General features: G+C 32.7%; 59 protein-coding genes and 1 tRNA gene. 50 read left to right on the top strand and 10 right to left on the bottom strand.

The genetic code is table 11. From position 1 onward, the window contains the following. Window positions 1-626 precede the first annotated feature (626 nt). From B4I81_RS01280 to B4I81_RS01115, 34 genes are all read left to right on the top strand, one after another. Complete coding sequence (locus B4I81_RS01280; RefSeq protein WP_291106588.1) at window positions 627-1,133, top strand: ArsR family transcriptional regulator; 507 nt, start codon at window positions 627-629, stop codon at window positions 1,131-1,133. A gap of 170 nt (window positions 1,134-1,303) precedes the next feature. Beyond that, window positions 1,304-2,590 (top strand): nucleotide sugar dehydrogenase, encoded by a 1,287-nt coding sequence (locus B4I81_RS01275; RefSeq protein ID WP_291106586.1) that lies wholly within the window; start codon window positions 1,304-1,306, stop codon window positions 2,588-2,590. A 20-nt stretch (window positions 2,591-2,610) separates the two neighbouring features. Then, window positions 2,611-3,609 (top strand): N-acetylneuraminate synthase family protein, encoded by a 999-nt coding sequence (locus B4I81_RS01270; RefSeq protein ID WP_291106584.1) that lies wholly within the window; start codon window positions 2,611-2,613, stop codon window positions 3,607-3,609. An 18-nt stretch (window positions 3,610-3,627) separates the two neighbouring features. Beyond that, a complete protein-coding gene (gene neuC, locus B4I81_RS01265) occupies window positions 3,628-4,797 on the top strand; it encodes a UDP-N-acetylglucosamine 2-epimerase (RefSeq protein WP_291106582.1) in 1,170 nt (389 codons plus the stop codon). Window positions 4,798-4,808: 11 nt separating this feature from the next. Continuing rightward, entirely contained in the window at window positions 4,809-5,495 is a 687-nt protein-coding gene (locus B4I81_RS01260) for an acylneuraminate cytidylyltransferase family protein (RefSeq protein WP_291106580.1), read from the top strand. Beyond that, window positions 5,492-6,544, top strand: coding sequence for a polysialyltransferase family glycosyltransferase (locus tag B4I81_RS01255; RefSeq protein WP_291106578.1), 1,053 nt, complete (start codon window positions 5,492-5,494; stop codon window positions 6,542-6,544). The genes B4I81_RS01260 and B4I81_RS01255 overlap by 4 nt, the downstream gene beginning before the upstream one ends. Beyond that, window positions 6,537-7,781, top strand: coding sequence for an EpsG family protein (locus B4I81_RS01250; RefSeq protein WP_291106576.1), 1,245 nt, complete (start codon window positions 6,537-6,539; stop codon window positions 7,779-7,781). The genes B4I81_RS01255 and B4I81_RS01250 overlap by 8 nt, the downstream gene beginning before the upstream one ends. Before the next feature lie 20 nt (window positions 7,782-7,801). Then, entirely contained in the window at window positions 7,802-8,929 is a 1,128-nt protein-coding gene (locus B4I81_RS01245) for a polysaccharide (de)acetylase (protein ID WP_291106574.1), read from the top strand. Further along, window positions 8,926-10,083, top strand: coding sequence for a polysaccharide (de)acetylase (locus B4I81_RS01240; RefSeq protein WP_291106572.1), 1,158 nt, complete (start codon window positions 8,926-8,928; stop codon window positions 10,081-10,083). Before B4I81_RS01245 ends, B4I81_RS01240 begins: the two co-directional genes overlap by 4 nt. Then, window positions 10,058-10,663, top strand: a complete 606-nt coding sequence (locus B4I81_RS01235; RefSeq protein ID WP_291106570.1) for an acyltransferase — start codon at window positions 10,058-10,060, stop codon at window positions 10,661-10,663. The genes B4I81_RS01240 and B4I81_RS01235 overlap by 26 nt, the downstream gene beginning before the upstream one ends. Next, window positions 10,641-11,654, top strand: coding sequence for an ATP-grasp domain-containing protein (locus B4I81_RS01230; RefSeq protein ID WP_291106569.1), 1,014 nt, complete (start codon window positions 10,641-10,643; stop codon window positions 11,652-11,654). Before B4I81_RS01235 ends, B4I81_RS01230 begins: the two co-directional genes overlap by 23 nt. A 10-nt stretch (window positions 11,655-11,664) precedes the next feature. Continuing rightward, a complete protein-coding gene (locus B4I81_RS01225; protein WP_291106567.1) occupies window positions 11,665-12,741 on the top strand; it encodes a glycosyltransferase in 1,077 nt (358 codons plus the stop codon). Continuing rightward, window positions 12,738-13,679: a glycosyltransferase family A protein gene (locus tag B4I81_RS01220; RefSeq protein ID WP_291106565.1), complete on the top strand. Its 942-nt coding sequence runs from the start codon at window positions 12,738-12,740 to the stop codon at window positions 13,677-13,679. The genes B4I81_RS01225 and B4I81_RS01220 overlap by 4 nt, the downstream gene beginning before the upstream one ends. Before the next feature lie 55 nt (window positions 13,680-13,734). Further along, window positions 13,735-14,436 (top strand): acyltransferase, encoded by a 702-nt coding sequence (locus tag B4I81_RS01215; RefSeq protein ID WP_291106563.1) that lies wholly within the window; start codon window positions 13,735-13,737, stop codon window positions 14,434-14,436. Window positions 14,437-14,451: 15 nt separating this feature from the next. Continuing rightward, window positions 14,452-15,429, top strand: coding sequence for a Gfo/Idh/MocA family oxidoreductase (locus tag B4I81_RS01210; protein WP_291106562.1), 978 nt, complete (start codon window positions 14,452-14,454; stop codon window positions 15,427-15,429). Continuing rightward, window positions 15,414-16,376, top strand: a complete 963-nt coding sequence (locus tag B4I81_RS01205; RefSeq protein WP_291106561.1) for a Gfo/Idh/MocA family oxidoreductase — start codon at window positions 15,414-15,416, stop codon at window positions 16,374-16,376. Before B4I81_RS01210 ends, B4I81_RS01205 begins: the two co-directional genes overlap by 16 nt. A 13-nt stretch (window positions 16,377-16,389) precedes the next feature. After that, entirely contained in the window at window positions 16,390-17,937 is a 1,548-nt protein-coding gene (locus B4I81_RS01200) for an MATE family efflux transporter (protein WP_291106559.1), read from the top strand. Between the two features lie 136 nt (window positions 17,938-18,073). Then, window positions 18,074-18,271, top strand: a complete 198-nt coding sequence (locus tag B4I81_RS01195) for a hypothetical protein (RefSeq protein ID WP_291106557.1) — start codon at window positions 18,074-18,076, stop codon at window positions 18,269-18,271. A 338-nt stretch (window positions 18,272-18,609) separates the two neighbouring features. After that, window positions 18,610-19,746 (top strand): glycosyltransferase family 4 protein, encoded by a 1,137-nt coding sequence (locus B4I81_RS01190; protein WP_291106555.1) that lies wholly within the window; start codon window positions 18,610-18,612, stop codon window positions 19,744-19,746. A gap of 5 nt (window positions 19,747-19,751) precedes the next feature. Further along, entirely contained in the window at window positions 19,752-20,354 is a 603-nt protein-coding gene (locus tag B4I81_RS01185; RefSeq protein ID WP_291106552.1) for a sugar transferase, read from the top strand. Between the two features lie 10 nt (window positions 20,355-20,364). Further along, the gene (locus tag B4I81_RS01180) at window positions 20,365-21,006 is read left to right on the top strand and encodes a serine acetyltransferase (protein WP_291106550.1); all 642 of its coding nucleotides are present in this window, start codon (window positions 20,365-20,367) and stop codon (window positions 21,004-21,006) included. 9 nt (window positions 21,007-21,015) lie between these two features. Then, window positions 21,016-22,083 carry a ketoacyl-ACP synthase III gene (locus B4I81_RS01175; RefSeq protein WP_291106548.1) on the top strand — a complete coding sequence of 356 codons (1,068 nt, stop codon included), beginning with the start codon at window positions 21,016-21,018 and terminating at the stop codon, window positions 22,081-22,083. Window positions 22,084-22,107: 24 nt separating this feature from the next. Next, window positions 22,108-22,332, top strand: a complete 225-nt coding sequence (locus B4I81_RS01170) for an acyl carrier protein (protein ID WP_291106546.1) — start codon at window positions 22,108-22,110, stop codon at window positions 22,330-22,332. Window positions 22,333-22,344: 12 nt separating this feature from the next. Next, window positions 22,345-23,403, top strand: coding sequence for a 3-oxoacyl-ACP synthase III family protein (locus tag B4I81_RS01165; protein ID WP_291106544.1), 1,059 nt, complete (start codon window positions 22,345-22,347; stop codon window positions 23,401-23,403). A 3-nt stretch (window positions 23,404-23,406) separates the two neighbouring features. Further along, the gene (locus B4I81_RS01160) at window positions 23,407-24,150 is read left to right on the top strand and encodes an SDR family NAD(P)-dependent oxidoreductase (RefSeq protein WP_291106542.1); all 744 of its coding nucleotides are present in this window, start codon (window positions 23,407-23,409) and stop codon (window positions 24,148-24,150) included. Window positions 24,151-24,155: 5 nt separating this feature from the next. Then, window positions 24,156-24,797: an MBL fold metallo-hydrolase gene (locus tag B4I81_RS01155; protein ID WP_291106540.1), complete on the top strand. Its 642-nt coding sequence runs from the start codon at window positions 24,156-24,158 to the stop codon at window positions 24,795-24,797. A 259-nt stretch (window positions 24,798-25,056) separates the two neighbouring features. Beyond that, window positions 25,057-25,572, top strand: a complete 516-nt coding sequence (locus B4I81_RS01150) for a YdcF family protein (RefSeq protein ID WP_291106538.1) — start codon at window positions 25,057-25,059, stop codon at window positions 25,570-25,572. A gap of 173 nt (window positions 25,573-25,745) precedes the next feature. Beyond that, window positions 25,746-26,045 carry a GIY-YIG nuclease family protein gene (locus tag B4I81_RS01145; RefSeq protein ID WP_291106536.1) on the top strand — a complete coding sequence of 100 codons (300 nt, stop codon included), beginning with the start codon at window positions 25,746-25,748 and terminating at the stop codon, window positions 26,043-26,045. A gap of 319 nt (window positions 26,046-26,364) precedes the next feature. Further along, complete coding sequence (locus B4I81_RS01140) at window positions 26,365-26,856, top strand: sugar transferase (protein ID WP_291106534.1); 492 nt, start codon at window positions 26,365-26,367, stop codon at window positions 26,854-26,856. Window positions 26,857-26,972: 116 nt separating this feature from the next. After that, complete coding sequence (locus B4I81_RS01135; RefSeq protein ID WP_291106532.1) at window positions 26,973-28,112, top strand: DegT/DnrJ/EryC1/StrS family aminotransferase; 1,140 nt, start codon at window positions 26,973-26,975, stop codon at window positions 28,110-28,112. Window positions 28,113-28,456: 344 nt separating this feature from the next. After that, window positions 28,457-33,478, top strand: a complete 5,022-nt coding sequence (locus B4I81_RS01130; protein ID WP_291106530.1) for a hemoblobin-interacting domain-containing protein — start codon at window positions 28,457-28,459, stop codon at window positions 33,476-33,478. Between the two features lie 44 nt (window positions 33,479-33,522). After that, a complete protein-coding gene (locus B4I81_RS01125; RefSeq protein ID WP_291106528.1) occupies window positions 33,523-33,735 on the top strand; it encodes a hypothetical protein in 213 nt (70 codons plus the stop codon). Window positions 33,736-33,901: 166 nt separating this feature from the next. Beyond that, window positions 33,902-34,675 carry a polysaccharide biosynthesis/export family protein gene (locus B4I81_RS01120; protein ID WP_291106526.1) on the top strand — a complete coding sequence of 258 codons (774 nt, stop codon included), beginning with the start codon at window positions 33,902-33,904 and terminating at the stop codon, window positions 34,673-34,675. Between the two features lie 11 nt (window positions 34,676-34,686). Then, window positions 34,687-37,065 (top strand): GumC family protein, encoded by a 2,379-nt coding sequence (locus B4I81_RS01115; RefSeq protein ID WP_291106524.1) that lies wholly within the window; start codon window positions 34,687-34,689, stop codon window positions 37,063-37,065. On the opposite strand, the gene B4I81_RS01110 is transcribed toward B4I81_RS01115, so the two are convergent. Next, complete coding sequence (locus tag B4I81_RS01110; RefSeq protein WP_291106522.1) at window positions 37,052-37,801, bottom strand: tyrosine-protein phosphatase; 750 nt, start codon at window positions 37,799-37,801, stop codon at window positions 37,052-37,054. The genes B4I81_RS01115 and B4I81_RS01110 overlap by 14 nt on opposite strands. 159 nt (window positions 37,802-37,960) lie before the next feature. Between B4I81_RS01110 and B4I81_RS01105 the strand changes: the two genes are divergently transcribed. The 3 genes from B4I81_RS01105 (at window position 37,961) to B4I81_RS11850 (ending at window position 39,643) form a co-directional block, all read left to right on the top strand. Then, complete coding sequence (locus B4I81_RS01105) at window positions 37,961-38,602, top strand: hypothetical protein (protein WP_291106520.1); 642 nt, start codon at window positions 37,961-37,963, stop codon at window positions 38,600-38,602. Between the two features lie 394 nt (window positions 38,603-38,996). Then, window positions 38,997-39,524 carry a LytR/AlgR family response regulator transcription factor gene (locus B4I81_RS01100; protein ID WP_291106518.1) on the top strand — a complete coding sequence of 176 codons (528 nt, stop codon included), beginning with the start codon at window positions 38,997-38,999 and terminating at the stop codon, window positions 39,522-39,524. Continuing rightward, the gene (locus B4I81_RS11850; RefSeq protein ID WP_414655071.1) at window positions 39,467-39,643 is read left to right on the top strand and encodes a LytTR family transcriptional regulator DNA-binding domain-containing protein; all 177 of its coding nucleotides are present in this window, start codon (window positions 39,467-39,469) and stop codon (window positions 39,641-39,643) included. Before B4I81_RS01100 ends, B4I81_RS11850 begins: the two co-directional genes overlap by 58 nt. A gap of 51 nt (window positions 39,644-39,694) precedes the next feature. On the opposite strand, the gene B4I81_RS01095 is transcribed toward B4I81_RS11850, so the two are convergent. After that, window positions 39,695-40,798, bottom strand: coding sequence for a DUF4105 domain-containing protein (locus tag B4I81_RS01095; RefSeq protein ID WP_291106516.1), 1,104 nt, complete (start codon window positions 40,796-40,798; stop codon window positions 39,695-39,697). Between the two features lie 260 nt (window positions 40,799-41,058). After that, window positions 41,059-42,090 carry a PorV/PorQ family protein gene (locus B4I81_RS01090; RefSeq protein WP_414655070.1) on the bottom strand — a complete coding sequence of 344 codons (1,032 nt, stop codon included), beginning with the start codon at window positions 42,088-42,090 and terminating at the stop codon, window positions 41,059-41,061. A gap of 178 nt (window positions 42,091-42,268) precedes the next feature. On the opposite strand from B4I81_RS01090, the gene B4I81_RS01085 reads away from it, so the two are divergent. From B4I81_RS01085 to B4I81_RS01070, 4 genes are read left to right on the top strand one after another with little or no spacing between them, the layout of a single operon-like run. After that, entirely contained in the window at window positions 42,269-42,853 is a 585-nt protein-coding gene (locus B4I81_RS01085) for a zeta toxin family protein (protein ID WP_291106514.1), read from the top strand. After that, complete coding sequence (locus tag B4I81_RS01080) at window positions 42,840-42,992, top strand: hypothetical protein (protein ID WP_178138327.1); 153 nt, start codon at window positions 42,840-42,842, stop codon at window positions 42,990-42,992. Before B4I81_RS01085 ends, B4I81_RS01080 begins: the two co-directional genes overlap by 14 nt. Window positions 42,993-43,010: 18 nt before the next feature. After that, window positions 43,011-43,751 (top strand): CDP-alcohol phosphatidyltransferase family protein, encoded by a 741-nt coding sequence (locus B4I81_RS01075; protein ID WP_291106511.1) that lies wholly within the window; start codon window positions 43,011-43,013, stop codon window positions 43,749-43,751. Beyond that, on the top strand, window positions 43,751-44,602 hold the full coding sequence (locus tag B4I81_RS01070; RefSeq protein ID WP_291106509.1) for a glycoside hydrolase family 25 protein: 852 nt from the start codon (window positions 43,751-43,753) through the stop codon (window positions 44,600-44,602). The genes B4I81_RS01075 and B4I81_RS01070 overlap by 1 nt, the downstream gene beginning before the upstream one ends. A gap of 244 nt (window positions 44,603-44,846) precedes the next feature. Here B4I81_RS01070 and lptB read toward each other — a convergent pair whose 3' ends face one another. The 4 genes from lptB to B4I81_RS01050 all read right to left on the bottom strand — a co-directional run bounded on the left by lptB (window position 44,847) and on the right by B4I81_RS01050 (window position 47,981). Further along, a complete protein-coding gene (gene lptB / locus B4I81_RS01065) occupies window positions 44,847-45,644 on the bottom strand; it encodes an LPS export ABC transporter ATP-binding protein (RefSeq protein ID WP_291106506.1) in 798 nt (265 codons plus the stop codon). A gap of 196 nt (window positions 45,645-45,840) precedes the next feature. Beyond that, window positions 45,841-46,191 (bottom strand): carboxymuconolactone decarboxylase family protein, encoded by a 351-nt coding sequence (locus B4I81_RS01060; protein WP_291106504.1) that lies wholly within the window; start codon window positions 46,189-46,191, stop codon window positions 45,841-45,843. Between the two features lie 3 nt (window positions 46,192-46,194). Continuing rightward, window positions 46,195-47,016, bottom strand: a complete 822-nt coding sequence (gene tatC, locus B4I81_RS01055; protein WP_291106502.1) for a twin-arginine translocase subunit TatC — start codon at window positions 47,014-47,016, stop codon at window positions 46,195-46,197. Next, window positions 47,016-47,981: a KpsF/GutQ family sugar-phosphate isomerase gene (locus tag B4I81_RS01050; RefSeq protein ID WP_291106500.1), complete on the bottom strand. Its 966-nt coding sequence runs from the start codon at window positions 47,979-47,981 to the stop codon at window positions 47,016-47,018. The genes tatC and B4I81_RS01050 overlap by 1 nt, the downstream gene beginning before the upstream one ends. An 85-nt stretch (window positions 47,982-48,066) precedes the next feature. Between B4I81_RS01050 and recQ the strand changes: the two genes are divergently transcribed. Continuing rightward, the gene (recQ, locus tag B4I81_RS01045; protein WP_291106498.1) at window positions 48,067-50,262 is read left to right on the top strand and encodes a DNA helicase RecQ; all 2,196 of its coding nucleotides are present in this window, start codon (window positions 48,067-48,069) and stop codon (window positions 50,260-50,262) included. An 89-nt stretch (window positions 50,263-50,351) separates the two neighbouring features. On the opposite strand, the gene B4I81_RS01040 is transcribed toward recQ, so the two are convergent. Continuing rightward, window positions 50,352-50,714 (bottom strand): DUF983 domain-containing protein, encoded by a 363-nt coding sequence (locus B4I81_RS01040; RefSeq protein ID WP_291106497.1) that lies wholly within the window; start codon window positions 50,712-50,714, stop codon window positions 50,352-50,354. Window positions 50,715-50,717: 3 nt separating this feature from the next. Continuing rightward, complete coding sequence (locus tag B4I81_RS01035; protein ID WP_291106495.1) at window positions 50,718-50,960, bottom strand: hypothetical protein; 243 nt, start codon at window positions 50,958-50,960, stop codon at window positions 50,718-50,720. Window positions 50,961-51,018: 58 nt separating this feature from the next. Here B4I81_RS01035 and B4I81_RS01030 point away from each other — a divergent pair, with 58 nt between their 5' ends. Both B4I81_RS01030 and B4I81_RS01025 read left to right on the top strand, forming a co-directional pair. Beyond that, window positions 51,019-52,077 (top strand): DUF2891 domain-containing protein, encoded by a 1,059-nt coding sequence (locus tag B4I81_RS01030; protein WP_291106493.1) that lies wholly within the window; start codon window positions 51,019-51,021, stop codon window positions 52,075-52,077. Window positions 52,078-52,101: 24 nt separating this feature from the next. Continuing rightward, a complete protein-coding gene (locus tag B4I81_RS01025) occupies window positions 52,102-53,664 on the top strand; it encodes an NAD(P)/FAD-dependent oxidoreductase (RefSeq protein WP_291106491.1) in 1,563 nt (520 codons plus the stop codon). Between the two features lie 50 nt (window positions 53,665-53,714). On the opposite strand, the gene B4I81_RS01020 is transcribed toward B4I81_RS01025, so the two are convergent. Next, a complete protein-coding gene (locus tag B4I81_RS01020) occupies window positions 53,715-54,161 on the bottom strand; it encodes a cold-shock protein (protein ID WP_291106489.1) in 447 nt (148 codons plus the stop codon). A 297-nt stretch (window positions 54,162-54,458) separates the two neighbouring features. Between B4I81_RS01020 and idi the strand changes: the two genes are divergently transcribed. The 6 genes from idi (at window position 54,459) to B4I81_RS00990 (ending at window position 57,480) form a co-directional block, all read left to right on the top strand. Next, window positions 54,459-54,986 (top strand): isopentenyl-diphosphate Delta-isomerase, encoded by a 528-nt coding sequence (gene idi / locus B4I81_RS01015; protein WP_291106487.1) that lies wholly within the window; start codon window positions 54,459-54,461, stop codon window positions 54,984-54,986. 113 nt (window positions 54,987-55,099) lie between these two features. Beyond that, window positions 55,100-55,510 carry a 6-pyruvoyl trahydropterin synthase family protein gene (locus tag B4I81_RS01010; protein ID WP_291106485.1) on the top strand — a complete coding sequence of 137 codons (411 nt, stop codon included), beginning with the start codon at window positions 55,100-55,102 and terminating at the stop codon, window positions 55,508-55,510. A gap of 1 nt (window position 55,511) precedes the next feature. Continuing rightward, on the top strand, window positions 55,512-55,964 hold the full coding sequence (locus tag B4I81_RS01005; RefSeq protein ID WP_291106483.1) for a peroxiredoxin: 453 nt from the start codon (window positions 55,512-55,514) through the stop codon (window positions 55,962-55,964). Window positions 55,965-56,044: 80 nt separating this feature from the next. Beyond that, the gene (locus tag B4I81_RS01000) at window positions 56,045-57,004 is read left to right on the top strand and encodes a type I phosphomannose isomerase catalytic subunit (RefSeq protein ID WP_291106481.1); all 960 of its coding nucleotides are present in this window, start codon (window positions 56,045-56,047) and stop codon (window positions 57,002-57,004) included. Window positions 57,005-57,061: 57 nt separating this feature from the next. Next, window positions 57,062-57,331, top strand: a complete 270-nt coding sequence (locus B4I81_RS00995) for a hypothetical protein (RefSeq protein ID WP_026724519.1) — start codon at window positions 57,062-57,064, stop codon at window positions 57,329-57,331. A gap of 75 nt (window positions 57,332-57,406) precedes the next feature. After that, a tRNA-Thr gene (locus tag B4I81_RS00990) sits at window positions 57,407-57,480 on the top strand. Window positions 57,481-57,671: the final 191 nt, after the last annotated feature.

Below are 57,671 nucleotides of genomic sequence, written 5' to 3'. Positions count from 1 at the left end.
CGTTTCATCCGCGTGCTAATTCAAGGGCAAGTACAACTTCAAAAATCAAGTACAAAAAGAGATACCTAACAGCATGACAAACTATGCCTGTATTCTATTGTGAACTATGAAAAGTGTAACGCCTAAGAATTAAAAAAAGAAAATCTATTGTGTCAATGTGGTTAAAAAAAATCCGTCACCACCAGCGCTCCGCCTAGGCGGAACCGTTTCATCCGCGTACTAATTCAAGGGCAAGTTCAAATTCAAGGACAATGTACTTTACTTATAAAATTAAAACATATAAGTCATAGAAGTATAACTAGTGAAACGTTTCGTCAATAAAGTACATATAAGATTTTGAAGATGATTTCAATTTCTGTAATCTATGTTCCAAAAACCTGAAACTTGAAACAAAATAAATAAAACATCTAAATAGCATTTCATTAGCCTTTGACTTCGCTCAGGGTGACAAGGGGGAACATTTCTAACTCATCATCAACTCTACGACTTTACGACTTCACATCCTCACATCTCACATCTCACATCCTCACATCATCACATCATCACATCTCACATCATCACATCTTTTCTTCAAAAATTTTTGTTATTTAAAAACATTTGAGTACTTTTGTTGTTCATTCAATAATATGTTAGACAGTATTATAACATCAAAAACACGATTGCGACTATTGGTAAAATTCTTTATCAATGCTGCTAATACAGGCTATCTGAGGGGGTTGGCTCAGGAGATGAATGAGAATACAAATGCAATCAGAAAAGAATTAAACAATCTGAGTGAAGCAGGCTTTATTATCAGAGAAGATACAGATAAAAAGGTGATGTATCATGCCAATACAGACCATCCTTTGTTTACTACTTTACAGCAATTAATCCAAAAATACGTCGGTGTTGATTTTATTATTAGTCAAATTCTCGAAAGAATGGGAGATGTTTCTCGTATTTTTTTAGTGGGAGATTATGCTAAAGGAATAGATTCGGGAGTAATCGAGGTGATTATAGAAGGGCCTGCGTTGAATCAAAGCTATATCGAAAATATAACACAAAGGATTAAAAAAGAAATAAAAAAAGAAGTCATCGTTTATAGTACTACAGAATATGTAGGAGATGGACTGTTGGTTTTTGAAAATAAATAAGAGGAGACTGGTTTTTTCAATGTTTTGAAAAATAGCTGTTGAAAATTATTCATACCGAGGTGAACTCATTTTAAATGGGACTCACAGGGCGAAGCCATTAAAAGTAGTAAAAAAAGATACTCTTAAAAACTTCTTAATTCTAATAAGATTAACAATAAATTAAAATACAAATGAACAAGATTGCCATCATCGGACTAGGCTATGTTGGACTTCCTTTAGCAAGATTATTTGCAACCAAATTTCCAGTAGTAGGTTTTGATATTAACCAAAAGCGAATAGAAGAATTAAATGAAGGTAGAGATGTAACCCTAGAAGTAGAAGATGCTCTATTAAAACAGGTATTAGTAGATTCTAATCCTTTCACAAATCATAATAATGGATTGTATTGTACAGCACATCTGGAAGAAATTAAAGGAGCTAACTATTACATTGTAACCGTTCCTACGCCTGTGGATAAGCATAATAAGCCAGATTTAACTCCTTTATATAAAGCTTCAGAAACGGTGGGTAAAGTCTTGAAAAAGGGAGATGTGGTAATTTATGAATCTACAGTTTATCCTGGAGCTACAGAGGAAGAGTGTATTCCTGTTTTGGAAAAAGTATCGGGATTGAAATTTAATGTAGATTTTTTTGCAGGTTATTCTCCAGAGCGCATTAATCCAGGAGATAAAGAGCATACAGTAGAAAAAATCCTTAAAGTGACCTCTGGCTCTACTCCAGAAATTGGCGTAAAAGTAAATGAATTATATAAAACAGTAATTACAGCAGGCACGCATTTGGCACCAACTATAAAAGTAGCAGAAGCAGCCAAAGTCATCGAAAATTCACAACGCGATATCAACATCGCCTTTGTTAACGAATTAGCAAAAATTTTTAATTTATTAGATATAGATACTCATGCCGTTTTGGAAGCAGCTGGAACCAAATGGAATTTCTTACCTTTTAAACCAGGACTTGTAGGTGGGCACTGTATAGGTGTTGACCCTTATTATTTAGCTCAAAAAGCGCAAGAAGCAGGGTATCATCCTGAAATTATTTTAGCTGGGCGCAGATTAAATGATAGTATGGGTGAATATGTAGCTGCTCAAGTTGTGAAACTTATGATAAAAAAAGGCATTACAGTAAATGGAGCAGAGCTTCTGTTATTAGGAATCACTTTTAAAGAAAATTGCCCAGATGTTCGCAATACTAAAATTGTAGATGTAGTAAATGCATTAGAAGAATACGGAATCAAAGTAACTATTTTTGATCCATGGGCTAATCCTGAAGAGGTTATGCATGAGTATGGTCTTGCTTGTCATCCAGAACTTGTTTCAGGAGCTAAATATGATACTGTTGTTTTAGGAGTTGCTCATAAAGAATTTATGGCATTAGATTTAAATTCATTGCTTAATTCAAATGCAGTAATTTACGATGTTAAAGGAATATTAGATAATAATATTGATGGTAGACTTTAAGTTTGTACAAATCTGAAATTATGAAAAAAACATATATTATTGCTGAAATCGGTAACACACATGAAGGTTCGGTTGGTTTAGCGAAACAATTCATAAAAGCTGCTGCGGATTGTGGTGTTGACGCTGTAAAATTTCAAACGCATATTTTTGAAGCAGAAAGTTTACCAAGTGCTCCTAATCCTTCTTATTTCAAAGATGAAACAAGAAAAGACTATTTTGAAAGAACTGCATTTACAATTGAACAATACAAAGTATTGAAAGATTATGCAGAAAATGAATGCAAAGTGGATTTCTTTTCATCTCCATTTTCTTTAGAAGCAGTAGATTTCTTAATGGAAGTAGGTGTTTCTACTTTTAAAATTCCATCTGGAGAAGTAAGTAATATTCCACTTTTAGAGCATGTAGCTAAAACGGGTAAAAAAGTAATCTTGTCAAGTGGCATGAGCTCTTGGGATGAGTTAGATAGAGCTGTTGCCGTTTTTAAAGATAAAGAAAAGCTTACCATTCTACAATGTACTTCTGAGTATCCATGCAAGCCTGAAAATGCAGGGTTAAATGTAATGTTAGAAATTAAAGAACGCTATCAATGTAAAGTAGGTTTTTCGGATCATACTTTAGGTATTGGAGTTCCTTTAACCGCAGTTGTTCTAGGAGCAACACTGATTGAAAAACATTTTACTCTTTCAAAGCTAATGTACGGAAGCGATGCAAAAAATTCAACGGAACCAGAAGAATTCAAGCATATGGTAGATAATATTCGTGCTGCTGAGCTTGCTATTACCAGTAAAATAGATAAAAATGAAATCGTTAAAAAACTTGGTGAAATGAAGTTTGTTTTTGAAAAATCAATCGTTTCAGCAAGAGAACTAAAAGAAGGTCATGTAATTTCTGAAGAAGATTTAGCTTATAAGAAACCAGGTGATGGAATACCGGCAAGAGCTTATAAAGAAATTATAGGAAAGACCGTTAAAACAACTATTCCGGCTAACGAAAAGATCGAATACAGCCAATTACATTAATCAAAAAAATATAAAAAAATGAAAAAAGTTTGTGTTTTTGTTGGTAGCAGAGCTAACTACAGCAGTATTAAATCAGTTATGATGGCTGTTAAAAATCACCCTGAACTTGAACTACAACTTATTGTTGGATCTTCTGCAGTATTAGATCGTTTTGGAAAAGTTGAAGATTTAATTATAAAAGATGGTTTTACACCTGATTTTAATTTTTATAATATAGTTGAAGGTGAAAACCCTGTTACCATGGCAAAATCTACAGGTTTAGGGCTTATAGAATGTTCTATGATTTTTAACAATCTTAAACCTGATTATTTGGTTGTTGTAGGGGATCGATTTGAGATGATGTCTGTTACTATTGCAGCTGCCTATATGAATATTAGAATTGCTCATACTATGGGAGGTGAGGTAACAGGAACTATAGATGAAAGTATTCGTCACGCTATTACTAAATTTGCGCATATTCATTTTGCAGCAAGTGAAGATGCAAAACAAAGAATCTTAAAACTTGGTGAAGATCCAACTCACGTTCATAATGTAGGATGTCCTAGAATGGATTTAGTTTTAAATGAATTAAAAAATGATTCATATAAAATGTTAAGTAATCTTTTCGAGGATTTTACAGGAGTAGGACCTTCTTATTTAGATTTAACAAAACCTTTTCTATTAGTTTCTCAACATCCTGTTACTACTGAATTTGGTAGCAATAGAGCTCAAATAGAAGAAACATTATATGCTTTAGATGAATTGCAAATGCCTACAATTATGCTTTGGCCAAATATCGATGCGGGAAGTGATGATATTTCAACTGGAATTAGAGTTTATAGAGAAGTTTACAACAAAGAAAGTGGTACTTGGTTAAAACTATTCAAAAATTTACCTACCCAAATCTACATTCATTTAATGAATACTTGTGCTTGTCTTGTGGGTAATAGTAGTTCTGGTGTTAGAGAAGGAGCTACTATTGGAACTCCAGTAGTAAATATTGGTACTCGTCAAAACAAAAGAGAAATGGGACCTAATGTAATTAATGTTGGATATGACCGTAACGAAATAAAAGAAGCAATTTTAAAACAAATTGCTCATGGAAAATATGAAAATGCTGGAATTTATGGAAACGGAAATGCTGGAACTCAAATTGCAGATATATTAGCAAATTCTAATCCTAGTATTCAAAAAACAATTACCTATTAGTATTTTAATGTATGAAAATATTAGGTTTTATCCCTGCTAGAGGAGGAAGTAAAGGCTTGCCTGGTAAAAACAAAAAAATGATGCTAGGTAAACCTCTTATTGCTCATACCATCGAAACAGCATTACTTTCTAATCTAACAGACATTGTTGTATCATCTGATGATGATGATATTTTAGAAATTGCAAAAAAGTATAATGTTAAAGTTATAAAAAGGCCAGATGAACTTTCAGGTGATTTAGCTCCAACGTTACCAGTGATGACTCACGCTGTTCAAACTGTAGGAGGAAATTATGATGCAGTTATGACTTTACAAGTAACATCACCTTTACGTACCGTAAAACATATTAATGAAGCAATTGAGTTGTTTTCTCGAGACGGTGAAGCAGATTCTTTAGTAAGTGTTATTAAAATTCCACATAAGTTTACAGATGCTTCTATAATGTTACTTGATGGTAAGTATATAAAGCCCATTGATAGCGAAAAATTAGTATTAAGAAGACAAGAGAAACCTACTTACTGGGCCAGAAATGGAGCCGTAATTTATATAACTAGTATAAATAAAGTAGGAGAGTACATTTTTGGGGGTAAAATAATTCCTTACGAGATGAACAAAATGGAAAGTATTGATATTGATGATATTGAAGATTGGCAAATGGCTGAAGCAATTATGTTGTATAACCAAAATAAATTAATATGAAAAAAGTTCTATTTCAGTTAGGTACAGAATTCCATTATATGGTGGCATTGAGCCTTATAGATAAATATTATTCAGGTAATGATTATGAAATACATTTTATAATTGTTTCAAATCCAAATAATAAATCAAGGCTTAGTGATATCAAATTGAACGAAAAATATAAATACCACAAAGTTTCTTATAACCATAATGAAGAAAAACGTTTTCAAGATGTAATTGATTTAAAGCAATTTATTGAAAGTAATGATTTTCATCATTTTACATCATTTTTATATCATGATCCTATCTTTGTTTATTTAACCTATTATTTTAAAAGTAAAAAGACGACTACTTTTTTAGCACCTGACGGTATGGGGGCTTATGTGAAATTTACTGCTAAAAACTATAGATCTAGATTGGTAAATACTCTCAAAAGTTATAAGTTTTTTAAAATACATGGATTTAAATTTCCGAAATTTTGGTTTACAAGTTGGGATTTTGGTAAGAATGGTTATTATGATTATATCTATGCTTTCAGTGAATCTTTGCCAAATTTGCCAAAAAAAAATATTATAGCAGTTGATTATACTTTTTCAAAAGAGCAAATTGAAAGTTTAATGAAAACTTTTGAGTTAGACTTTTCAAATTATCCTGAATTATCAAAAGTTGTTTTAGTAATAAACGAAAGACATTATTTGCCAAAATATGAATCACAACTTTTAAAAGTAATAGCCGAAAGCTTACCTGGAAATACTATTTTGTTTAAAAAACATCCAAATCAAAAGATTGAAAATTTATCATATTTAGCAGATACTGTTTATACAATTGATAGTGTTTTTCCAGTTGAAATATTAATTGCATCACTTAAAGGAGGTATAATTATTTCATCATATTCTAACAGTATGTTATATCACAATCCAAATTGTAAGTATTTTTGGACTTATCCAATAGTTGCAAGTTCTGGTGAATTAAAAAAAGATATAGAACGATTTAATCCAAAATCATATATTGAAGTAAAACAAAATTTTGAAGAGTTAGGTATTGCTTTGAAAGCTTGTACAAATGAATAATACAACAATTAATCATAATAGTCAAAATAATAGATCCTACATTTTTTTAGTTTTTTTATTTTCTCCTTTAGTTGCTTTGATAATTGCAATAAAACAATATAGAGAATTTTGGACTAAAAATATTGTATGGATGTTTAGTGCTTTTTATGGTTATTCTTTTGTAATTGGAAATGCAGGTTCTGATATTAATCGTTACAAACAAAAATTTTTAATTCACCATGATTTGCAAATGAGTATTGGAGAATATTTTGTAACTCTTTTTAAGGAAGGAACCTATGATTTTATTCAACCTTTATTGTCTTTTATTACATCGCGTTTTACATCTGATTTTAAAATTTATTTATTATTAATAGGAGGTTTTATTGGTTACTTTTTATCTCGAAATATTTGGGCTGTATTAAATTTAAGTAAGCAAAAACCTAAATGGTACGGAATATTATTCGTATTAGTGTTTTCATTTATTTATTCCGTTTGGGATATTAACGTAATGCGATTTACTATTGGAGCGCATATTTTCTTTTACGGAGCATTTAAAATACTTGTTACAAAAAATAGATGGGGTTATTTCTTTATTTTTCTTTCTCTATTAGTACATTTTTCATTTAGTATAGCCTTTGTAATTTTTTTGTTATATCAAATTTTAGGAAAAAAATTCATAAAGATATATTTCATATTTTTTATTATTTCTTTTTTTACATCTGAGCTTAATTTAAATATGATACAAAGTCAATTGACATTTTTGCCTGATAATTTTATAGAAAAATCTGATGATTATTTAAATGATGATTATAAAAAAAAGCGAGATGATATTAAAGAAAATAAGAACTTCAGAGGGAAATATTATCAATCTTCATTAAAGTGGGCTATAGGAATATTGTTAACAACAATATTTTTAAATAGGAAAAAAATAAAGAATAATTACATTTTAGAAAATTTACTAGCATTTTGTTTATTGTATGTTGGTGTTTTTAACGTACTAAGTTTTATACCAAGTATGAATCGTTTTCAATTTGTAAGTTACTTGTTTGCACTAACACTTATTTATCCCTATTTTAATATAAAATTAGATCAAAAAGAAAAATATATTATATATCTGTGTACACCACTAATTTTATTCTATTTTATTGTTAAATTTAGAATAGGATTTGAGTTTACTGGACTTTTAACTTTATTAGGAGGTCCAATTATTGCAGCAATTAAAGATAATGATATTGCATTAATAGATTTTCTAAGATAAAAAATATAAAACATATTATTATGATTCAATCTATACGAAAAACACTAACATCCAATTATGTTTGTTTTAGAGGATGGTCTACAAAAAGAAAAATTGTAGTGATAGAATCTGACGATTGGGGAGCAATTCGTATGCCATCACGTGAAGTTTACGATCAGTTTATGGCGAAAGGAGTTCCAGCTAACACACATTATTTTGCTAAAAATGATTGTTTAGAGAGTAATTCCGATTTAGAGCTTTTGTTTGAAGTTCTTTCTTCAAATAAAGATAAAAACGGACAACCAGCGGTTATTACAGCTAATGCAGTAGTAGCCAATCCTGATTTTGAAAAAATTGCTGCTTCTAATCGTAAAGAATACCATTATGAGTTAATTACGGATACTTATAATTCGTATCCTAATCATGATAAAGTTTTTGATTTGTGGAAAAAAGAAGGAATTGGACAAAATATGTTGTATCCCCAATTTCATGGTAGAGAGCATATCAATGTAGCAAGCTGGATGAAAGTAATTAATTCTGATTCGCCTATTGAAAATTTTGCTTTCGAAAATAAAACGTTATTAGGAATGCGTATTCCAAACGAAAAGCCATTCGGATTTAATTATATGGCTGCTTTTGAATATTTTGATAAGGAGCAACAATTACAAATTGAGGAAATTACAGCAGATGGGTTGCAGATTTTTGAAAAATTATTTGGCTTTAAATCAAAAAGTTTCATTGCTTCATGCGGTATTCAAGGAACTCATATTGATTCGGTATTAGCAGCAAATGGAGTAGAATTTAATCAAAATGGACATCAATTTAGACCTGATGGAAAAGGAGGGGTAAAAGCAGACCAAAAATTTTGGGGCGATACCAACGAATTCAATCAAACCTATTGGCGAAGAAATGCTACTTTTGAACCTAGTAGAGCACCACATGAGGATTGGGTTACTAAATGTATGGCAGAAATTGATGTGGCATTCCGATGGGGAAAACCAGCAGTTATTAATTCGCACCGCGTAAATTATTCTAGTGGTATTTTTGAAGAAAATCGCGACAATACATTACGCCTCTTAAATGCTTTGTTGAAAGCTATAACAAAAAAATGGCCTGATGTAGAATTTATGAACAGTCAACAATTAGGAGAACTAGTTTCGAGTAAATGATAAAATCATTATTAAATAAGGCTAAGGTAACTTCAAAAGGTTATTTGTATAATTATAAAGGTTTTTCAACAAATCGTAAGATTGTTGTTATTGAATCTGATGATTGGGGTGGTGAGCGCACTCCTAACAAACAATCGTATTTAAAGCTTTTAGAAAATGATTTAAGAGTTGATAAATGCGCCTTTAGTAAGTACGATACAATTGAATCGCAAGAGGATTTAGTGGCTTTGTTCGATGTCTTAAAATCGGTTAGTGATTTGAATGGAAATCCTGCAATAATCACAGCAAACTTTAATCTTGCTAACCCAGATTATAAGAAAATTAAAGAAAGTAATTTTGAAGCATATTATTATATTGATTACCTACAAACATTAGAAAAATACAATAGAACAAATGTATTAGAGCTTGTAAAAGAAGGCATTAATAAAAAATTGTTTTTTCCACAAAGTCATTCAAGAGAACATATTAGTCCTTATTTATGGTTAAATGAAATAAAAAATAATAATCATAGTTTAAGAAAAGCATTCGAACTGGAAGTTTATGGTTTAAGTAGAGCTACTTCACCTGAAATTGTTAAATTTCATTTAGCTAGTCAATTATATCGTAATTCACAAGAACTTGAATTTGTTTCTAAGACAATGCAAGATGGAGCAAAATTATTTGAAAGTATTTTTGGATATCCTTCATTATCTTTTATAGCTCCTGTTTATACATGGAATGAGGCAAATGAAGAAATTATGAATAATAATGGGATTAAATTTATTCAAAGTTCTTTTTTTCAAAATTATTTTAAACCTTTTGAAATTCATGCTTTTAGTAAAAAATTTCATTACACAGGTCAAAAAAACAAATGGAATCAAATATATACCGTTAGAAATTGTCTTTTTGAACCTGCATTAAGTCCTAATAAAGATTGTGTTCCTAGTTGTTTAAAGGAAATTAGCATGTCTTTTAATATGAATAAGCCAGCGATTATCTCTTCGCATAGACTTAATTATATTGGAGGATTAGATCAAAATAATAGAGATAATAATTTAAAGCAACTAGGTAGGTTGTTATTCGAGATAAAGAAAAAATGGTCAAATGTAGAATTTATGACTAGTGTTCAACTTGGTAAATTAATTGCAGATGAGTATGGTATCAAAAAAGATTAAACAGTTTCTTTTTCATCTAAAATTATTTTTGGTAAAAAAAAGAAATCCAAATATTGAAATTGGAAATGGAGCAAAAATAGATTTTGCAACAAAGATTTTTTCATGTGGTAACAAAATTACGATTGGTGAAAAAGTTTATTTACGATCTAATCCAAATTTTTATCAAGCTGGGATGCCTTTTCCAACGACTCTCTTAACTGATGTAAAAGGAGCAGTTATAAAGATTGGAAATAATTCTAGAATAAATGGTGTATATATTCACGCTCAAAAAGAAATTTCAATAGGTGAAAATTGTGTTATTGCATCTGGAGTTAACATCATTGATACAAATGGTCATATTCTAAATTCATTAGACCGAACTGTTGGAAGAGATACTCCTTCTGAAATAATTATTGGGGATAATGTATGGATTGGATTAAATGCAGTAATTTTAAAAGGAGTTAAGATAGGAAATAATTCAGTAGTTTCAGCTGGCAGTGTGGTTAAAGGTTCTTTTCCAGATAATTCACTTATAATGGGTAATCCGGCTCAACTAATTAAAATATTAGATATAACAGATGAAAATAGCTATACAATATAGTCCATATTCTTTTTACGAAGAGTGGATGCAATACTGCGAAGATCATCAAATACCATACAAAGTTGTTAACTGTTATGCTAGTGATGCTATAGCACAATTAGAAGATTGTAATATATTACTTTGGCATCACAATCATGCAAATCCTAAGGATGTGCTCTTTGCTAAACAATTATTAGCTTCTTTAGAAATTGCAGGAAAAAAAGTATTTCCAGATTATCATTCTACTTGGCATTTTGATGACAAGTTGGGCCAAAAATATTTATTTGAAGCTACTCATATCCCCCATGTTCCCACTCACACTTTTTTTGATAAAAAAGAAGCACTTCAATGGGCAAAAAAAACTACTTATCCAAAAGTATTTAAGTTAAGAAGAGGAGCAGGCTCTAGAAATGTTTGGTTAGTAAAAAGTAAAGAGGAAGCATTTAAGACCATTCGAAAAGCATTCGGGAAAGGATTTAGACAATACGATGCTTTTGGCGGAATTAAAGAACAACTCAGAAAATATAGATTAGGAAAAACTAATCTAAAAGAAATTGCAAAGGCAGTTGCTCATATTCTATACCCAATTCAGTTAGAAAAATCTCAAGGACGAGAATGCGGTTATGTTTATTTTCAAGATTTTATTCCACAAAATACATTTGATATTCGTGTTATTGTAATTGGAAATAAGGCATTTGCCATAAAAAGACATGTTCGTAAAAATGATTTTAGAGCATCTGGAAGCGGTTTTATAGAATATAAAAAAGAACTTTTTGATATTGATTTAATTCAACAATCTTTTGAAAACGCATCTAAAATTAAGGCGTATTGTGCTGCATTCGATTATGTGTTTTTAGATGGTAAACCATTAGTAGTAGAGGTAAGCTACGGTTTTAACAAAGCAGGATATTACGATTGTCCTGGATATTGGACTGAGGACTTGAATTGGCACGAAGGCAAGTTTAATCCTTATGGCTGGATGATTGAAGATAGTATTGCAACTATAAAATAATTATTTAAAATTGAAAAAAATACTAATAATTGCACCATCAAGAAAATTAGGGGGTATAGAAAGAGCACTTACTGTTTTGGCTAATGAATGGGCAAGTCGTGATTTACAAGTTTCCTTTGTGTCGTGTTTAAAACATAATCCTTTTTATAAATTAGATTCAAATATTAAATTAATTGAACCTACATTTGAAAGATCAAAAGGTAGTACAGATAAAATATTGTTTTACCCTAGATTATTGCTGTTTATTAGAAATGAGGTAAAAAAAAATAATCCTGATCGCGTTTTAGTGTTTGGAGATTGGTTCAGTCCAATTACACTCTTAGCTCTATTAGGTTTGAAATTCCCTGTTTACATTTCAGATAGAACGATACCAAACTATACATTTAAATTTCCTATTCCACAACTAAAAAAGTGGTTGTATCCTAAATCAGCAGGCTTTATTGCACAAACTCAACGATCTAAGGAATTTAAAGAAAAAATATTTGGAAAAAAACTGAAAATTCAAGTTATTCCAAATGCTTTACCAGAGTTTGATAAGAGACAGCAAATAAATGTTGAACAACAAAATAAAATCATTTATGTAGGAAGATTTGCTTGGGAAAAAGATCCTGAGATTCTCATTCGTGCTATGGATTTTGTTGCAAAAAAGAACCCTAATTGGGTACTAGAAATGGCAGGGACGGGACCACTACTCAATCCAATGAAAGCCTTAGTAAAAGAACTTAATTTAGATTCTAATGTACTTTTTCTTGGAAATGTAAATCAAGTAGCTACATTGTATCAATCGGCAAAAATCTTAGTATTGCCTTCTGTTGTAGAAGGTTTTCCCAATACATTAATTGAAGCCATGTCGTTTGGCTTACCATGTATTTGTTTTAATGATATACCCTATGAAGATATTATTACCCCGCAAATGGATGGGTATGTGGTATCTGAAAGATCTGCCAAATTATTGGCTAATGCCATTAATGAAATAATTGGAGATGATGCTTTAAGAGAAAGTATTGGGAAAAATGCTCAAGTCTCTGTAAAACGATTTTCTAAAGAAAAAATTGCCCAAAAACTATTAGAATTTATGAAATCATGATGAATGTATTACTAGAATTATATTTTAAATTACCTCACGATTCAAGTTTTGGTATATTTTCTAAAATTATAAATCGGATTGCGGCACGAATCATTAAACGCATTTTAGATAGAACGGTTCCTAATCATTTTATAAAAACATTTGATACGTATCCAATTGGACTTAATCAAGAAAAAAGAGATAAAGAAATTGTCATTTCGTTAACTTCATTTCCAGGGCGCATTGCCGATGTTTGGATTGTAATAGAATGTTTATTTCGACAAACGTATAAAGCAGATAAAATAATTTTATGGATAGACAAGGAGCGATTTAATTTAGAAGACCTCCCTTCTCGTTTAAAAGATCAAATGAAAAGAGGTTTAGAAATTAGATTAGTAGAAGATTTGCGTTCTCATACTAAATATTATTATGCCTTAAAAGAGTATAATAACTCATTTGTTATTACGGTAGATGATGATTGTTATTATCCAGAGAATCTTATCGAGAATTTAATGAAAATTCATCGAGAATATCCTAATTCCATTGCGGCTAATAGGATTCATAAAATACAATTTAAAGACAATTTTATTTTACCTTATAAAAAATGGTCGCATAATTTTAGTCCTAAAAACAATGTAAATGGAACCTATTTATTGACTGGAGTGGGCGGTGTACTATATCCACCTAAAATTTTTGATGCTCCGTTTTTTGATACAGCTGTTTTTTTGGAAAAATGTAAGTTTGCAGATGATATGTGGTTGTCTGTTAATGCCTTCAGACTGGGAATTAATATAGCTTCAAATAGTAAATTCAATAAGGATATGATAGCCATCTCAAAGACAGGAGATGTTAGATTATTAAATTATAATTCAAAAGGAAACGGAAATGATTCACAATTAAGAGCCGTTTTAGACCATTTTAACATGGGGAACTTAGAAAATTATAAAAATAGAGATTGATTTTTATATTTAATAAATTATAGAAGTAATAATAATTTTAAATTAACACTATATAATGAATGCTGCTCTTAAACGTAAAATTATCAACCATCCCCTTTTGTATAAAGGGATAGTTTACTTAGCTAATATTCGTTATTTTTTTAACAATTATTCTTCCGTAAAAGGAAGAAATAATATTGTTATATTTAAAGAAGGAGTACTAAGAAAAAATGTTCAAATTAAAATTATAGGGAACAACAATACCATTACTATTCACCCAAACTGTCGTTTAAAAAATACCAAAATCACCATTATGGGGTCTAATAATCAATTGGTATTAAATGAAAAAGTCATGATATATGAAAATGGTGCGTTTGTTTTTGAGGGGAGTAATTCTTATATTCAAGTAGGGGCAAAAACGACTATTGGAAGTGCTATATTAATTATTGGAGAAGGAGATACAGGAATTAGAATTGGAGAAGATTGCATGTTAAGTAGAGATATTGTTATGAACACAAGTGATTTTCACTCCATAATTTCAACAATTACAAATAAAAGAATTAATCCGCCAAAAAGTATAGAAGTTAAGAATCATGTATGGATAGGTAATAATGCTTATATTTCTAAAGGAGCAGAAGTTGGAAACAATTGTATTGTGGCTTCTAGAGCTTATGTAGGTGGAAAAAAATTTGAAGATCATACCATTTTAGGCGGATTGCCAGCAAAACAGTTGAAAGACAATATCAATTGGAGTAGAGAAAAATTACCTTACGAATAAATATAAATTAATCATATGAAAAATATAGTGATTGTTGGCTCTGGGCAATTAGGAAGCAGACATTTGCAAGGAGTTTTAAAGTATAATAAAGAAAAATTAGCTGTTTATGTAATGGATCCTTCTCAAGATGCACTAGAGGTATCAAAGGAAAGAGCCACAGAAGTGGACCATAACCATGAATTGCATTTTATAACAAATATCCAAAACTATCCTAAAGAAGCTGAAGTTGCCATTGTGGCAACCAATTCTAATGTAAGAGAAATGGTAACAATAGACTTGTTGCAAAGAACTAAATTGAAGAACCTTATTTTAGAAAAAGTTCTATTCCAAGAATATGAAGCTTATGACCGATTTACAAATGAAATTTCAAAATATGAAATTAAGGTATTTGTGAATCATCCAAGGCGATTAACTCCAGCTTATTTAGAAATTGCAGATCAAATTAAACAAATTAAAGGGAGAAATTATTTTTCGATTGTTGGAGAATTTTGGGATTTAGGTTGTAATTCATTACACATGATTGATCTGTTTGTGTTTTTGAGTAATTCAAAATTAAAAAGTATAAATACAGACGGAGTAGATAATACAATAATTCAGAGTAAACGTAAGGGGTATGTTGAATTTACAGGAACTATTACGGGAATTATGGAAAATAATGATTCTTTTGCTTTATCATCTTTTCCAGGCGAAAGAGGTCCGTTAACGCTTCAAATAGCAACAACAGGTAATCGATGGTTTATTCAAGAAGGAGGAACAAAAGCATTTCTTCATTTAGGAGTAGAAAATAAATATGCAGTTGCACAACATGATTTTTTTCAAGAATTTCAAAGTAATCTAACCACACAAATTACCAATGATTTATTAGAAAATAAAGAATGTGGATTGCCTTCTTATGAACAAGCGGCACATACACACAAAATATTTATTGAAGCTTTGTTAAAAAAATATAACGCTATAACAAATTTAAACGAAACAAAATGTCCCATAACATAAATAGTAATATCGTATTATTGATAGGAACAGGCTCAATGGCTGTTGCTTATGCAAAAGTATTACAAGGTCAAAAAATAGACTTTCAAGTTGTAGGAAGAGGAGTTGCCTCTGCTCAAACTTTTTATGAAGAAACAGGAAAAAAGCCTATCACAGGAGGATTAGAATTATTCCTAGAAAACAATGATGTTAGCCAATTTGATGCGGCAATTATTGCTACAGGAACCGAAGTTTTATTAGATTGTTTAAGATTATTAATTCAACATTCTATCACCAAAATTTTAATTGAAAAGCCAGCTGCAGTTAGTATTGCCGAATTAAACAATAATAAGGAGCTCTTTTTGCCTCATGCAGCCTCGATTTTTGTAGCCTATAACAGACGTTTTTATGCATCAGTGTTAGAAACAGAACGATTAATAGAAGCAGATGGTGGTTTGGAAGCAATGAATTTTGAATTTACGGAATGGACACATAAAATTGATGCTAGCAAAAAAGTGCCTGCTGTTCTCAATAATTGGTTTTTTGCAAATTCAACACATGTAGTAGATTTGGCATTTTTTTTGGCCGGGAAACCATTAGATTGGACAGCATATTCTAAAAAAGGTAATTTAGAATGGCACGAAAAAACGGTATTTAGCGGAGCTGGAATTACAGAAAAAGGAGTGCTTTTTTCTTATTTATCCCATTGGGAAAGTGCGGGAAGATGGGGGATTGAGTTGCTAACACAAAATAGAAAAATTTATTTGAAGCCACTTGAAGGAGTTTTAATCCAAAGAAAAGGCTTGTTGGATATTGAAAAACATGTATTTGACAACACCCTTGACGTGCTTTACAAGCCAGGATTATTCAGGCAAGTAGAAGCTTTTCTAAACAATGATAATTCTAGATTAATTAATATTAAAGAGCATTTAGAAATAGCAAATCAAATTTATATTAAAATTCTTTCATAGTTTAAAATAAGCAGTGGAAAAACAGCATTTAAAATCAAAGCATAAAACAGTAAATAGAATTTTAATTAATACGATTATTATTTATGCTCAAAAGTTCTCAACAGCAGCACTTGCACTTGTAACTACACCATTGTTGTTAAAAGTGTTAGGGGTAGAAGACTATGGTGTTTATACACTGACATTAGGCTTCGTAGGAACACTAACTTTTTTAACTTGGTCATTGTCGGGAACTACACAACGTTATATTGCAGTGACTTTAGGGGAAAAAAATTATGGAAAATTGGCTCAAGTATTATCTTCCTCACTATTAATTCATTTAGTCTATGGAATAATTATAATTGCAGTTATTGAAGTAATTAATTTATTTTATGTTAATACTTTACTTGATATTCCAGAATCAAGACAAAATACAATTCACTATATACTTACATTTGTAGCAGGAATATCGTTTTTTAATATAATAGCTATACCATTTGTAGGTTCTTTGCGAGCAACTGAAGATTTCAAAAGTATAGCCATTATTGGATTTGTTGAGTCTAGTTTAAAGTTAATAATGGCATTTTTACTTTTGTGGTTCTCAGGTGATAAATTAATATTATTTTCTGCTTTAATGTTTTTGGTTTCAATTGTCATTTTTTTAGCCTATTTCTTTAGGGTTATGAAAGCTAAAAAAAGAATTTATAAAAAATTTGTGAAGCCAAATTCAGTCTTAATAAAAGAAATGCTGTCATTTATTTCTTGGTCCTTGCTAGGAGCATTAGCAACCATGAGTCGAAATCAAGGGGTTACGGTTTTGATTAATGTTTTTTTTGGTGTTGTAGCAAATGCGGCTTACGGAATTGCACAACAAATTAATAATGCAGTAAATATTTTAGCTCAGGGAGTAACAACTTCTATGACACCAGTTTTGATGAAAGCGGCAGGTGAAAATAACAACGAAAAAATGCTTTACATGATGAGAACAATGGCTAAATTGTCTTTTTTCTCGATCTCTATTTTTTCAATTCCTACGTTGTTTGAGATGAATTATATTTTAGAATTGTGGTTAAAAGTTGTCCCTGAGGGAAGTGTTATTTTTAGTCAATTAATTATTGTACTTGTTTTGGTTGTACTCTTATCCTCAGGAATACAAAATGTATTTATTGCAATTGGAAAAGTAAAAGAGTATAACATTTATACAAGTGTTTTTTTAGTTCTTAATTTACCTCTTTCATACATTTTATTTAAAATTGGTTTTTCAAGTTATTCAATAATTACGGTAGGTATTTTTCTGGAAATCATTACACTAAATATTAGATTATTATTGCTTAAAAAACATTTAAATTATAAAATATCAGATTATTTTTCAGAAATTACTCAGATTATTTTGCCTACTTTAGTTATCTCTGTTTTATTATTTTTCTGGATGTATGTTGAAATACCTAAATTTATCCATTTAATTGTATCATTTATTTCATCATTATTGATTGCCCCTATTATAATATACAAGTTCTCTTTGGATAGTTTTCAAAAAGAGTATGTTTCAAATATTCTGAAAAAAATGAAATTTATAAAAGAATAATATGAAGAAAAATTTATTAATTGTTGGAGATTCTTTAGGTTTGCCTTGAGATAATATGCCATACAGTAATACATGGACTTATTTACTATGTGACTATTTGCAAAATTTTCATACAGTATTAAAACTCCAAAGGGCTTTGAATTCCAATACAATAAATTCGGGAGTAAAAGAAGATTGGTTAGAGTTTTATAAACCTGATGATGTAATCTTGCAAGTGGGTATCGTGGATTGTTCTCCAAGATTTTTAAAGAATGGTGGGTTGTTGATGAAATTAGTAAACAGTTCTCCTTTTTTTCTTAAAAAATTTTATTTGGAAATTAATAAAAAAAAATAAAACTAGAAGTGTTGTTAATGTTGATGTTACCATAGATAGATTTGAAAGTAATATTGAAAAATATATAAATCGCTGCATTAGTATTGGTGTTAGTCGCATATTTTTAATTAAAATAGCAAAATCTGGTAGTGCTATGGTAAAAAAAAGCCCTGAGATTTTAAGACAAATTAACTTTTATAACCAAATTTTTGATAAACTAGCTGGTAAATATCAAAATTGTATACTAATCAATGAATTAACTAATGCTAATGATGATTATTTCATTGAAGATGGATATCATTTAAGTGAATTTGGAAATTATAACTTTTTGAAACCATTAAAAAATACTATAAATAGATATGCAAAGAAAAAAATTAGTAGTTGGTATAACAGCTTCTGTCAGTACAATTTTGATAAAAGGGCAAATCAAATATTTTTCTGAGAATGGTTATGAAACGTATTTATTGGCACCACAAGATGAAAGAACGATAAAGTTTTGTGAGGAGGAAGGCTGTATCTTATTGCCTGTTAAAATAAAAAGAGATATTTCAATTTTTAGTGATTTACTTTCGCTTTTTCAAGTAATAATTCATTTTGTAAAAATAAAACCAGATGTTATTAATCTAGGAACACCAAAAATTTCTTTGGTAGGAATGATAGCAGCAAAGTTAACAGGTGTGCAAAAAAAAGTATACACATGTAGAGGTTTTAGATTCGAACATGAAAAAGGATTAAAGAAAAAAATATTAATCCAAATGGAAAAAATAGCAGGTGCATTAGCAAATAACATTATCTGTATTAGCCCTTCTGTTAAAGAATTAGCTATGAAGTTGAATATTTTTTCGCCAGATAAAACTATGGTGATTGGGCAAGGAAGTAGTAATGGGATTGACTTGAATTTTTTTAACCACTCAACAATAGATAAACAAGAAGTTTTCAGGTTAAAAAAGAAATTAAATATAGAGAATAATTTCATTTATGGTTTTGTAGGTAGATTAGTAGACAGAAAAGGAGTCGTAGAAATCTACAATGCTTTTAGTGACCTTTATAAATCCAATCCTAATGTAAGGTTTGTTTTTGTTGGAGGAGTAGAATTAGAGCAAATAGCAGATAAAAATCTAATTCAAAATATTGAAAACCACCCAGGTTTTATCTATGTAGGTCCTCAGTTAAATGTACCGTTATACCTTACCATTATGGATGTGTTTGTTTTACCCGCATGGTGGGAAGGATTTGGAAATGTATTGATTCAAGCTGCAGCAATGGGGGTTCCTGTAATAAGCACAGAAGCAACGGGCTGTGTAGATGCTGTTTCTAATGGGTTCAATGGAATATTAGTAAAACCAAAGTCAGTTGTTGAACTGAAACAAGCTATGGAGTTACTCTTAAATGATGGAAATCTTCGTGATCAGTATGGTAAAAATGGTATAATTTGGGCAAAAAATTTCGACCGAAATATTATTTGGAATGAATTAAATAACATTTATCAATCTTAAAAAAGATGTATAAAGCATACTTAAAACAAATATTTGACTTTTTAATAGCATTTGTAGTGCTAATGATTTTCTCTCCAATCATTTTAATGATAACGATAGGACTTGTTTTTTTTAACAGAGGAACGCCTTTTTTTATGCAACAAAGACCAGGTAAAAATGAAAAGATTTTTAAATTAATCAAGTTTAAAACGATGAGAGATGCTTATGATGAAAATGGAAAACCATTACCAGATAAAGATAGAATTACTCCTGTTGGGGCATGGGTCAGAAAGTTATCATTGGATGAATTACCCCAATTAATTAACGTAATAAAAGGAGATATGAGTTTAATTGGACCAAGACCCTTATTGGTCAAATATCTTCCACTGTATAATAATGAACAAAAAAGAAGGCATGAGGTAAAGCCGGGTATTACGGGCTGGGCTCAGGTTAATGGGAGAAATGCAATTGATTGGGATAGGAAATTTCAATTGGATGTTTGGTATGTAGATCACATATCATTATTCCTTGATATGAAAATACTGTATTTAACCTTTTTGAAAGTGATTAAACGAGAGGGAATAAATAACGGCGAGGAGGTAACAATGAAACCTTTTACAGGAAATTAATAAATTATATATGAAAGATATTGCAATTTACGGTGCTGGTGGTTTTGGAAGAGAGGTAGCTTGTTTAATTAATGCTATCAATGAGGTAGAGCAAAAATGGAATTTTATCGGTTTTTTTGATGATGGTTTAGAAAAAGGTTCAGAAAATATTTTTGGTAAAATTTTAGGAGGAATAGAAGAGTTAAATAGTTGGAATAAAGAACTTAACATAGTTTTTTCAATTGCAAATCCTGAGATTTTAAAAGAAGTGGTGGAAAATGTACATAATGATAACATATTATTTCCTAATTTAGTGGCTCCAAATGTTAATTTTTTACATAAGGATTCATTACAAATTGGACAAGGAAATATTCTATTCTTCGGAACAAGAGTAAGTTGTGAAGTGAAAATAGGAAACTTTAATTTACTGAATGGGTTTGTTTCATTAGGACATGATGTACAAATTGGTGATTACAATGTATTAGGTCCTATGGTGAGACTCTCAGGAAATGTAATTATTCAAGATGAAAACTTTTTTGGCGTACAAGCAATAGTCCTTCAAGGAATAAAAATGGGATGTAAAACAAAGATTGGTCCAAACAGTGTACTCATGAGAAATACAAAAGATGGATTCTTGTACATGGGTAATCCAGCTCATAGAATTAAAATTTAATCATTAGTTATGGCATTTCAAAAAATTGAAAACGTAAAGATTACTGGAATTGCAGCTTGTGTTCCCGATAATAGCGTAGATAATATGGACTTAACGCTCCTAGGGGATTTAAGTGACAGAACCAAATTTATTGAAACAACAGGAATAGCAAAAAGATATACTGTTGCAGATAAAAACATTTGCACATCAGACTTGTGTTTTGAAGCAGCTGAAAAAATAATTAAAGAATTAGACTGGAATAAAGAAGAGATTGATTGTTTGATTTTTGTGTCTCAAACTCCGGATTATATCTTGCCTGCTACATCTTGTGTATTACAAGACAGATTAGGTTTGTCTTCAAATTGCTTTGCAATGGACATTTCTCTAGGATGTTCTGGTTGGGTCTATGGTTTAGCTACAATTTCACAATTTATAGGTTCAGGAAATTTCAAAAAAGGATTATTGTTAGTGGGTGATACGGTAACCGTAACTAAATCTGATAGAGATAAGAGTACATATCCTCTTTTTGGTGATGCAGGAACAGCAACGGCGCTTGAATTTGATGCAACCGCTACACCAATGTATTTCCATACAGGTACAGATGGTGCAGGATATAAGGCAATTATGATTGAAGATGGTGGCTTTAGAAGTTTTTTTAAACCAGAGTCTCTTCTTGTAAAGGAAACCGAACCTGGGGTTTTCAGAAATAATTTGCAAAGCTATTTAAACGGTGCTGATGTTTTTATTTTTGGAATAACTAAAGCCCCTAAAAGTATTAAAGATTTAATGGCTCATTTCAATTTAAATAAAGAACAAATTGATTTCTTAATTTTGCATCAGGCAAATAAGTTAATGAATGATAAAATAAGAAAAAAAGTAGGTATTGAAGAAGATAAAGTTCCGTATTCGTTGGACGAATTTGGAAATACATCATCAGCTTCAATTCCCCTAACAATAGTAACAAGATTAAATAATCAGGTAGAAAATACTAGAAAACGTTTTCTGGCCTGTGGATTTGGAGTAGGTTTATCTTGGGGATCTGTTTATTTTGAAACAGAAAAGTTAATCTGTCCACAAATAATGAAATATAAATTATAAATATAACTTTAAAATAAAAAAAGTATGGAACAAAAATTTATTGACTTGTTTAAAGAAACATTAGAGATTGAAGATAGAACAATTAGTTTATCTGACGAGTTTAGAGCATTTGACGAATGGGATTCCCTAGCTTTGTTATCTGTTATAGCAATGATTGACGAAGAGTACGATATAATCATTGAAAGTAACACGTTCCAAAAGTTACAAACTGTTGGTGATATTTACAATTATATACAATCTAACGCTTAATTTACAATTAGGGTGGCTTTACTTAAATTTAATAAGGTTGGTATAACCGGAATCTCAGCTGCAATTCCAAAAAATACAATTGACAATTATGCCTATACTGATTTTTTTGATAAAGAAGAAGTTAAGGTGGTTGTTGATAAAGTAGGTATTAAAGAGCGTAGATTTGCGCCTGATGGAATGTGTGCTTCTGATTTATGTTTTGCAGCTGCAGAAAAATTAATCTCGGATATGAATATAGACAAATCAGAAATTGATTTGCTAATCTTTATTTCTCAAACCCCAGATTACAGAATGCCTGCAACTTCAATTTTATTACAAAACAAATTAGGGCTATCCAAAACTACAGCAGCTTTTGATATTTCACTAGGTTGTTCAGCATTTGTCTATGGCCTATCAACGGTATATGCCCTAATGCAATCTGGTGGTCTTAGAAAAGCATTACTTCTTGATGGTGAAACAAGATCAAGAATATATTCACCAAAAGATAGAAAAACAGCATTTCTCTTTGGTGATGGAGGAATAGCAGCAATAATTGAAAAAGGGGATCAATTTGACGAGAGTTATTTTTCGTTAAACTCAGATGGTTCTAAAGAATCTTATATCAAAATGGATGCTGGTGGATATAGAAATCCTAGTTCTATTGAAACATTAAAAGAAAAGGTGGTTGATGAATATGGCAATATAAGATCGGATGAACACGGATACATGTCTGGTGCCGATGTATTTAATTTTGTATTAGCTGAAATTCCTAAGGATATCAAAACAGTTATAAATTTGGCAAAAACCGATTTGTCTCAAATTGATTTTTTTGTATTTCACCAAGCGAATAGCTATATGAATAATTATTTAGCAAAAAAATTAAAATTAGATACTGAACGTGTACCAAATTCAATTGAAAAGTTTGGAAATACTTCATCAGTTTCAATTCCTTTAACCATAGTGTCTGAATTACAAAATAAATTACAAGGAAATAAAAAAATACTACTCTCAGGTTTTGGGGTAGGAATGAGTTGGGCATCAGCTATTATTAACACAATGGATTGTCATGTCTCTGACATAATAGAAATATAAAATATGAATTATAATCCTTTCAATTTAAATAATAAAAAAATTCTTATTACGGGTGCCTCATCAGGTATTGGTAGCGTAATAGCTATTGAATGTTCAAAAATGGGAGCAAATGTAATTATAACTGGAAGAAGTGAAGAAAGACTATTGAAAACTTTTGAACTTCTGCAAGGTGATAATAATGAATATGTCGTGGCAGATTTATCATTAAAAGAGGGATTAGATTGCTTAGTTAATCAAATTCCCACTTTGGATGGTGTAGTACATTGTGCAGCAATTTTAAAAAAACTGCCACTAAAATTCATTAATGAAAAAGCTTGGCTTGAGACAATGGAGACAAATTTATTTGCTCCTGCATTGTTATCTCAGCGTCTAGTTAAGAAAAGTAAAGTAAACGATGGGGCTTCCATTGTTTTTATCTCTTCTATTGCTGCGTCAGTAGCTTCTTTTGGTAATATCTCATACATGGCTTCTAAGGGGGCAATTAACTCTTTAGCTAGAGGTATGGCACTCGAATTGGCTGCAAAAAAAATTAGAGTTAATTACATTCAACCAGCTTTAATTAGAACAAATCTAACTGATAAAGCAATGTCTCAAGAAGATTTAGATAATTATGTACAAAGATTTCCATTAGGGCGTTTTGGCAAACCTGAAGAGGTGGCTTACTCGGCAGTCTTTTTACTTTCTGATGCAACACAATGGATTACAGGTACATCTATTACAGTTGATGGAGGGGTAACACTTAGGTAGTATAAATGTCGATTTCGATTCATAGATTCATCAAATCAGAAGAAAAGGCCAATACCTATTTGATAAGTCAGATGGGATCAAATAAAGTCTATCTAATTGATGCAGGAAATACGAAGTTGGCCTTAGAAAGTTTAAAAACAGAACAGGCTTTGGAAGCCATTTTTTTAACACATGACCATTACGATCATATAGCGGATATACATCATGCAATCAATAGATTTCCTAATTGTATGATATACTGTTCATCATATACCCAAAAAGCGTTGGCAGACAGCAAACAAAACTTGTCTTTTTATCATGGTACTCCAGTCACTTTTGTCGGACCTCAATTGAAGAGAGTGAAAGACCAACAGCTGATTCCTATTTTCGATAACGATCATATCGAAGTAATTGAAACGCCAGGGCATACGGAAGGTAGCCTTTCTTTTAAATGCCAAAACAATCTATTTACAGGTGATGCCTTAATCCCAAATCTGCAAGTAGTAACAAAATTAAGAACCGGAAATAAAATACAGGCTAGGGAAAGCATACAGAAAATAAAAAAAATCCTTAAAAGACAAGAAGTGATTTGGGCAGGACATGGAGACTCATTTACTAAAGAACAAGTTAATTGGGAAAATTACCTCACCCTTGCTCCAAAAGAATAGCTAGCTGGACGACAATAAAATCATCGCTATGAAAGATTGGCTATTAGAAAACATAACCCTTAGTAATTTTTTACTACTAGGGGTTTTTTTTGTTATATTGGTTGCTTATAAAAAAGGAGTAAAAACCATTCCAAAGGTAGGATGGGGGTTAATACTACTGATACTGTTAATAACAACCCGGTATCTACCGGCCCAATTAATAGCGTTCGAAGAAGCCAAAGTACCGCAGTGGAACATCAAAAATTGCGATACCACCCAAATGCAATACATCCACGTATTAGGGGCAGGTTTTAGTGCAGATACGTTATTAGCACCTACCAGTCAGTTAAATACCACTACCTTAGCCCGTCTAGTTGAAGCAATAAGAATAGCTCGGCAATTACCTCATTATAAAATAGTGACCTCAGGAAACACCAAATATGGAGGAATCACACAAGCCGAAGTAGTAAAAAAAGCAGCCATTGCCTTAGGTATACCAAAGCAAAATATCCTAACCCTTACTACACCTAGCAATACGGCAGAAGAAGTCGATGCCTTCATTAAAAAGCTAGGTAAAAACAAAAAAGGAATTGTCGTCTCAGACGCCTTACATCTCCCTAGAGCTTTAATGCTCTACCAAAAAGCAGGCATACACATGCAAGGCGCTCCCACCAATTACAACATCAAAAAAGGACCTCATGACTACAACGGATTCACACTACCATCCTACAACTCCCTTTCAGCTATGAACACCTACCTTAGAGAAAAACTCAAATACTACAAAGACAGCTGGTAACCCAAAACACACCCCATTTTCAGTACCCCAGTCCTTCTCCGGTAGCTGAGTTTTTCTTCTCCGGTGGCTGAGGCCCTCGAAGCCACCGCAGAACTGTAGCTGAGGCTCTCGAAGCCACCGCCCCCCTCGAAGCCACCCCAAAACCAAATGAAAAGAATTAAAAAATAAAAACCATGAAAGGCTACATGTATATTTTACTTTGTGCAGATGGGACCTATTACACGGGAAGCACCATAGATTTAGAAAAAAGACTAGAGCAACATCAAAAAGGAGAAGGAGCAAACCATACCAAAAAAAGACTACCAGTCCTATTAGTCTATTATGAAGAATATACCAGAATTGACCAAGCCTTTAGAAGAGAAAAGCAAGTACAAGGCTGGAGTAGAAAAAAGAAAGAAGCACTAATAGAAGGAGCGACACATACATTACCACAACTCGCAAAAGCATACAGAGATTTAGATTTCAATAAATAAAATCGTACCCTCCACCTTCCCGGTAGCTGAGTCCCCCTCCGGTGGCTGAGTCTCCTTCGGTGGCTGAGGCCCTCGAAGCCACCGCAGAACCGTAGCTGAGTCTTTCTTCCCCCTCGGTCGCTGAGTTCTTTTTTCGGTGGCTGAGGTCTTTTTCTCCGGTCGCTGAGGCTTTTTTTTCGGTGGCTGAGTCTCCTCCGGTCGCTGAGGCTTTTTTCCCGGTGGCTGAGGCTCTCGAAGCCACCGCCTCCCTCGAAGCCACCGCAGAACATAGCGCCCCAATAAAATAAATCCCTATCTTTGAAAAGAAATTCACAAATTTATGTTGTTCAAACAAACCCGAATAGGCAAAGAAGGACGTCCCTTTACAATATACAAACTGAGAACCATCCCTAAAGGGAAAATCCAACCCAATGCTTGGGGACGTTTTCTCCGAAAAACCAAACTAGACGAACTTCCTCAAATATTTAATATACTTAAAGGAGAAATGACTTGGGTAGGACCAAGACCCGACGTGCCTGGTTATGCGGATCAATTAAAAGGTGAGGACCGAATCATACTAACCGTAAAACCAGGAATTACAGGGTTGGCTTCCCTGAAATATAGAAAAGAAGAACAACTTCTAGCCCAGCAATCCAACCCGTTACAATACAATGATGAGGTAATTTGGCCCGATAAAGTAAGAATTAACAAATGGTATGTGAAAAATAAAAAGAGGAAACTCGATTTTCTGATAATATGCTATACTATATGTAATCTTTCTGTTGATGTTGATCAACTAATTCAGAATGCCAACAAAGGAGGGAATGGCTAAAAGAGTAAAAAGTAAAAGTGAACACGTAGGTGAAATAGCTTGTAAAAATAAACTTCTTCTGAAAGCTATTTTCTCACAAAAGAAAAAAGAATATATTTGCATAAACATAAACAAAAATGAATCAGCCTAAAATTTGGTTATCCTCACCTCATATGGGGGGTAACGAACAAAAATTTATTCAAGAAGCTTTTGATACCAATTGGATAGCACCCTTAGGACCTCACGTAACAGGTTTTGAACAAGATTTAGAGCACTATTTAGGAAACAAAGTTCAGGTAGCAGCTTTAAGTTCAGGAACGGCTGCATTGCATTTAGCATTAATCGTGTTAGGAGTGAAAGCAGGAGATGAAGTCATTTGTCAAAGCATGACGTTTGCCGCATCAGCCAATCCTATTACTTATCTAGGAGCGCATCCCATATTTGTAGATAGCGAGCCTGAAACTTGGAACATTTCTCCAAAGGCATTGGAAGAAGCAATTGAAGACCGAATCAAAAAAGGAAAAAAACCAAAGGCAATCATTGCAGTACATTTATATGGTGTCCCTTTCAAGGCAAAGGAAATAAAAGCCATAGCAACAAAATACGAAATTCCTATTGTTGAAGACAGTGCCGAAGCGTTAGGAAGCTATTATGAAGGTCAAGCTTGTGGTACCTTAGGTGATATAGGTATTCTGTCTTTTAATGGAAACAAAATTATTACAACCTCAGGTGGGGGAGCTTTAGTGACCCCTGATCCAAAAGTAAAAGAAAAAGTAGTTTTCTTAGCTACACAAGCACGGGATCAAGCGCCACATTATCAACATAGCGAAATTGGATACAACTACCGTATGAGTAATGTATGTGCCGGTATTGGAAGAGGACAAATGGAAGTACTGGACAAGCATGTCAAAGCAAGACAAAGCATGCAGGCTTTTTACAAAGAAGTTTTTCAAGACATAGTAGGGGTGCAGGTCATGGAAACACCAACCAATACAACAGCAAACTATTGGTTGTCTGCAATTTTGATTGATCCCGCAAAAACACAAGGGATCACTAGAGAAACATTGAGGCTGGCATTTGAAAAGGAAAACATAGAATCAAGGCCGTTGTGGAAACCCATGCATCTTCAACCCGTTTTTGCTTCATGTCCTTATTATGGAACGAACGTAGCAGAAGCTGTATTTGAAAAAGGATTATGCTTACCTTCGGGATCAAACTTATCAAACGAGGATAGAGAACGAATAGAAAAAGTAATTCATCAAGTGTTTCAAAAGTAAGCGGTGTTTTTTTAGTAGATAAAAATACAAGAACCAAGATAAGTGAAGGAAATTTAAAATCAGGGACCAATTAAAATAGAAAAAGAGCGGATCAGTTAACTTGTAGGGAAAGAAAAGAAAAAAGCTAATAAAAGGAAAGAAAAGAAATACAAAAAAAGGAATAAAGGGAGGCTTGAACCGACTTTTTAACAAAATCCTTTCAATTTGTTAACAAAATTTTTTTTTTTTTTAATAAGAATAGCCTATTTTTGGAGAATTATTTAAGTAAAACAAACAACCAAAATGTCTTTTTAAAATCAATGTTGAAATGACAAAAAAGGACTGCCAACCAAAAAAGTATGCCAATGGAAAAAAAATTATCTTTCAAGAATGCAACCTTGCTTGTAATATGGAGCATGAAGTTGTTGTTTTCTGTTCTTTTTGGGAAAAAAACAGAACAGAAGAGAAACGCCAATACGAGCTGTAGTAATTTTGAACAGCAATTTTCAAACAGTAATTTATTTATTATGAAAAAACCAGCATTAGCTAGTGTTTTTTTCATTTTCTTGTTTAGTTTGGGAGTCCAACAAAGTGTTTTTGGGCAAGTCAGTATAACTAGTTTGCCACAAACTTACACGCAAAATTTTAATCAATTAAGTTCAACAGCGGCGACTTCTTGGACAAATAATACGACGGCTACTTTGCCAAATTGGTATATTTCTCCATCTATTACCTCGTTGTTTATTTCAACAGGTAGTAATACTTCAGGAGCAGTTTTGAATCTTGGTGTAGCGGGTTTTTCCGCCATAACTGATAGAGCTTTAGGGTGTCTTCAATCTGGAGGTAATGCACAATATTTTGGAGTTCGATTAAAGAATAATAGCTCAACTGCAATTGCTTCTTTTGATATTAGTTTCACAGGAGAGCAGTGGCGACAAAATAATGCGGGGAGTTTAATTTTTGAATATCAAGTGGCCTCATCAGTAACTGCATTAACAGGTGGTACTTGGCTTCCAGCTACTCAATTTGATTTTGCAGCTCCAAATAATGGGACTGCAGGTCCTCTAAATGGTAATAATCCAGCAAACAGAACAGCAATATCAAACACATTAACAGTCAATGTTCCAGCTGGTTCAGAGATTATGTTTCGTTGGTCAAGAACTACAAATAGTAGTCCTATATTGGCTATTGATGATTTAATTATTCAGGCAAATTCAGCAGGTTCTCCCCCTCCATCATTAACTGCAGCAGTTTCAGCTACAGTAGATGCACCATTTGATGTGACTTTTACTGATAATGCTACTTGGAGAACAGCCATTTCGAGTATCTCAGTAGGAGGAACGACTTTGTCAGCTTCGGCTTATGCGGTTTCAGCAGGTAAAATTACGTTTACACCTTCAGCGGCTACTTTGTTACAAGCGGCTGGCTCTAAAAGCATCATAGTTTCAGCAACAGGATACAATAACGCAACGGTTACACAAACCATTGGGGCTGGAGCAGCAAATAAATTAAGCATGAATACGCAACCAACAGCACCAACGGCTAACGGAGGGACTTTGGCTACACAACCTAAGGTAACTGTTTTAGATCAATATGGAAATGCAACAACTAGCACCGCTTCTATAACAGCGGCTGTAGGGGCAGGAACTTGGACAATAGGAGGAACCACAACCGTAAGTGCTTCGGCAGGGGTGGCTACTTTTACAAATTTAACAGCTACCAGTGCAGCAGCAGTAACGGGAGCAACCATAACGTTTTCAAGTACAGGCTTAACAGGAGTAACCTCAAATACGTTTAATATTCCTGGCCCATCACCTGTCATTACGGGGGCTACTACTGCAACTACCTTTACAACAACTTACGGAACAGCTTCGGCGGTTCAAAATTTTGCTGTCTCTGGTGCCAATTTGACTGCTAATCTTGTAGCTACCGCCCCAACAGGTTTTGAAGTTTCAGCCGATGGTACAACATATGGAACGACTGCTACATTTACACAGACAGCTGGTAGTGCTAGTGGTACATTGAGTGTTCGTTTAAAAGCTACAGCCACTGTTGCAGGATCATATAATTCTAAAAATATTGTTTTGAGTTCTACCGGGGCAACTAATGTAAATATCACTACTTCCGCTTCTGGAAACAGTGTTGCTCGTAAAGCTTTAACTATAACAGCTAATAATCAATCAGTATTTCAAGGTACAGCAGTCAACACAGTAACTGGTGCAGGCACTTACACTGCTACTGGTTTTGTTAATGGTGAAAATGCTTCGGTACTTTCAGGTTCAGTTACCTACAATACAACTTACACAACTAGCACAGTTGCAGGGACATCTGGAGTGACTATTACACCAGTACTCTCATTATTGTCAGCAGCTAATTATACATTGACACCGGCAGATGGGGTAATTACAATTATACCATTACAATCACCTCCAATTCTTACTGCAGCATCAAATGCAACTGTTGATGCACCTTTTGATGTTACCTTTACGGATGATTCGGCTTGGCGTGCGGCTATAACACAAATTTCAATAAACGGAACTACATTAACAGATGGTTATGCTGCTTTATCGGGTAAAATTACCTTTACACCTTCTGCCTCTGTTCCAGCTAGTTTATTACAAACGGGTACAGCAAATAAAAATATTGTTATTAAAGCTAATGGGTATAATGATGCCCCAGTTACACAGAGTTTAGGACATGGGGTTCCTGCTAAATTATTAATGGTTACGCAGCCAGTGGCTCCAAATACTAATGGGGGAGTTTTAAGTATTCAACCCGAATTACTTGTAGTAGACCAATATGGAAATTTGACTGAAAGTACGGCAACTGTAACAGCTACCGTAGGAGCTGGAGCATGGATAATAGGAGGAACTACGGCAATAAATGCTGTGTCAGGAACGCTTTCTTACAGTGGTTTAACTGCTTCAAATATAGCCGCAGTTACAGGAGCAACCATTACATTTACCAGTCCTGGTTTAACTTCGGTGACTTCAGCGCCATTTAATTTAGGAGCACCATTAGCTGTGGCTACACTAGCAACAAATGTAAATGCAACTTCATTTACAGCCAATTGGAATGCCATGCCGGGTGCAGCAAGTTATGAGCTTGATGTGTATACTAAAATATCAAATACAACACCAACGGAAGCAACAGTAACAAATGTTTTTGCTAATAACGGTTACACCAATGCTGAAACATTACCTTCAGGTACTATTAGCAGTGGTCTTCTTAGTTTCACAACAGAACAAAACGACTCAGGTACTGCTCCTGCATATTATGATACTGGTGCAGGTATACGGTTATATGGTAATACCCTAGCTGGTAATGGGAATACATTTACATTAAATATTACAGGTGGTATTACAGTTACTAAAGTTGATTTTGTAACAGGCTCTGGTACTCAAACTGCTAACTATGCGTATTATGTTGACAATGCTACTACAGCAGCTGGTACTGGAACATTTACCAATACACCAGGTACTACCTCAATATCTGGTTTATCAGCTATTTCTAAATTTGTAATACAAAATACAACTTTAACTGGTCGTTCTGCTGCACGTCTTAGCAAGATTGTTGTAACTTACACTTATAATGGTACTAGTATCGTAGAAACTCCAATTACTAATTCACCATTTTCAGTGACCGTACCTACTATTTTTAAAGATGTGACTGGTCTAACCCCATCTACTACTTATTACTACCGTGTTCGTGCCAAAAATGGATCAACTTCATCTGCAAATTCTAATGAAATTCAAGTTATTACAAGACCTGATACTACAATTTGGGACGGTAATACATGGTCAAATGAAGCGCCAGCTTTAGATATGAATGCTATTGTTAATGGAGCACTTCCGATGACCACTTCATTAGAGGCTAAATCCATTACAGTAAATTCAGGTGGTTCGGTAATCGTAACTACAGGAAAAACATTACGTGTGGCTAATGAAGTAAACAATGCAACTAATGATGCTACGAAGTTTATCGTAGAAAGTGGAGCAGCTCTAATTCAAAATAATACTACAGCTGAAAACGTTGGGCCAATTACGGTTAAAAGATATTCTCATCCCCTTTATCGTCAAGATTATACATTGTGGTCGTCTCCTGTACTAAATCAAAATTTAAGAAATTTTTCACCTCAAACTCTTTACAATAGATTCTATTCTTATGATACGTCCAGTGGTCAAAACGGAGCCTATGTACAAGAACTTTTTACAACAACTGATGTAAATACTAAAGTTTTTCATAGAGCGAAAGGGTATTTAATTCGAATGCCAAATAACTGGCCAGATTATATAAATAGTTCTATAGCAGGAACTAGTTTTGAAGGTGTTTTTGTAGGGGTGCCAAATACAGGTGATATTACGGTTTCTTTGTCAACAGTAAATAATGGATATAATTTAGTTGGAAATCCCTATCCCTCTCCAATTTCTATTGCTGCATTTAAGTTGGCAAACCCTTCTATAGGTACTGCTCTTTACTTTTACAGAAAAAGAAACGGAGCACTTGGGTCTGGTTATGGAACCTTAACAGGAGCGGGTTATGTAGGAAATGGTGCAAATGGTCCTTTTTCTAATATTGAAGTTGGTCAAGGTTTTTTTGTGAAAGCAAACAATGCATCTTCATTAAGTTTTACAAATTCAATGCGGGTTTCTGCTAACGGAGTATCAAGTGTTTTTTTAAGAACAACAAATGATACACCTGAGATAAATACTGCATCAGCTCATCGTTTTTGGTTAAACTTGCTCAAAGATAATGAGCAAGTAGGGCAAACCCTCATAGGATATTTTGAGGGTGCTACTATGGCTATTGATGAAGCTTTAGATGCAAAATATTTTAACGATAGCCCGCTTGCTGTAACTTCTATTTTAGCTAATGATGAATATATAATACAAGCACGTTCATTGCCTTTTGATAGTTCCGATGTGGTTCCTCTTGGTTTTAAGACAGATGTAGCGGGGACTTATACTTTTATAATGGGTAACAAAGAGGGTTGTTTTGAAGACAGTACTAATTCTCCTATTTTTATAAAGGATAATACAACGGGTGCTATACATAATACTAGTAATGGTGCTTACACATTTACTTCAAATGCGGGTGTTTTTAATAGTCGATTTGAAATTGTGTATACCGATAGTTTTTTAAGTGAGGATTTACAACAATTTTACAATTCTGTTATTATTTATAAGCATGAGGGAGACTTGATAATTGATGCAGGTAAGTTGCCTTTAGAAAAAGTAGAAGTATGGGATACGCTCGGACGAGTACTTTTTACATCATCTACTAATGAGACAATCTATAAAATAAAACAGTATATTTCAAGTAATCAGGTATTGATTCTTAAAATAACAACATCAAAAGGAATTATTAATAAAAAAATACACTATTAATGAATAATAATAGTAACTTCCAAATCATATTTAAACATTTTGTTTTGATTTTTTTTCTTCTTGTAGCTTTTTCATCCTATGCTCAATTTGATACTCCAGATGAAGCTCCTATAGATGAGGATGAATTGAATGAAGCTTTAAATCCTGAAGAGCCTGCAGCTCCTATTGATGACTTTCTAATTCCACTTCTCTTTTTTGGGATTGTAACTGGATGGTATTTTATTGAAAAATCAACAGAATTTAAAAAACAAAATTAATTTTTATTTTAGTATTCAAAATACTTCTTTCAAGTGCTCTTATTTGAATTAACTTCAAAACAAATGGGGGCTAATTTTAAATGATTTTATTTTTAAATAAGCTTGTTGTAAAATGATTTTGAAGTCAATAAAATATAACCTAACTTTGCCATTTATAATTTACTAAATGAATAAAATAGTTTTACCTTTGTTTTTTGTTTTTTTTTTGGTTTTAACCTCTTGTGTTTCAAAAAAAGAAATACTCTATTTAAATGATTTAAAAGCTAGTGATAGCGCTAATTTTCAATGGTCAGATGTTATTGTGCAACCGAATGATATTTTAAGTGTCAAAATTACCGCTGAGGATATGGAATTGGCAATACCGTATAATTTGTCTGCTGTAAATGGGGCGCAACAAAACATTCAAGGAGCGCAATTACTTTTACAAGGGTATTTGGTGTCTAATGAAGGCGAAATCAATATTCCGGTGTTAGGAACTATTCTGGTTAAAGGACTGACTTATACTCAAATTGAAGAGAAAATTCAAAAGGAGTTAACAGAGAAACAATTACTTAAAAATCCCGTAGTGGTTTGCCGTATTGTAAATGCTAAAGTCACCATCCTAGGAGAAGTACGAAGCCCTGGAACTTATACCTTTTATGAAAATAATTTAACAATCTTGCAAGCATTAGGATTGGCTGGCGACTTAAATATAACAGGGGTGCGTAAAAATATCAAAGTCGTTCGTATGGAAAATAATCAGCAATTGGTGGGTGAAATTGATTTAACCCAAAAAGATTGGATGAATTCTCCATTTTACTTTATCAAGCCGAATGATGTAATTGTAGTAGATCCGAATACTGCTAAAGTGAAATCTGCCGGTATCATTGGTAATGCAGGTACTTTACTAGGTACTATTTCTGTTATTTTATCTTCCTTTTTAATTATTAGAAGCCTTTAATTTATTCGCTTATGGATGCATCTACTGCGCATGAAAACGAACAAGAATCGTTTGATTTAAAACAAGAATTTTTTAAGTATTTACCTTTTTGGTACTGGTTTGTAATTGGAGTTGTTATTGCCATGATGGGGGTGAGTTTGTATTTGAGGTATCAAAGTAATGTGTATCAGTCCAAAACGATAATCAAATTATTAGATGATTCTAACTCCGATTTTAAGATGCCGACAAGTGGAGTCAATTTTTTCATGCGAAGTAAAATTAATATTGAAAATGAAAAAGAAATTATCAAATCCAATCGCTTAATAGGTCAGGTGGTTCATGAATTGCAGTTGTACAATCAATTTTTCTCAGAAGGTAAAATTCGTATTGCGGAGGAATATGGGAAAAATATACCTACCATTGAATGGATAGGTGACCAACAAAAGGTAGATGAGTTTTCGGGTGAATGGAATATAAACTATGATTCGAAAGGATATGTTTGGAATGAAGATGGGAAAAAACGTTCCTATGGCGTAGTATATGATGTGGATAATATAGCAATGAAAGTGAATGCACCTATTGTGCTTCACAAAAACAAAAGGACTTTACAAGTAAAGAAATCTTCGTTTGAAGATGCAGTAGCTCGTTTAAAAGCTAATATAGAAGTGAATTTAGTAGGGGAAGAAAGCGAACTTTTAGCAATTTCTACTAAAGGGCCACTTATTGAAAAAAATAATGCGATTCTCAATAAATTAAACGAGGTTTTTGATCGAGACGGTCGTGAAGATAAGCAACGAATTTTTAGAAAGACAATTGATTTTGTTAATTCTAGATTTGACTATTTATTCAAAGAATTGGATACGATAGAATTGAATAAAGCTAATTACAAGCGCAATCAGAAATTATCTTTTATTGAGGGTGATTCAGAAGTGTTGCTTACTACTAAAGCGCAAACTACAGCTGAATATGAGCGTGCTAAAACACAATCTTTGCTTAGTGATATTATTATTAAAGCCCTAAGAGAGGTTAAACCGAATGAGTTGCTTCCAGTTAATATTGGTTTAGATGAGATGAATGTTAATGAACTCATTAAACAGTACAATGAAATTGTGTTGCAAAGTCAAAAAATCATAAAGACAGCTGGTGAAAATCATCCTAAAGTGCAACAATTAATTGGTATGCAGATTAATTTGAAAGAGAATATTAAATATTCTTTAAAAGCTTACCAAAGTGTTTTGACTGCTAGAATTCAGGAAATAGATAGGGTGAAAGAACAACAAGAGTTTCAATATGGTGCTTTGCCTTATCAGGAAAAAATGATAAGATCGATTGAAAGACAACAAAAAATAAAAGAAACTTTATATTTATTGTTGTTGCAAAAAAGAGAAGAGGCAAGTATTAATTTAGCCATTGTTAATCCCTCTATAAAAATAGTCGATGAAGCTATAGCAGATAAAAACCCGCTTTCTCCCAAGCGCCGTGTTGCCTTTTTATTAGCATTCTCATTGGGTTTGTTAGTTCCTTTTGGAATTCTTTTTGTTTATTATTTATTTGATACTAAGATTCATACTAAAGAAATGATTCAACATGGACTCCCTACAGTTCCTATTGTAGCGGAAATCCCTTTTATCGAAGAAGCTAGTAAAATAGTACATAAAAATGAGCACACTGTTTTATCTGAATCGTTCCGAATATTAGTAGCAAATCTAGATTTTGTTTTACCTGTACAACTTACAAAATCTCCAATTATATATACCGCTTCTACCATCAAAGGAGAAGGGAAAACCTTTGTAGCTACTAATTTAGCTTTGTCATTAGCTGCTTTAGGAAAAAAAGTGATTTTAGTGGGTACCGATTTACGTAATCCTCAATTGCATAAAGCACTGAATTCTAAAAAAGCTAAGCTAGGTTTAGTTGACTTATTAGTAAATTCTGAAATCGCTACCCATACTTGTATAGTTCAGGAAGTGATAAATGATATCTCTTTAGATGTAATTTATTCTGGTGTTATACCGCCTAATCCTACTGAAATTCTTTCAAATGCAAAATTAGGGCAGTTGTTAGAAGAATTAAGAGCAAAATACGATTATGTTTTAGTTGATACCGCTCCTACATTGTTGGTAGCAGATACTACTATTATAACGAAATATGCTGATATTGTATTGTATTTAATAAAAGCCAATTATACGGATAAACAATTGATGTCATACATCACTGATTTGAAGGACCAATCCAAAATTGCTAATCCTTTTATTGTATTTAATAATGTTGGTCAAAATGAAGGATATGGTAAGGGCTATGCATATTCGTATCAGTATAATTATGGCTATGGCTATGATGTTAATTCTAAGTATTTGTCGCGATTTGAAAAAATAAAGTCTTTTGTAAAGCAAATTGTTAAAAAGAGGTAATATCAAATATTTGATTCCCTTCTATTATCAATTCAAGTTCCTTTAAGTGACTTTTTTGGAGTGGTAACGGATTGTTTTTCATAAAATTGATGTTTTCAATTCTATGAGTATCTGTACCTACAAAATCATACATATTAGCTTCTAATAATTGGATACTCAATTTTTTTACATCGGATCCATAATATCCTAAAAGCGAAAGGCTGTTGATTTGAAAATATAAATCAAAGGTTTTTAATTGTTCGAAATTTTGTAAATTATATTTCCAATATAAATAACGTTCTGGATGGGCTAATATTAATTTGTAACCTTTAAGTTTTAGTTGAAAAAGCGACTCCATTATGCGGTCAGAAGGTGGGAAAAGCATTGAAAACTCTATTAAAATATGGTTTCCAGGAAGTTTTAAAATACTGTTTTGTTGGATTTCTTGTTCTAAATAACTTTCTGCTAAATATTCACTAGCAACTCCAATAATAAAATCAGTTGTTTTGCTATTTTTGTAAACGTTGTATGCTTCATTTATATCTAAAGCCGAATTATTCCAAAGTCCCGGATACGTATGAGGTGTAGCAATTGCTTTTGTAATTCCTAATTCTTGTAGTCCATTGCATAACGCTATTGTTTCCTCTAAAGATTTTGACCCGTCATCAATACCCCATAGTAAATGGTTATGTATATCAATACATCCATCTTTCCAAAGGTCTTTCCAAAAAACTTTTTTCTTAGGAATCCAAAACATTTATATATTTATTAAAATTAGTTATCAAAAATACATTTAATTCAGTATTTTTTATTCATTATCGAAATCTTTTTTTAAGTATGTAGCTTATTTGTGCAATACGTTTTTCGTATTCAAAGTAGTCTCTGTGAGTTATTTATTATTACAAAAATCTTATTAATGGTAAAAAAAATTTTTTCAATCGCACTTTTTTTATTTTGTACTTCTACTGTTTATTCTCAATTCAATTTGAATAATGTTTCTTTAGAATTGAATTATGGATACAATGGGGCTATCCAGCCTTATAACAAACAATTTAATTCTAACTTTTCTGGGTTTAATCATTTTGAAGTAGGGCTTCGCTATATGTTTACAGAATATGTAGGTACTAAATTAATTTTTAAATCAGATAAATTTGTGAATGATCCTGGAGGTGTAATTGGGATTCAATATAATTCAATAGGAGCATCATTTGTATATAATGCTGGAAAAAAAATAGGCTTAACTTATCTAACAAGAGATAATTTGGGTGTATTAATTCATTTTGATGGCTCTATTGGTTTTGCAAATTCATTACAACCTCAATTCGAATCAGAGAAAACAAATATTATTGGTTTAGGGATTACACCTCAGTATAGAATAAATAATAAAATTGCAATTGTTACAGATTTTACCTATAATATCAATTTAAAACAATTATATGGTTTTGATGGATATCCAATTCATAATTCTAAATTATCGGAGACAGGTTATTTTTATAATTTATCGATTGGTTTGATTTATTATATCGGGGAAAATAGATATCATTCCGATTGGTTTTAATTAGAAAGCTGTTTTGATGTAAATTTTAATTTGGGATGTTCACTTAATATCATTCATTAATTGTTTTTAATTTATTTAGGAATTATCCAAATTAAATTTTTACTTCGTTTTTTTATAAAGGATTTTAAGTGACCTATTTTTTTATCGCTAACAATAAAAAAAACATAAATTAAAAGTACACACGTAAATTAATTATTTCCCTATATTTACATATATAATTTATTAGAAAAAAAATAACTTTTGTTAACTTACAAGTGTAAATAGTTAAAAAATAGTGTAATACTAACACATGAAATTATTAAAGTAAATAATCATTGATACCAATACGGAAGTTGTAAAACAGCTTTTAAATTTTGCAGAAGAAAATCCTATACTTATTGCAATTTGTGCACAGGTGGAACACTTGAAAGATGCTATTGAGCTAATTAACGAATACCAACCCGATTTGGTTTTTTTAAACCCAACAGATGAAAATTTAAATTCCTTTTATTTACTGAAAGAAGTAGATAACCCACTTCCTGAATTTATTTGTATTTCAGATGATAAAAAGAAAGCTTATGATGCATTTCAATGCAATGCAATAGATTTTTTGCTAGACGATTTGCAACCGAATGCTCTAATGGTTTCCCTTTGTAAAGTAATACAATCTATAGAAATGGAAACGAACTTTCAAAATTTTAGTTCAAATCAAAAAAGAAATTTTCAATTTCAAAATACGAATAGTGGAATTTTAACCATTACGTCAACTGATAAAATTGATTTGATTAAAATTAATGATATTTTATATTGTAAAGCCGATGGAAAATACACGCAATTCATTTTAGAAAATAAAAAAGAAGTACTTTCCAGTAAAAATTTAGGAGTATACAAGATGCTTTACTACAGCATCATTTTTTTCGAATTCATCACTCTTATATCATAAACGTAAAAAAAATTGTAAAAATCACAAAAAAAGATGGGTTGTATTGTGAACTTTCTCATGGAGTATTAATACCAGTGGCTAAAAGAAGGCAAGAAGCATTTTTAAAGTATCTTAAATAATTTCATAATGAAACATATATAGCTAAATAATTACATTTGTAGGTATTCGCTTTACTTTTTTATTTGTAAAATAATTTTTCCTATCCAATAAAAATGTAAGGCGATAAAAGGCCATACAATTTCAAAGTGAATTTTTGTAGTCATATAGGCTAAATACACTAATAATAAGGCTAAAATTACTTTTCCAAATAAAACAATTCTATCTTTAATTCCTTTTTTAAGATACCAAGCAAAAACTAATAAAAGCGGGTTAAATAATAATATGTTATAATTCCATAATACTTCTTCATGTAAGGAATACAAACCAACTAAAGAAAAGAATACACCTAAAATTCCAGCTAAAACAAAGTAGCTAATTTGTATCCATTTTTTGTTTAAAAATACTAAAATTAACAAAATGGTAATCAATGAATAAATAGAATTAAGCCAATTAAAAGGTAATTCTGATGAGGTAACTTTAAGAAGGGTTGTGTTGTTTTTTTCAATCAGATTTCCATTAACTTTTGTCGTAGAAATAGCATCTTTAAATTCGTATGGAAGAAATAAGCGGGTAGCAGGTTCATCTACTTTTGTACCAAAAATCAATTGTATTCCTAATTTCATGTAAAAATCAGTCATATAAGGATATAATATTTCCCGATACGATTGGTTAGTTGTATTTGATTTTATGTATTCCTTTCCTAAAATGCCATTAATTTTGTCTACTACCATCGTAGTGCAGTTTCGGTCGATGAATTTATAGGTGTAATAACGTTCTTCACTATAAACCGAATGATTTAATTGTTGGAACAAACTATTGATTTGGATAGGGTTTAGTTGCAATTCTTGTTCAATTATTTCTCTGTTTTCAGCTTGGTAATTGTAATAAAAATCAATAAAACTACCATTGGTAACAAAATATTGTAAATCACCTTTTATAAACCTACCAATAAAATTAGGTGTACTAAAATCAAAAGCGCCATAATTGTAAACGACATCAATTGCGTTGATACTATCTTGAATTCGAATTCCAGTGTGACCATACATAGCATACGATTCAGGGCCTAGACCACAAGTTAAAATACTAACTTTTGCTTTTTCAGAAAGTGAAATGTTTTGGGAAAAAGCTATGGTGCTTAGTAGTATTGAAAGTGTTAAAAGTAGTTTTTTAGTCATACCGTATTTTGTTTCAAGTTTCAGGTTTCAAGTTTCAGGTTTCAGGTTTTTGGCACGCGGATGAAACGGGTTCGCCTAGGCGAATCGCTGGTTTTAGCGGATTTTTTCAACACATAGACACATTAGATTAGCTTTGTCTCTATTTTTAGGCGTTTCACTAGACATAACTCACATTAGATTTGTAATGTTTTTGTTTCAGGTTTCAGGTTTGTTTGCTATGACCCATTACCTATAACTAAATACTTATCACCTATTACTCATTACCTAAACAATTCCCAATCTACTTTTAAGGAAAATATGTTGGAATATAGAGCAGCACTTTGATCGCCTAAATCCGTTAAAGCATAATCAATTTGGATGCCTTTGTATTTGAACCCTAATCCGATATTGGGTTGGAAACTTAATTTTCTTGTATTGTCTATTTGCGTAATTTGTTGAAAATTTCCAACGCCAGCTCTAAGATAAACCAAATCAATGTAGCCAAATTCTAACCCTAAAGCTGGATCAATACTTACAGCATTAGTTGAGATTAAATCATTTGTTTTAGCAAATTGCATGTTTAAATTAGTTGCTGCTAACAAACTATAATCATAACGAATAATCCATTTTTTAGACATTCCTAATTGCGCTTTAGGTAATGTAATTTCGCTAGTTTCAGGTAATTCTTGATTTTCCCCTGGAATGGCATCGGCAATTTCTTGATATTTTTCTTCGTCAATAGTCCAAGTATTGTATGTAGTGGTGATGTCGCGAATCATCAAGCCAAATTTCCAATCTTCCTCGTCACTGATGTATTGGATTCCTAGGTCGAATCCAAATCCCCAAGAGTTGGCAAAATCCCCTATCATTCTTCGAATTAATTTGGCATTTACGCCATAATTTAAACCTTCAATGGGCAAGCTACGGGCATAGGAAACTGTAAAACCGTAGTCGGCCGTAGAGAATAACGAGATTCGGTTATAGTCGATATTCCCATCGCTATCAATTAATTGGGTAGTGTTTAGAATGTCGTCCACTCCAAATCGGATTAGCGAAATTCCTAAGGCACTTCGATCGTCTATGGGCATACCAAAACCGGCATAATCGTATTGTGCAATGTTTGCAAAATAATTGGCATGCATCAAAGCGAATTGTTTGTCTTCCAATTTCAACAAACCTGCAGGATTCCAATAGCCAGAATTCACATCCCCTGTATGTGAAACTACGGCATTTGACATTCCTAAAGCCGCAGCGTCTACTCCAATATTCATGAATTCGTTGGAATATTTTCGGACGGTTTGGCCATATGCCATCCAGCTAAAGCAAATTAGAAAATATAAAGTGGTCTTTTTCAATGCCAATTTTTTTTACAAAGATGAAATAAATTTCTCAAATAGTAAACTCTAAAAGTATTAACTTATTGTATTACCTTTGTTCTAAATTAAGAATAGGTATTCTTTATTATTTTTGAAAAATGGTATATTTGTTGTGATGGAAAATAAAAATCTTTATGTCATCGCTGGATGTAATGGTGCGGGTAAAACTACTGCGTCTTTTACCATATTACCAGAGATTTTAGATTGTAAAGAATTTGTTAACGCTGATGAAATTGCAAAAGGTTTGTCGCCATTTCAACCTGATAAGGTAGCTGTTGAAGCTGGTAGAATCATGATTAGTCGAATAAATAATTTATTAGAAGATGAATTAAGTTTTGCATTTGAAACTACTTTAGCAACTAAGAGTTATAAAAATAAAATTTTATTGGCAAGAAATAAAGGCTATACTGTTACTTTGCTCTTTTTTTGGTTGCAGACTATAGATTTGGCAAAAGAAAGAGTTGCTACGCGTGTTTTAGAAGGAGGACATAACATTCCAAAAGATGTTATTGAGAGAAGGTATATCAATGGGATTAAGAATTTATTTTCAATTTATATTCCACTTGTTGATGAGTTGATGATTTTTGATAATTCTCAAATGAAATCTGAATTAATAGCTTCAAAATCAACAATGTCTTCTCTTATCGTTTTAAACGAACAAAAGTTTAATTTTTTAAAAAGTTATTATGAAAAAAAATAAAAATATTTCGGAACAACAAGTTAAGATTTTGGCTGGTATGGACAAAGTTTATGAAAAATTAATCTTATTCAAGAAACAAATGAATAGTGATTTGGTTGTTTTAAAAGGAAAAAAAATTGTACACATAAAACCTGAATAATCCCTCTAAACTTTGAACATGCAAATTAAAAAACACATTCCAAACGCTATTACGCTTTTGAACTTGTCAACTGGTTTATTAGCTATTATTGCCATTTTTAGAGGTTATTTTGACGAAGCCTTTATTTTTGTTTGTTTGGGGATTTTTCTTGATTTTTGGGATGGATTTTTAGCGAGAAAATTCAATGTAGCTGGCCCTTTAGGTGTGCAGTTGGATTCTTTAGCCGATATGGTTACTTGTGGTGTAGTTCCAGGTTTGATGATGTTTCGTCTTTTTGAAGATATTCAGCAAACCCAACCCCAGTATATGTTAACAGAAGAGACGTTTTATATGGGATTTGTGCCGTATTTGGGTTTTTTAATCACCATTGCCTCATGTTATCGTTTGGCAAATTTTAATATCGATACCCGTCAAACGGATTCTTTTATTGGGCTACCAACGCCAGCAAATGCTTTAGTCATCATGAGCATTCCGATGATTCAATACGCAAATGATTTTGAAATGTTGACGGCTATTTTATACAATCCTTATGTTTTACTAGTAATTACATTAATTAGTGCTTATATTTTAAATGCCGAAATCCCCTTATTTTCTTTAAAAATTAAAGAATTTACTTGGTCAAAATATAAAATGCAAATCCTATTTTTAATTGGTTCTTTGGTGTCCTTTTTTATTCTAGGTTTTGTAGCTATTCCTTTGATTATCATTAGTTATGTGCTAGTTTCGGTAATCAGTAATAAAATGACGGCTAAGGCGTAATGGCGTCCAAAAGTTACAGAAGAAAACCTGTTTCTAAAAGAAAATCCAATGGCACGAATAAATGGATTTTCTATCTTATTTCTTTTATTTTGTTGCTCTTTGTTGCGATTGGAATTTATACCTTTCGCGATGGTTTCTTGTATTATTTAGGTTTTAAAACCGATAAAAATGTAGCTACACTTTCTAAAGAAGAACGAAAATTAGCCGATATCCGAATTTATGAAGTCTTACACAAACACGATGACAAAGCCATAGGTTTTGATGTCTCAGAATACCAGAGTGAAATTGATTGGGAACAAACTTATCATATAGATGAATCGTTTGAGTTGTCGTTTGTTTTTATTCGCGCTACCGCTGGAAAAAATAAAGTAGATAAACGATTCAAAGAAAATTGGAAAGCCTCTAAAGAACGCCAACTCATTCGTGGCGCTTATCATTATTATCGTCCTAATGAAAATTCTATTGAACAAGCTAATAACTTCATCAAAAATGTAAAACTAGAAAAAGGCGATTTGCCGCCTGTTTTAGATATAGAAAAATTATCTAAATCACAATCGATTGATAGTCTAAAAGTAGGATTACGTCGCTGGTTGAAAAAGGTAGAAAAGCATTATAAAGTCAAGCCCATCATCTATTCCGGAGAAAGTTATTACAATGATTTTTTAAAAAAAGAGTTTTCGGATTATCCGCTTTGGATTGCCAATTATAATTTTTGGCGCAATCATTTAGAAGACGATTGGATGTTTTGGCAATTTACTGAGAAAGCCCAAATTCAGGGAATTGAAGGTATGGTGGATGTGAATATTTTTAATGGCGATAAGAATAAGTTGTTGTTGAAGTGTATTCGATAAATTTAACCACTAAGGACACAAGGAAGACACAATGGGCACTAATTATTTAAACACATACACAAAGGTTTGTTTTGTGTTGATTGATTGTATGGCGTTGCGCTTGGTATGGTTCATATTGGATTATACGCCAAGTTTGTCATGCTGTTAAACATCTCTTTAATAACTAAGTGCGCAATAATAAATATTAAAACTTTGTGTGACTTTGTTTGTGCTAAACTTCGTGAAACTTTGCGCTACAAAAGAATTATTCTTTATTCAAATTCAATTCTCCTTTACCGTGAATGATAGTGGTTTTTGGTGCTTCAAAATCGATTTTAGTTCTTCTTAATTCGAAGTTTTGACCTAAATAAACACGTCTTACTACTTCATCTGACGCTAGTTCCTCAGGTTTTCCGGCTTTTAGGATACCTCCTTCAAACATTAAGTAGGTTTTGTCTGTAATCGCTAAGGTTTCTTGTACGTTATGGTCAGTAATTAAAATCCCGATGTTTTTGTTTTTTAATTGGGCAACAATTCTTTGAATGTCCTCAACTGCTACAGGGTCAACTCCTGCAAAAGGTTCGTCTAACAGAATGAATTTTGGATCGGTTGCTAAAGCACGTGCAATTTCTGTACGACGACGTTCTCCTCCTGAAAGTAAATCCCCACGATTGGTACGAATGTGTTCTAATGCGAATTCAGCAATTAACTCTTCCATTTTAGCTTCTTGTTCGGCTTTTGAAAGCGTTGTCAATTGCAAAACACTCAAAATATTATCTTCAATACTCAATTTTCTGAAAACAGAAGCTTCTTGTGCCAAATAGCCAATACCATTTTGAGCTCTTTTGTACATGGGATAATTGGTAATGTCCATATCATCTAAGTAGATATGGCCACTGTTTGGTTTTACTAAACCTACAATCATGTAAAACGAAGTGGTTTTTCCGGCGCCATTTGGTCCCAATAAACCCACGATTTCCCCTTGATTTACTTCAACGGAAATTCCTTTAACTACACTTCTTTTTTTATAGGTTTTAACTAAATTTTCTGCTCTTAATTTCATTATGATAATGTGTCAATTAGACAATGATGCGATATGCCAATTAGCCAATTCGGCAATGTGTCAATGTTTTAATATTTTGTAAAAATAAGAAATAATGTGTCAATTAGACAATTTGTCAATGTGCCAATTTAATGTTAATTATATAAAGCTCTATTAACTTATTCGCTCATTGTCTCATTGACATATTGACAAATTGCTAAACAGGCTCATTTTCTAAAGCTTCCCAAAATTCATAAGCTCTTCTTAAATGAGGAATTACGATAGTTCCGCCTACTAAAGTGGCAATTCCCATAGCTTCCATCATTTCTTCTTTGTTAACGCCGTTTTTGTAAGCCGTTTCTAAATGATATTTGATGCAATCATCACAACGTAATACCGCTGAAGCTACTAAACCTAGAAGTTCTTTTGTCTTAACATCTAAAGCGCCTTCCATGTAAGCGTTGGTGTCTACATTGAAAATTCTTTTGATGACTTTGTTATTGTCGGCTAATAATTTTTCGTTCATTTTTGAACGATAATCGTTGAACTCTTTTACTAAATTTGCCATTTTTTATGCTTTTAATTTTTCTTTTTCTTGACTTTTTATTACAAAAACACTAATCCAAATACTAGCTTCGTACAATATCATGATTGGTATTGCTACAATGATTTGACTGATTACGTCTGGTGGCGTAATAATCGCTGATAAAATCAACACAATAACCAACGTATATTTTCGGTATTTTCTTAAGAACTCAGGATTTACCAAACCTATTTTTGTTAAAAAGAAAATAATGATAGGCAACTCAAACAACAATCCACTAGCGATTGCTGATGTTTTCATTAAACTTATGTAAGAATCAATGTCAATAGAATTGTTAATTTCCGGACTCACTATGTAACTGGCAAAGAATTGTACGGATAAAGGTGCAATTAAATAGTAGCCAAACAAAACACCAATAAAGAAAAGAAGCGAAGAAACAATGATAAATGAAGCCGCATATTTCTTTTCTTTATCGTACAAAGCCGGGCTAATAAATTTCCAAATTTCCCATAAAATAAAAGGGAAGGCAAAAATAAATCCTACCGTAATCGAAGTCCACATGTGCATCGAAAATTGGCCTCCCATTTCTCTGTTTTGAATGGGAAGAATGATTTCGGTGATACACATCGTATCAGCCATATCAAATTGTTTTCCTAAATCGCAAAAGAATTGATACGTCACAAAATCCGGACTTTTTGGTCCAAAAATAATTTCATTGAAAATGAAATCACTAAAAAAGAAAGCTACGACTCCACAAACTAGAATGGCTGCCGAACTTCTTACTAATAACCAACGTAATTCTTCGAGATGATCTAAAAACGACATCTCTTTCATGTTTTTTTCTGCCATTATACGATTCCTTCTTTTAAAATATCGTGTAAGTGAAGTATTCCTTTGTATTCGTTGTCGTCAATTACGACCAGTTGTGTGATGGAATTGTTTTCCAAAATATCCAAGGCTTCCGAAACTAAAATGCTAGAATTGATGTTTTTTGGATTTTTCGTCATGATATCCTGAGCTGTTAAATCAGCAAATGTATCACGGTTGTTTAACATACGACGAATATCTCCATCGGTAACAATTCCAACTACTGAATTGTTTTCAATAACGGCTGTTACTCCCAAACGTTTTTCGGAAATCTCCATAATCACTTTTTTGATAGAAGCATCTGGAGTTACCATTGGTTTGTGCGTGGTGTCTAACATATCTTTCACGCGAAGTAATAATTTTTTCCCTAAAGCACCTCCTGGATGATACACAGCAAAATCTTCACTTTTAAAGTTGCGCATTTCCATTAAACACACCGCTAAAGCATCGCCAAGCACTAATTGAGCGGTAGTGCTATTCGTTGGTGCTAAGTTATTTGGACACGCTTCATTTTCCACATAAGCATGTAAAATGTAGTGCGATTCTTTTCCTAAGAACGAATTTTTATCTGCGGTCATTCCGATTAATGTATTGCCAAAACGTTTTAATAAAGGCGCTAATACTTTAATTTCAGGACTATTACCGCTTTTTGAAATACAAATGATAATATCTTCTGGTTGTACCATTCCCAAATCGCCATGAACAGCTTCTGCTGCATGTAAAAACATAGAAGGTGTTCCGGTCGAATTCAAAGTGGCTACAATCTTTTGAGCGATTAAAGCGCTTTTACCAATTCCAGTAACGACTAATCTGCCTTTGGTATTGAAAATCTCGGTAACACTTTTTGCGAAGTCTTCATCGAGATAATTTACTAAGTTTTCAATGCTTTTACTTTCTGAAAGCAGTGTTCTTTTTGCGGTTGCTAAAATCGTTTCTGTTGTGCTCAAAATAGAAATTTTAAAAAGTTTGTGTGTATTAAAGAAAATTGTATCTTTATGTTTGCAAATTTAGGTAAAATCATATTAATAGAGAATGAATCCAAACGAAATTGATTTACATAAAGAATTAAAGAAATATTTTGGTTTTAACCAATTCAAAGGACTTCAAGAGCAAGTAGTTAAAAGTATCATTACGGGGAATAATACCTTTGTGATTATGCCTACTGGTGGCGGAAAGTCACTTTGTTATCAGTTGCCGGCTTTAGTGTTGGATGGAACTGCTATAGTAGTTTCGCCGCTAATTGCTTTGATGAAAAACCAAGTAGATGCCATTCGAAGCTTGAGTTCTGAACCCGGAATTGCTCATGTTTTGAATTCTTCATTGAATAAAACCGAAGTTAATCAAGTAAAAAAAGATATCACTTCAGGTATCACAAAATTGTTATACGTTGCCCCAGAATCGTTAACAAAAGAGGAATATATTGAGTTTTTAAACAGTGTGAAATTATCTTTCGTGGCGATCGATGAAGCGCACTGTATTTCCGAATGGGGTCACGATTTCCGTCCTGAATATCGCAATTTGAGAAATATTGTACGTCAGTTAGGTGATGTGCCAATGATTGGATTAACAGCTACGGCAACTCCAAAAGTTCAAGAAGATATCTTGAAAAACTTGGATATGCCTGATGCCAATACCTTCAAAGCGTCGTTCAATCGTCCCAACTTATTTTACGAAGTACGTACTAAAACTAAAAATGTTGAATCGGATATCATTCGATTCATCAAACAACATAAAGGAAAATCAGGGGTTATTTACTGTTTGAGTCGTAAAAAAGTGGAAGAAATTGCCCAAGTTTTACAAGTGAATGGTATTAGCGCTGTTCCGTATCACGCAGGTTTGGATGCTAAAACACGTGCCAAACATCAAGATATGTTTTTGATGGAAGATGTGGAAGTGGTAGTGGCTACTATCGCTTTTGGTATGGGAATCGATAAACCTGACGTACGTTATGTAATTCATCATGATATTCCAAAATCTTTAGAAAGTTATTATCAAGAAACGGGTCGTGCCGGTCGTGATGGTGGTGAAGGTCACTGTTTAGCGTACTATTCGTATAAAGATATTGAAAAGTTAGAAAAATTCCTTTCAGGAAAACCCGTTGCGGAACAAGAAATCGGATTTGCTTTGTTACAAGAAGTGGTGGCTTATGCTGAAACTTCGATGTCGCGTCGTAAATTCTTGTTGCATTATTTTGGTGAAGAATTCGACGATGTCAACGGAGAAGGAGCGAATATGGATGATAATGTTCGTAATCCGAAGAAAAAAATTGAGGCTCAAGACCAAGTCGTTACTTTGTTAAAAGTGGTTCGCGATACCAAGCAATTATTCAAATCGAAAGAAGTGGTTTTAGCTTTAGTGGGTAAAATTAATGCTGTAATAAAAGCTCAAAAAATTGATGCTTTACCTTGTTTTGGAACTGGAAATGCGTTTGATGAGAAATATTGGATGGCGTTAATTCGACAAGTTTTAGTAGCTGGATTGCTTACGAAAGATATTGAAACGTATGGTGTTTTGAAAATGTCACCAAAAGGAGAAGCTTTTATTAGCAAACCAGAGTCCTTTTTAATGTCTGAAGATCATGAGTATAATGAAGAGGAAGATGAAGCAATTGTAACAGCAGCTAAATCTTCTGGAACTGCCGATGAAGCCCTTATGGTGATGTTGCGTGATTTGCGTAAGAAAGTATCTAAAAAGTTAGGCGTTCCTCCTTTTGTGGTGTTTCAAGATCCTTCTTTAGAAGATATGGCATTGAAATATCCTATATCTATAGATGAGTTAAGTAACGTTCATGGGGTAGGAGAAGGAAAGGCAAAAAAATATGGTAAGGAATTTGTCGATTTGATTGGTCGTTATGTGGAAGATAACGATATTATTCGTCCAGATGATTTAGTAGTGAAATCTACTGGGGCTAATTCTGGATTGAAGTTGTACATTATTCAAAACGTGGACCGAAAATTAGGATTAGATGACATCGCTAAGGCGAAAGGTTTAGATATGGATGGTTTGTTGAAAGAAATGGAACAAATTGTCTATTCGGGAACCAAATTGAATATCAAATATTGGATTGACGAAATTTTAGATGAAGACCAACAAGAAGAAATTCACGATTACTTCATGGAATCCGAATCAGATAAAATTGATTTGGCGTTAAAAGAATTCGACGGTGATTACGATACCGAAGAATTACGTTTGATGCGCATTAAATTCATTAGCGAAGTAGCGAATTAATTCTCGGTTTTAAAATATGGAACACAGATTGAAATAATTTGAGAAATTTTGAAAATAAATAGAAAACGCTGTCATGTGACAGCGTTTTTTTATGCTTTAAAGTCCCTAAAGATATAAATCCATATAATTCGTGATAGTTTGATGTTGACTAAAGTTAAACTTAAAATCACCACTCCAATTATTGGAATAATTCGTAAATCAAAAGTTTCTTCAAAAAATGGCATGCAAATAAAGTAGGTGATTAAGGCTTCTGCCACACCTAGTGCATAACTTACAAACATGGCTCCGAAGAAAAATCCGGGCTCTTTTTCGAATTTGGTACCGCAATTAGCGCAATTTTCATGCATTTTTGGAAAACTAAAACTGAAGTGTAGCAATCCTTTTTCAAAAATCTTTCCTTTCTTGCAATTGGGACATTTGTTTCCCAACATATTTAAAATGTTTGTAATCATGATTTAATTTGTAGTGTAAATTTCGCCTCGGTGTGGTTTTAGAATATCTCGAAATGTAATCATGTCTTTTTCTTCTACCACAATAAAAGCAATGGCATGCATTTCGTTGATGATTTCAAAACCTGTTTTTTCTAGTGTGATTTTTTCTTTTTCTAAGTATTCGTTCAGATGAATATCATGATGTTCTGCTGTTTTGGCTGCAGCTTCTCCTCTAAAATCCCAAATGAGTTTTATTTTTCGGTTCATGTTTTCGAATTAAAAATCAAAGGTAAGTTTTTAGTACATTTGAAAAAACTAAATAGATATGAAAGTTTTATTTGCCTTACTTTTTGTTGGAACTTTTTCGTTTTCTCAACAACTTACATTAGAACAAGCTAATCATTTGGCAAGTTTGCCTATAAAATGTTTGCAACAAGAATATCCTAATAAACTCAACCAACTTTTGCTAAACGAAACGGAGTTGCTATCTCCAAAAGTTTTGCATCCTGCGTTTTATGGTTGTTTTGATTGGCATTCTTCGGTGCATGGTCATTGGAGTTTGGTGTATTTGTTGACTCATTTTAAAGACATAAAAGATCGAGAGCAAATCATTGAAAAGTTACAAATCAATCTTTCTAAAGAAAATATTGCACAAGAAATAGTCTATTTTGAAAAAACGCATGAGAAATCGTTTGAACGCACGTATGGATGGAATTGGTTACTCAAATTACAACATGAATTAGAAATTTCAAAAGAACCTTTTGCCAAAGAATTGGCTGATAATTTACGTCCTTTAACCGATTTAATTGTCAAACGTTATATCGAGTTTTTACCTAAATTATTATATCCCATTCGTGTGGGAACGCATTCTAATACGGCTTACGGCTTAACGAATGCTTGGGATTATGCGGTTTATTCTGGAAATATTGAATTGCAGAAAAGTATTCAGGAACATGCTAAACGATTGTTTTTAAAAGATGAAAATTGTCCGTTTTATTGGGAGCCAAGTGGTACGGATTTCTTATCACCTTGTATGGAAGAAGTCGCGATTATGCAGTGTATTTTGTCTCAAAATGAATTTCTCCCTTGGTTGCAAAAGTTTGCTCCCCAATTATTTTCCAAAAAATGGCAATGGGAAGTCGCACGCGTATCCGATAGAACCGATGGTCATTTGGTTCATTTAGACGGCTTGAATTTCAGCCGCGCTTGGAATATGTACTTTTTAATTCGTCAGTATCCTAAACAATTTTCGCATTTGAAACCTTTGGCCGATAAACATTTGTCTTTTTCATTACCTTCTATTGTAGATGGTAATTATGAAGGCGAACATTGGTTGGCTTCTTTTGCGTTGCGTGCATTTGAAGAAAAATCGAAAATCAAATAGTATATTTGCCGAAATTTTAAGATTATGCCACGCGAATTTCAATTTCAAGTTTCACCCGAAGTAGCTGCCAACGAAAGTTTGTTAGCCCAACATGTAGCGAAGTTATTTCAGGTTAGCCCAAAAGAAATTCAAAAAGTGGTGGTTATAAAACGTTCTATTGATGCGCGTCAGAAAGCCATTAAAATGAACATTAAAGCGAATGTATTTTTGGTTGGAGAAGAATATAAAGCGCAAAAAATAGAATTACCTGATTATCCCAATGTTGCCAACAAACAAGAAGTAATTGTAGTAGGAGCAGGTCCGGCCGGATTATTTGCAGCTTTGCAATTAATTGAATTAGGTTTAAAACCTATCGTTTTAGAACGCGGAAAAGATGTTCGTGGTCGTCGTCGCGATTTAAAAGCGATTAATCGTGATGGTATCGTAAACGAAGATTCCAATTATTGTTTTGGAGAAGGCGGTGCCGGAACGTATTCGGATGGGAAATTATATACGCGTTCTAAAAAACGTGGTGATGTGGATCGAATTTTGGAACTTTTTGTTGGTTTTGGAGCTACGCCAGATATTATGGTAGATGCCCATCCACACATAGGAACCAATAAATTACCCCAAATTATTCAAGATATTCGGGAAAAAATTATCGAATGTGGCGGACAAGTATTGTTTGAAACGCGTGTGACCGATTTTGTTATCAAAAACAATGAAATGCAAGGTGTTGTGGTTCAAAATGGTGATGTGATTACGGCTAACAAAGTGATTTTAGCTACCGGACATTCCGCTCGTGATATTTTTGAATTATTGCATAAAAAAGGCGTTTATATCGAGGCGAAACCTTTCGCATTAGGTGTTCGTGCAGAGCATCCACAAGAATTAATTGATCAAATTCAATATTCGTGTGATTTTAGAGGCGATTATTTACCTCCAGCACCTTATTCGATTGTGAAACAGGTGAATGGTCGTGGTATGTACTCGTTTTGTATGTGTCCCGGAGGTGTGATTGCGCCTTGTGCTACGGCTCCAGGCGAAGTGGTTACCAATGGTTGGTCGCCTTCAAAGCGTGATCAAGCGACAGCGAATTCTGGAATTGTTGTAGAATTAAAGTTGGAAGATTTCAAACCTTATGAAAAGTTTGGACCTTTAGCGGGAATGGAATTTCAAAAAGCTATCGAACAAAAAGCATGGCATTTGGCGGGAGAAACTCAAAAAGTTCCTGTGCAACGAATGGTTGATTTTACCCAAAATAAAGTTTCAAAGGATATTCCAAAAACATCATACGTTCCTGGAACTACTTCTGTGGAATTAGGACAAGTTTTTCCTGGATTTTTAACCCAAATCATGCGAGAAGGTTTTGTGCAATTCGGAAAGTCAATGCGAGGTTACATGACCAATGAAGCTATTTTACATGCGCCAGAAAGTAGAACTTCATCTCCAGTTAGAATTCCAAGAGATAATTTTTCATTAGAGCACGTTCAAATCAAAGGTTTATATCCGTGTGGTGAAGGAGCAGGTTATGCAGGTGGAATTATTTCTGCAGCGATTGACGGTGAAAAATGTGCGTTGAAAATCGCGGAGAGTTTATCAAAATAAAAAAATCACAGCTCTCACTGTGATTTTAATTTTTGGGATAAAAAGGGGGATTATATTTTTTTAACGTTTACGGCATTCATGCCTTTAGCGCCTTTTTCTAAATCGTAAGTTACCAAGTTTCCTTCTTTAATTTTGTCAATTAAACCACTGATGTGAACAAAGTATTTTTCTCCAGTTTCTACTTCTTTAATGAAACCAAAGCCTTTTGACTCGTTAAAGAAATCGATAGTTCCTCTTCTCTCTACAGGAACTTCATCTGCTTCTGATCTTCTTGAAACACCAATTTCAATGCTTTCTATATCTATCTCGATTCTTTTTGAAGGGTCTGGAGGTGTACTAGTTAAGTGCCCGTTTTCATCTACATAAACATATAAATCTTCTCCTGATAATTTTGGATTGGCTTTACGAGCTTCTTTTTTTTCTTGTTTTTCTTTTCTTTTTTGTGCTCTTAGTTTTTCTTGTTCTCTTTTGTTGAAAGTTTCTTGCGGTCTTGCCATTAAATTCAATAATTTTAATTAGTATTTTTTAAAAGTAAACGGATAAAAACACACAAGCGAAATAAACAAGAAATTTATAAAGTACTTTTATTCAAAGTATTGCGAGAAGAAATTCATATCATTACTAATGTGGCAAAGGTAGTGAAAAAAACGTTCACTTCACGAAAACATATCATTTTTAAGTTTGAGTGCTTTTTGGAATTCACTTATTCAACACACGTTAAACTTATCACAAACTCAAAAACTAGCTTTCAATCCTTTCTTTTTTCGTATTTTTGACAAGCATTATAAAACCTTATGATAGAAGAACAAGTAATATTAGTCAACGAACAAGATGAGCCGATTGGACTCATGAATAAAATGGAAGCGCATGAAAAAGCCGTTTTGCACAGAGCTTTCTCGGTATTCATTTTGAATGATAAAAACGAAGTGATGTTGCAACAACGCGCCCATCACAAATACCATTCACCGCTTTTGTGGACGAATACTTGCTGCAGTCATCAACGTGCCGGTGAAACCAATATTGAAGCTGGAAAACGACGCTTGTTTGAAGAAATGGGTTTTCAAACCGAATTGAAAGAACTATTTCACTTTATTTACAAAGCACCTTTCGATAACGGTTTAACCGAACATGAATTGGATCACGTGATGATTGGTTATTATAACGAAGCACCAATTATTAATCTAGACGAAGTGGAGAGTTGGAAATGGTTGACCATTGAAGCTATTAAAGATGATATGATTGAAAATCCTGATGCTTATACCGTTTGGTTTAAAATCATTTTTGATGAGTTTTATCATTATCTAGAAGATCATAAATTGTAAATTTTATTTAAGGAACACAGATTGAAGAAATTGTATAAATTTTAAAAATCTTATTTCTCAACATTTTTATAAAAACAACATTCTGAATTCAAATTTCTAAATTCTAAATTACCATGAGAGTAACTGTTTCGAGAAAAGCCCATTTTAATGCCGCGCATCGTTTGTATCGCAAGGATTGGACTATGGAAAAAAATCAGGAAGTGTTTGGAAAATGTAATAATCCAAACTTTCATGGTCATAATTACGAATTGATTGTTTCGGTAACGGGTGTAGTGGATAAGGAAACAGGTTATGTTATTGACACTAAAATCTTATCCGATTTAATCAAAGAACATATTGAAGAAGCTTTTGATCATAAAAATTTAAACGAAGATGTTCCTGAATTTAAAGATTTGAATCCAACTGCGGAACATATTGCTTACATTATTTGGCATAAACTTCGTGTTTTGATTGATGCTAATAAAGAGTTGGAAATTACATTATACGAAACTCCGAGAAACTTTGTAACTTATAAAGGTTTGTAATATGGGAATTCAAATTGGGGATAAATTACCAAGTTTTAAAGCAACTAAACAAGATGGAACTGCTTTTGATAGTCAGGAAGTGAATCATAAACCCGTTGTGATTTATTTTTACCCTAAAGATTTCACACCAGGTTGTACTACGCAAGCTTGCAGTTTTAGAGATGCCTATCAAGATTTTCAAGATTTAGGTGCTGAAGTGATTGGTATTAGTGGAGATTCAGCTAGTTCGCATCAGAATTTCCAACAGAAATATAAATTGCCTTTTATTTTACTTTCGGATGCTGATAGAAAATTACGTCGTTTGTTTGGTGTTCCAAACGCGCTTTTCGGATTGTTGCCAGGACGCGTAACTTATGTTTTTGATGCCAAAGGCTATTGTATTTATATTTTTGATAGCATCAGTGCTAAAAATCATATTACAAAGGCTTTAGACGCTATCAAAAAGTCAAAATAAAATATTTTTTTACAAAGTAAGACTTCCAATTTCTGTAATTCGTTAGAATTTTTCGCATCTTTGTACTTCACTATTTGACTATGAAGTTTTATCCTTTAACGTTTACACCTATACTTAAAGACCGCATCTGGGGCGGAACCAAGTTGAAAACTTATCTCAACAAACCAATAGTTTCTGAAACTACAGGCGAGAGTTGGGAAATTTCAACCGTTCCAGGCGACATTAGTGTGGTTAGTAATGGCGTTTTAAAAGGAAAAAACATCAATGAAATTATCGATTTGTATCCGGAAGAAATTTTAGGAAAATCGGTCATTAGTCGTTTTGGAAAACAATTTCCTTTACTTTTTAAATTCATTGATGCGAAGGAGGATTTATCCATTCAATTACATCCCAATGATACTTTAGCTAAAGAACGTCACAATTCTTTTGGGAAAACCGAAATGTGGTATGTAATGCAAGCAGATGAATCGGCACGTTTGGTGGTTGGATTTAAAAAGGATTCTAATCAACAAGAATATTTAGTGCATTTAGAAAATAAAAATTTGATTGATTTACTGAATGAATATCCCGTTTCAAAAGGAGATGTCTTCTTTTTAGAAACCGGAACCATTCATGCTATTGGAGCAGGAGTAGTGGTAGCAGAAATTCAGCAGACGAGTGATGTTACGTATCGCATTTACGATTGGGATCGAGTAGATGCTAATGGAAATGGAAGAGAATTGCATACAGATTTAGCTTTAGAAGCAATTAATTACAATGCCACTCATTCTAAAATTGAATATAAGGAAGAAGCCAATCAAAGTACTTCAGTAGTAGATTGTCCTTATTTTGTAACTAATATTGTTTCTCTACAAGAGACTTTTATTTGGAAAAGAAAGAAACAGGCTTTCACCGTTTTCATGTGTACTAATGGCCAATTTGAAATGATTGTTAATGGAGAAATCTTGCGTTACCGAATAGGCGACACCATTTTGATTCCGGCTTACATTGAAAACTTAACTATTAAAGGAAAGGCTACTTTGCTAGAAATTTCGATATAATGTATTGAGAACAAAATATATTATGTAATTTTGCTTCAAATTTTAAATTTATACAAAATGGCAAGCGTTAAAAACTTGAAAAAAGAAATCAACTACGTTTTAGGGGATATTGTAAACATCGTTTACATTTGGGAAATGTCTACAGCAGGAAAACCAACTGAAGCATCTGATAAATTAGTTGATGAAATCTACGAAACTTTTGATACTTTAATGACAAGAGCGAATCAAAAAGACGTTGAGAACAAAAAAGCGCATTTTAAACAAATTCGTAAGGATTACGAAGCGGCTGCAAATCAATTTGTTGCGAAAATAAACGAATTAAACTAAAAAATTGCGATAAAAAAGTGCCAATTTTTTTTGGAAATTTAAATTTCAGAACTATATTTGCACCGCAATAGAGTTGCCGGTGTAGCTCAGCTGGCTAGAGCAGCTGATTTGTAATCAGCAGGTCGTGGGTTCGAGTCCCTCCATCGGCTCTAAAGTAGAAACCATCACAGCAATGTGGTGGTTTTTTTGTTATGTAGTGTTTTGTCTTTGAGTTTTATTTTTTTTATTACTTATCATGCGAAAAAATTCGCGTGGTAGCTTAGGAAAATTTGTTTAAGATAAAAATATGTAATAAGACAAAAAAAGCGGTCAATTATGCACTGCCCCCAAAAAGTTAGAC

Origin of the sequence: Flavobacterium sp. UBA6195, assembly GCF_002422095.1 — a bacterium.
In the GTDB taxonomy this organism is placed as follows: Bacteria; Bacteroidota; Bacteroidia; order Flavobacteriales; family Flavobacteriaceae; genus Flavobacterium.
This window is presented reverse-complemented; position numbering and strand designations above follow the sequence as displayed.

Bases quoted from the DNA above. Each gene is read 5' to 3' on its own strand.
- B4I81_RS01240 (WP_291106572.1), top strand. From the start codon at position 8,926: ATGATAAAATCATTATTAAATAAGGCTAAGGTAACTTCAAAAGGTTAT.
- B4I81_RS01005 (WP_291106483.1), top strand. From the start codon at position 55,512: ATGGGAATTCAAATTGGGGATAAATTACCAAGTTTTAAAGCAACTAAA.
- B4I81_RS01270 (WP_291106584.1), top strand. From the start codon at position 2,611: ATGAAAAAAACATATATTATTGCTGAAATCGGTAACACACATGAAGGT.
- B4I81_RS01150 (WP_291106538.1), top strand. From the start codon at position 25,057: ATGCAATACATCCACGTATTAGGGGCAGGTTTTAGTGCAGATACGTTA.
- B4I81_RS01095 (WP_291106516.1), bottom strand. From the start codon at position 40,798: ATGACTAAAAAACTACTTTTAACACTTTCAATACTACTAAGCACCATA.
- lptB (WP_291106506.1), bottom strand. From the start codon at position 45,644: ATGAAATTAAGAGCAGAAAATTTAGTTAAAACCTATAAAAAAAGAAGT.
- B4I81_RS01090 (WP_414655070.1), bottom strand. From the start codon at position 42,090: ATGGCATATGGCCAAACCGTCCGAAAATATTCCAACGAATTCATGAAT.
- B4I81_RS01140 (WP_291106534.1), top strand. From the start codon at position 26,365: ATGTTGTTCAAACAAACCCGAATAGGCAAAGAAGGACGTCCCTTTACA.
- B4I81_RS01120 (WP_291106526.1), top strand. From the start codon at position 33,902: ATGAATAAAATAGTTTTACCTTTGTTTTTTGTTTTTTTTTTGGTTTTA.
- B4I81_RS01060 (WP_291106504.1), bottom strand. From the start codon at position 46,191: ATGGCAAATTTAGTAAAAGAGTTCAACGATTATCGTTCAAAAATGAAC.
- B4I81_RS01220 (WP_291106565.1), top strand. From the start codon at position 12,738: ATGATGAATGTATTACTAGAATTATATTTTAAATTACCTCACGATTCA.
- B4I81_RS01145 (WP_291106536.1), top strand. From the start codon at position 25,746: ATGAAAGGCTACATGTATATTTTACTTTGTGCAGATGGGACCTATTAC.
- B4I81_RS01020 (WP_291106489.1), bottom strand. From the start codon at position 54,161: ATGGCAAGACCGCAAGAAACTTTCAACAAAAGAGAACAAGAAAAACTA.
- B4I81_RS01030 (WP_291106493.1), top strand. From the start codon at position 51,019: ATGAAAGTTTTATTTGCCTTACTTTTTGTTGGAACTTTTTCGTTTTCT.
- B4I81_RS01035 (WP_291106495.1), bottom strand. From the start codon at position 50,960: ATGAACCGAAAAATAAAACTCATTTGGGATTTTAGAGGAGAAGCTGCA.
- B4I81_RS01135 (WP_291106532.1), top strand. From the start codon at position 26,973: ATGAATCAGCCTAAAATTTGGTTATCCTCACCTCATATGGGGGGTAAC.
- B4I81_RS01235 (WP_291106570.1), top strand. From the start codon at position 10,058: ATGAGTATGGTATCAAAAAAGATTAAACAGTTTCTTTTTCATCTAAAA.
- B4I81_RS01075 (WP_291106511.1), top strand. From the start codon at position 43,011: ATGCAAATTAAAAAACACATTCCAAACGCTATTACGCTTTTGAACTTG.
- recQ (WP_291106498.1), top strand. From the start codon at position 48,067: ATGAATCCAAACGAAATTGATTTACATAAAGAATTAAAGAAATATTTT.
- B4I81_RS01280 (WP_291106588.1), top strand. From the start codon at position 627: ATGTTAGACAGTATTATAACATCAAAAACACGATTGCGACTATTGGTA.
- B4I81_RS01250 (WP_291106576.1), top strand. From the start codon at position 6,537: ATGAATAATACAACAATTAATCATAATAGTCAAAATAATAGATCCTAC.
- B4I81_RS01180 (WP_291106550.1), top strand. From the start codon at position 20,365: ATGAAAGATATTGCAATTTACGGTGCTGGTGGTTTTGGAAGAGAGGTA.
- B4I81_RS01170 (WP_291106546.1), top strand. From the start codon at position 22,108: ATGGAACAAAAATTTATTGACTTGTTTAAAGAAACATTAGAGATTGAA.
- idi (WP_291106487.1), top strand. From the start codon at position 54,459: ATGATAGAAGAACAAGTAATATTAGTCAACGAACAAGATGAGCCGATT.
- B4I81_RS01160 (WP_291106542.1), top strand. From the start codon at position 23,407: ATGAATTATAATCCTTTCAATTTAAATAATAAAAAAATTCTTATTACG.
- B4I81_RS01110 (WP_291106522.1), bottom strand. From the start codon at position 37,801: ATGTTTTGGATTCCTAAGAAAAAAGTTTTTTGGAAAGACCTTTGGAAA.
- B4I81_RS01190 (WP_291106555.1), top strand. From the start codon at position 18,610: ATGCAAAGAAAAAAATTAGTAGTTGGTATAACAGCTTCTGTCAGTACA.
- B4I81_RS01210 (WP_291106562.1), top strand. From the start codon at position 14,452: ATGAAAAATATAGTGATTGTTGGCTCTGGGCAATTAGGAAGCAGACAT.
- B4I81_RS01255 (WP_291106578.1), top strand. From the start codon at position 5,492: ATGAAAAAAGTTCTATTTCAGTTAGGTACAGAATTCCATTATATGGTG.
- B4I81_RS01040 (WP_291106497.1), bottom strand. From the start codon at position 50,714: ATGATTACAAACATTTTAAATATGTTGGGAAACAAATGTCCCAATTGC.
- B4I81_RS01205 (WP_291106561.1), top strand. From the start codon at position 15,414: ATGTCCCATAACATAAATAGTAATATCGTATTATTGATAGGAACAGGC.
- B4I81_RS00995 (WP_026724519.1), top strand. From the start codon at position 57,062: ATGGCAAGCGTTAAAAACTTGAAAAAAGAAATCAACTACGTTTTAGGG.
- B4I81_RS01275 (WP_291106586.1), top strand. From the start codon at position 1,304: ATGAACAAGATTGCCATCATCGGACTAGGCTATGTTGGACTTCCTTTA.
- B4I81_RS01080 (WP_178138327.1), top strand. From the start codon at position 42,840: ATGAAAAAAAATAAAAATATTTCGGAACAACAAGTTAAGATTTTGGCT.
- B4I81_RS01245 (WP_291106574.1), top strand. From the start codon at position 7,802: ATGATTCAATCTATACGAAAAACACTAACATCCAATTATGTTTGTTTT.
- B4I81_RS01010 (WP_291106485.1), top strand. From the start codon at position 55,100: ATGAGAGTAACTGTTTCGAGAAAAGCCCATTTTAATGCCGCGCATCGT.
- B4I81_RS01260 (WP_291106580.1), top strand. From the start codon at position 4,809: ATGAAAATATTAGGTTTTATCCCTGCTAGAGGAGGAAGTAAAGGCTTG.
- B4I81_RS01115 (WP_291106524.1), top strand. From the start codon at position 34,687: ATGGATGCATCTACTGCGCATGAAAACGAACAAGAATCGTTTGATTTA.
- B4I81_RS01155 (WP_291106540.1), top strand. From the start codon at position 24,156: ATGTCGATTTCGATTCATAGATTCATCAAATCAGAAGAAAAGGCCAAT.
- B4I81_RS01070 (WP_291106509.1), top strand. From the start codon at position 43,751: ATGGCGTCCAAAAGTTACAGAAGAAAACCTGTTTCTAAAAGAAAATCC.
- B4I81_RS01215 (WP_291106563.1), top strand. From the start codon at position 13,735: ATGAATGCTGCTCTTAAACGTAAAATTATCAACCATCCCCTTTTGTAT.
- B4I81_RS01130 (WP_291106530.1), top strand. From the start codon at position 28,457: ATGGAAAAAAAATTATCTTTCAAGAATGCAACCTTGCTTGTAATATGG.
- B4I81_RS01175 (WP_291106548.1), top strand. From the start codon at position 21,016: ATGGCATTTCAAAAAATTGAAAACGTAAAGATTACTGGAATTGCAGCT.
- B4I81_RS01025 (WP_291106491.1), top strand. From the start codon at position 52,102: ATGCCACGCGAATTTCAATTTCAAGTTTCACCCGAAGTAGCTGCCAAC.
- tatC (WP_291106502.1), bottom strand. From the start codon at position 47,016: ATGGCAGAAAAAAACATGAAAGAGATGTCGTTTTTAGATCATCTCGAA.
- B4I81_RS01185 (WP_291106552.1), top strand. From the start codon at position 19,752: ATGTATAAAGCATACTTAAAACAAATATTTGACTTTTTAATAGCATTT.
- B4I81_RS01085 (WP_291106514.1), top strand. From the start codon at position 42,269: ATGGAAAATAAAAATCTTTATGTCATCGCTGGATGTAATGGTGCGGGT.
- B4I81_RS01230 (WP_291106569.1), top strand. From the start codon at position 10,641: ATGAAAATAGCTATACAATATAGTCCATATTCTTTTTACGAAGAGTGG.
- neuC (WP_291106582.1), top strand. From the start codon at position 3,628: ATGAAAAAAGTTTGTGTTTTTGTTGGTAGCAGAGCTAACTACAGCAGT.
- B4I81_RS01105 (WP_291106520.1), top strand. From the start codon at position 37,961: ATGGTAAAAAAAATTTTTTCAATCGCACTTTTTTTATTTTGTACTTCT.
- B4I81_RS01000 (WP_291106481.1), top strand. From the start codon at position 56,045: ATGAAGTTTTATCCTTTAACGTTTACACCTATACTTAAAGACCGCATC.